The organism is Pseudomonas citronellolis, from assembly GCF_900112375.1.
GTDB lineage: Bacteria > Pseudomonadota > Gammaproteobacteria > Pseudomonadales > Pseudomonadaceae > Pseudomonas > Pseudomonas citronellolis.
This window is the reverse complement of the sequence record NZ_FOLS01000016.1, coordinates 112,195-157,758: the sequence shown is the minus strand read 5'-3', so window position 1 is coordinate 157,758 and position 45,564 is coordinate 112,195. Positions and strand designations below refer to the sequence as shown.

The window sequence follows — 45,564 nt, the reverse complement described above, 5'->3', positions numbered from 1 at the left end:
GGGCGAAGAAGGCCGAGGCCTTTTTTAGCAGGTCGTTGTCCTGCTTCAACTGGCGATTCTCGGCCTCCAACTGACGAATCCGCTGCTGCTCGGGTGTCAGCGGCTTACCCACTCCCGCCTGCCCCGACAGCTCGGCTTCGTATTGCTGAACCCAGCGGCGAACTGCCGTCTCTCCCAGGTCCATGTCTCGACAGACCTGCGTAATGCTCAGGCCCTGGTCTTTGATCATCTGGACGACTTGCAGCTTGAAGCTGGCATCGAATGCTCTGCGTTTACGGCTCATGAATGACTCCTCTATTCAGTGGATTTTCCACCTATCGAGGTGTCCGAGGAAATTGAACCACCACAGTTCCAGCCGGCAATCCCTGCGCTAGCCATCTAACGCCGAAACACCAACGCACTCCGAACGGTCCCCTCTCCCTTCAGGGAGAGGGTTAGGGAGAGGGCGCTCTTCAGGCCACACACCACAGGCCTCCCCGCTCCACCCCTCCTACAAAACCCCAGCCCACGCCGACAGCACCAGAAGCACCGCCAACCCCCGATTCAACCGCTGCAGCGCCCGCGGCGAGCGCAACAACCGCGCACTGCCGGCGCCGAGCCCGGCCCAGGCGCTCAGGCACGGCACGCCGACCATGAAGAACAACAGCGACATCAGTTGGATGCGCAACAGCCGGTCATCACCTTGCCCCGCATAGACGCCGATCACCGCCAGGGCCACCGTCCAGTTCTTCGGGTTCACCAACTGCAACAGCGCTGCATCCAGCAGGCCAACGCGCCGCGCCGGAGCGGCATCTTCCAGCCCGGGCGGCGGGCTGCTCCAGATCTGCCAGGCCAGCCAGGTCAGCCACAGCACCCCGGCGGCAGCCATGATGCCCTGCACCTGCGGCCGCCCGGCGAGCAGTTCGCCCAGGCCGCTGCCCACCGCCAGCACCACCAGCGCCGCGCCGCCACAGCCGCCGAAGACGATGGGCAGCGCCGCGCTCCAGCCGTGGCGGGCGCTGTTGCTGAAGATCAGCAGGTTGGTCGGCCCCGGGGTGATGGCGGCGACGAAAGCGAACAACAGGAAGGGCAGCCATTGCTGCAGGGCCTGGATCATGGCATGGGCTCCGTGGGACGTGGAGCCGCTATCCTCGCCGCGGCCCGGGCGTCAGTCTGGAAGCTTTGAGCAGCGCTGCCGGTAGTACGCCGGGGTAACGCCATAGGCGCGGCGGAACCAGCGCCCCAGATGGCTCTGGTCGGCGAAACCGAGGTCGGCGGCGACCTGCGCCGGGGCCAGGCCGCGGCCCAGCAATTGGCGCGCGCGGGCCAGGCGCAGCTGGATCAGGTAGGCGTGCGGCGGCAGGCCGAAGGCCTCCTTGAACGCGCGGCTGAGGCGGAAGCGGTCGCAGCCGGCGGCGCGGGCCAGGTCGTCGAGGTCGATGTCCTGCATCAGGTTGGCGTGCAGGTAGTCCCGGGCGCGCAGGGCCACCAGAGGCAGGCGCGGGTGGTCGTCGATGCGCTTGCGCCAGTGCAGGCGCTGGGTGAGGCCGCCGAGCAGCTCGTCGAGGGCCGCCTGGCGCACGATGCGCAGGTCCTGGCCATGCACGGCCTGGAAGGCGGCGTCGATGGCGGCGGCCATGCGTGCGTCGTCGAACAGCACCTGGGGCACGCTCAACTGGCAATCGGCCGGGGCCTCCTCGAACAGCGCGCCCACCTCGCGCTCCAGCCACTGCGGATCGAGATAGAGCATGCGATAGGTGAAACCGCCGGCGGTGGGCGCATCGCCATCGTGGATCTCCCCGGGTTCGAGGAAGAACACCTTGCCCGGCGTGCTGACGTTGCGCGCCTGGCGGCAGCGAAACTGCTGCACGCCGGTTTCGGTGAAGCCGATCAGGTAGCTGTCGTGCCAGTGCGGATCGTAGGCATGCCCCTTGAAATGGGCGCGCAGCGTCTCGATGCCGGTGTCGGCATCCTGCGCCAGGTCGATCCAGTTGTCGCTGTGCATGCCGCGCCTCCGCCGCGCCCGCGAGTCGTTCAGCATACCGCGCGGGCGGGCGGCGTCTGGAAGATTTGTGCAGCCGGCCGTCAGGGCCAGGTGCCCTCCGGGTTCCAGGTCGAAACCATCAACCGCACCTGCCCCTTGATGGCGGCGGCGTCGGGGTTGCCGTGGACGTCGCTGTCGATCGGCAGCAGCACCTGGATGCCGCTGCCGTCCAGCTCCTTGGCCTGCAGCGGGATGGTCGCGGTGTTCATCCCGGTGTTCTGCCAGGCGTAGCGGATGGTCCACTGGTCGCTGCCGTCGGTGGGGCGCTCCAGCTGGATGATCACGGTGTCGCGGTACAGGTAGCTGCCTTCGTAATGGCTGTTGGGCCAGAAACGCTTGTCGATCTCGTAGTCCGGCACCCGCACGCCGAGGGTGAGGCTGTAGGCCAGGCCGGGCAGTTCGGGGTCGACCTTGCCGAACTCGGCGAGGAACACGCTGGACAGGTACAGCTGCGTGCCCGGCTTCCACTCGGCCTGGGTGAGGCAGGCCGCGGAATCCTCCTCCGCCGTGCGCCGCGACAGGTACCAGGGCTTGCTGCGCGGCGAGGCCAGCAGCTCGATCTGGTAGAGCGCGTTGACCGTCGCACCGTCGGCGGCATCGAGCACTTCCTTGGGCAGGCGCAGCTCGTCGATGTCCAGCCAGATGTCGACGCGCACGTTGCCGAACAGGAAGCGCACCAGGTTCTGGAAACTCTCCTCGCTGTTGACGATGCCGAAGAAGCCGGAATGCGCGCGGTAGGCGAACGCCTTGGCGCATTCCTCGCCGAGGGTGCCGTCGGCGTTCAGGCCGTGCAGCGTGGCGTTCTCGATGCGCACCAGGCCGTCGCTGCCGTGGCCGACGAAGGTGCGCGACAGGCCCGCGGCCACCTCGTAGTCGCTGCGGTTGGTGCCCACCATGCAGAACACGCGGCTGGAGGGCAGGGCGCTTTCGGGCAGCAGGTCGACCTTGTCGTAGCCCTTCGGCAGCTTGGGCAGGCGCAGGTATTCGCGCATGCGCTTGTCGCGGTTGAAGTTCTCGATGTCGAACGGCAGCGAGAACACCGGCAGGCTCGGCACGTTGACGCCGACCATGTCGATGCCGTTGTGCGGCGTGGCGTAGGTGAAGAACTTGTCCACCGCCGCGCGTGCCTCCGGCGAGCCGCAGGCCGGGTTCTGCAGGAAGGTGCGACAGACCAGGCCGCCCATGGAGTGCGCCACCAGGTGGCAGCGGAAGTCTTCCTTCTTCGCCAACTCGTTGGCCGGGTTGGCGAAGGCCAGGTCGCGCAGGTGCAGGATCAGCTCGCTCAGGCCCTGGGCGAACTGCTCCATGCTCGGCGTCTTGCCGACGCCCAGCAGCGTGGAGGCCGGGTCGTAGTAGCGGTAGATGACGATGGAGCGGGCGGCCAGCTTGTTGTTCTTCTGCGCCAGCCAGTTGGGGTCGAGGACGTCATAGCCGTCCTCGTACACGTCGCCGTAGCCGAACTGGCTGGCCAGGCGGATCACCGGCGACTCGAACACGAACTTGCGCGGCGGCGCGCCCGCGGTGGCCACCGCGCGCATCACCGTGGAACCCAGGTTGAAGCCGCAGAAGGGGTCGGCGGTGGTCTCGTCGATCTCGCCGCGGCTCATGGCGTAGCCGCGCACGTAGATGATCGGGTAGAAGGGCGCCTTCATCGGTTGCTGTTCCATGCTCGGTCTCCTGCTCAGGGCCACTGGATCTTCAGTGCGCGCGCGGTGGCCGGGCCGACGACGCCATCGGCGACCAGGCGGTGGGTGGTCTGGAAGGCGGCCACGGCCGCGGTGGTGTGCGGGCCGTAGGCGCCATCGATCTTGCCGGGGTCGAAGCCGGCCGCCTTCAGCGCCTGCTGGATTTCCGTCACCTTCGGCCCTTTCACGTTCGGCTGCTCCAGGCGGATGACCGAGGGCGGCGGCTTGAGCCTGGGCGTGCCCGGGTTGCTGCTGTAGCTCACACCGGGCAGGCGGCAGTAATAGTCCCAGACGCGCCCGGTGACATTGCCGGCGCGCACGCCCAGGCCGGTGCCGGCGGCCTCCATGGTCTTGCCGGCGCCGTCGGTGATGGCGACGTGGCCCATGTGCCCGGGCAGCGGCGGCTTGCGCACCAGCACCACGCCGGCGGTGAGCATGGCGTCGGCCTCGTTGGTGGGGATGAGGGTGCCGTTGCTGGCGTCATGCACCCAGGCGCCGGAATAGGCCTCGGTGGTCGCCGGGTTGCCCTGGTTGTTCACGCAGCCGTAGAGCTTCTTCAGCTTCTGGTAGGCCACCCAGGACACGAATTCCGCGCAGTCCCAGGGGCCGTTCCAGTTGGGGTTGTCCTTGGGGACCAGCACGTTGGCGTACTTCTGGTTCTTTTTCGTGGCGGCGAGCGTGTACAGATCCAGTCCGGTGACCATGGTGCGTTCCTCGGTAATGGGGCGGGGCAGGGCTCAGGCGAGTTCCACCGTCTGCGGGGTGGCGCCTTCGCCGTTGGGGGCGTCGAGCGGGAGGATGCGCAACTCCAGGTCGATGAAGTCGTTGCCCTGCCGGTAGCTGCGGTTGATGTGGTAGGGGTTGGGCTGGTCGCGCAGGAAGGCGCCCTCGGTGCGGAACAGCTCGTCGTCGCCATCGCTGGCAAGGCGCCCGGCGGTGAAGGCGGTCAGTTCCTTGAGCAAGGCGACCACGGCGGCGGAGCCAGGGTTGGCCAGCATCACCGCCTTGAGCCCCAGGTCGGCGGCTTTGCTGCCGACCACGTCGCGGATGCGCTCGCCCGCCTCGCGCAGGTCGCGGTCGGACTCCATCATCAGCAACGACAGCGCGACGTACTCGCCGGGGTTGGCCGGGCCATACAGCAGGTGGCCGTCGCCGAGCATGCTCACCGTCGAGCCCTGGCGAACTTTCGGGAAGGGCATGTAATTGAAAGTAAGGGCACCCTGCTGGATATTCGAAGTATCGATGGCGAGGGAAACTATATAGGGCTCGCTATAACGGTCGAATAACAGGTCGGCGCGTTTCAATAAAGTGAATTGGCCGAGGGTGATTGCAATACGGGAATTGAAGCGATCGAAGGCCATCTTCGTACTTCCCTGTGGATGGTGGAGGGCGCCAGGACTGCGGCGTTCAAGCTGAAGCTAGCTGTCGTTCGCCTACCTGTCCAAGGCGCCCGCAGAGTATTTTTCGATAATCTTGGAATGAAATCATGTAGGAAATTCTTATTTGATTTTGTTATTGGAAGTGTAAATTCCAGGTGACAGTTTTCGTGGTCTTTTGAACCTCTGCCGAATATAAGGCGCCAGGAATTTATATACATTGTCGATAATGAAAAGCGACCACTGGACAACGCGTCGCCGGTCGGTTGGCATGCAGCCCCCGGCAGGCTGTGCTACCACTTGCCGCTGGCACACCCACAGCAAACAGGCGGTCCGCCATGGCGCTCGTGCTCTACGGTCATCCGTTTTCCTCGTACACCCAGAAGGTGCTGATGGCGCTGTACGAGAACCAGACGCCCTTCGAATTCCGCTGCATCGGCCCCGACACGCCGCAGCACGCGGCGCAGTGGTTGCGGCTATGGCCGCTGGGCAAGTTCCCACTATTGCTGGACGGCGAGCGCAGCCTCGCCGAGAGCAGCATCATCATCGAATACCTGCAGCTCACCCACGGCGGCCCCGTGCGCTGGCTGCCGGACGACCCGCTGGCGGCGCTGGACGTGCGCTTTCTCGACCGCTTCTTCGACCTGCACGTGATGACGCCGGTGCAACACGCCGTGGGCGGCGCGCTGACGGGCGACGCGAGCAAGCGCCAGGAAGCCGTGGCCGACGCGGTGGAAAAGCTCGAACGCGCCTACGCCTGGCTGGAAGGCCAGCTGCCGGGCCGCACCTGGGCCGCGGGCGAAGCCTTCACCCTGGCCGACTGCGCGGCCGCGCCCTCGCTGTTCTACGCCGACTGGACGCACCCCATCGGCGAGACCTACCCGACCCTGCGCGCCTACCGCGCCCGCCTGCTGGCGCGCCCCTCGTTCGCCAGGGCGGTGGACGAGGCCCGGCCCTACCGCCCGCTGTTCCCGCTGGGCGCGCCCGACCGCGACTGAGCCCGCACGAAAAAGGCCGGCCCCGTTCACACGGGCGCCGGCCTGGTCAGGCAGTGGAGCGGAGTTACGCGTTGGCGGGGGCCAGTGCGCGCTTGCGCGCCAGCTCATACAACTGCCGGGCCTCGCCCACCAGCGGCACCAGGGCGGAGGCGACCCGCGCCGTTTCATGCACCAGCACATCATGGCCTTCGTGCACCTCCAGCACCCGCAGCAGGTCCTCCAGCGCGTTCAGCCGGCGTTCGGCCACGTCGTAGAGATGCTCCGCCGGGGCGGAAAGGTCGACATACAGCACGCCATCGAAGGCCTGGGATTGCAGCGGTACCAGCTTGCGATCAGGCATGACGCACCTCCGGGATGGAGGCGAAGGGGAGGGAGGACAGCAAGGCACGTACAACGAACAGTGGGTGTTTAGGCATTTCCGTTGCTCCTGTTTCGGAGGAAGGAGCCGCCCGCCCGGAAAGGGCGGCGGACCGTGCGGGGTCGCAGTACCGGTTAACCAACGTAAAGACCGGCCAGGCCGAAGCCTGCCCCGCACGGCTCGCCATGGCTGCACATAACAGCAGGCAAGAAAAAGCGCCTGTGCAAGGTGCGTCGGCGCTTCGTGCACGTTGGTTATCGCCGGACTGCGATCCGGGCCACGGGATTGACCGTGGCAGGAACGGAATCTATCGACGGGGTTTGTAGGCTCACAAGGGCGAATGTGGGTGGGAGATTTCGGATGGAACAGGGGCCGATTTCGCTGAGATCAGCCCTGGCCCTGCTGCTTGTTGAGCATCGACTGGATGTGCAGCACCGAGTCCTGGGTGCGCTTGGCCAGGTTGCGCACCTCGTCGGCCACCACGGCAAACCCTCGCCCCTGCTCACCCGCCCGCGCCGCCTCGATGGCCGCGTTCAGGGCCAACAGGTTGGTCTGCTCGGCAATGCCCTTGATCACGCCCGCCATCTGCGAAATCTCGGCGTAGGTGTTCTGGATGCTCACCTGCTCCCGCTCGCGCAGCGCCTCCGCAGCCTTCTCATCGGTGATTTCCCGGGTTGCGCCGGTCACCCGCAACAGCACGCCATTGGCATCGCGTAGGCAACGCCCGCGCTCGCGGAACCACAGGTCGCCGCGGGTCTTGTGACGCATGCGGTACTCGACGACATAGACGCGCTGCCCGGTGGGGTCGGCCATCATCTCGCCGAAGGCGCGCATGACGCGCTGCTGGTCCTCGGGCTGGGTGATGGCGAAATAACTGTCCCAGCCATCGGGAAACTCCTGGCGGTTGTAGCCGATCAACGAACGGAACTGATCCGACCAGCGAATCACGTTGTCGGGATGATCGGGGTTGCCATCGACCACGCTGAGGTCCCAGCAACCCTCGGTCAGCGTCTGCTTGGTCAACTCCCACACCTGCTGCTCCTCCAGCAGCCGCGCCCGCTCCGCCTCGACTGCAGTGGCCCACTCCTCGGCACGCTTCAGCGCCTGCTCGGTCTCGGCCTGCTGTTGCTCGCGCAAGCTGAGCGAGGCCTGCAGTTCCTGCAGTTGGGTTTCATCGACGCGGTCGTGACGTTCCGCCAGGCGTGCGAGAGTGGCGCGGTCTTCCTGCCAGTGGCTCTGAACATCCTGCAGGGCCAGCGCAAGCTCGCGGTGGCGGTTCAGCGCGGCACACTCGGCCGGGCTACGCCAATTCCCCGCCAGCCACTGCCGGCACAGCTCACCCACCTCACCCGCCAGTTCCTTCGCCCCCTTTGCGAACCACATGCCTCGCCACTCCTCGCCGCTTGCGGTGATGTCAAATTAATATGAAATCATATCTTATATGTAAAAGGGGGCGGTGAGGGAAGGGGAGGGTTGTTTTTGGTTGCGGGCGAGCGGAGGGAGCAGGGACTTCGCCGGGCCTTGCTGAGCGCGGTGCTGGTTCCGAAGTTGGCAAGCTTCCCGGCCGGCCTGCACGCTGACCCGGCATCGACAGGGTCCAAAATGTGGGGGGAACATGGGTTAGTGGCTATCTGCCGTTCACCATTGGCTGCAACCGGCCAAAAGCTGCCTGCTGCCCCCGCTGAAATCGTCCTAATATTGCGGACTCTCCAAAATGATCGCCTGTGGCTGAGCGCGGACCTTCATTCAGGCGACGCCACCACTTCTAACCGTTCAGCAGCCTGACTCCTGCAAGCGTCGCTTATGGGCTAGATTCTCTCAATCTCTCAATCTCTCAATCTCTCAATCTCTCAAGTCGACACTCCGCATGCCTAAGACGCACTTGCAGCAATCCGATAAATCAGTGAAGGTCGAGAGGGCGGGCGTGCCGGTGGCCATCCCCCAGGCTCGTCAGGTCCACAAGGAAGGCGAGGTCAACATTTCTGCATACTTCCCTGCGGACGTGAAATCGTGCTTACGCATGGTGCAATCTAGGAACGGCAAGAACGTAAAAGACTGCCTGGCCGAAGCGTTGCTAGACCTATTCATAAAGCACGACGTGCCCGTGCCATTATCTATGAAGATGGGTGGAGACCACTGAAATGGCAGACGTAAAGGAAGGCCTGCCGATTACCCCCGCTGTCGTCCAATGGGCGCGCGAACGTGCCGGCTATTCAATAGAAGATGCCGGCCTGATCTTTAAGAAAATCGCAGCGTGGGAAGCTGGAGAAGCATTGCCCTCCTATGCCCAGATTGAGGAGATGGCCGACAAATTCAAAACTCCTGTCGCCGTATTTTTCTTCCCGAGCCCGCCGGCACTGCCCTCTGTTCAGCAATCCTTCCGTACGCTTCCAGCCGATGATTTCGCTGCGATCCCGCGCAACATTCGGCTGCTGTTGCGTCGTGGCCAAGCCATGCAAATCAACTTGGCGGAGCTGAATGACGGCACCAATCCGTCGAAGAGCTTGATAACCCGCGACTTGAAGTTTTCGCCCAACACTTCCATCGATGACATCGCAGCAGAAGTGCGAAGCTATCTCGGAGTCTCCATCGAGGAGCAGGCTAGTTGGAAAAGCGTGGACGAGGCGCTCGATAATTGGCGTGAGATATTTGCAGCTCGCGCCGGGGTATACGCCTTTAAGGATGCCTTCCACACCCCGAATTACTTCGGATTCTGCCTCTACGATGCCGAGTTTCCGGTTGTCTACATCAACAACAGCGCAACGAAGTCGAGGCAGATATTTACGCTCTTCCACGAGCTAGGGCATTTGCTTTTCCATACCAGCGGCATCGATATTCTTGATGACTCGTATCTCAAGCACTTAGGCGATGAAGACCGAAAGATTGAAGTCATCTGCAATGGCCTAGCCGCTCGCGTCTTAGTCCCTGACAATGTGCTTGACGATATACTTGTTGGAGTTCAAATCAGTCGCGCGGCCGCAGAGCAGATTGCCAAGCGCTTTAATGTCAGTCGCGAGGTGATCTATCGCAAGTTCCTTGATCGGAAACTGGTCAGTGCTGATGAGTACTCCGCCGCAGCCGATACATGGGCAGCGCAGGTAAAACCCAAGAGTTCATCTTCCGGCAATTACTACAACAGCCACCGTGCCTACTTGGGACAACGTTACATAGACCTCGCGTTTACCAGGTACTACCAGAATCGCTTCGATCAAGGGCAGCTAGCCGAGTACTTGAATCTCAAGCCGAAGAGCCTGCCCACCTTTGCAGAAAAATTTGCGTGGGGTGGCCTCTAATGTATGTACTCGACACCACCGTTATTTCGGCCCTCCACAAAAATTACTATCGCTCACGCTTCGTATCGCTTTGGAAGCAATTTGATCAGTTGGTCGATAAAGGCATGATCACGTCCACACGCGAGGCATATCGCGAATTACACGACGGTTCAGGTACCGATACTGACTGGGCTAAGGCAAATGCCGGTCTATTCACCATCCCTGATGCTACCGAAGCGGGATTCGTCGCAAAAATCTACGCTGTTCCTCACTTTCAAGCCAATATTGAAAGGCAAAAACTCATCAAGGGCGGTCGCAATGCAGACGCCTTCCTCATTGCCCGAGCCTTTGCCGTTGGTGGGACAGTTGTGACGTTAGAGCGGCTCAAGCCAAACGCAGTGAAAATCCCGAATATTTGCTCGCACTTCAAAATCCCATTCTTAAGCCTTGAGGGCTTTATGGAGAAAGAGGGATGGGTGTTCTAGGTCGCAGCTTTGCGGCTGAATATTCATCTATGTTCGGATTCTACCGTTTGTGACCGGCTGCTTCTGGCCGGTAGCTGCCTGTGATGAAGGGCAGCAATCGGCCCAAAGCAGCCATTCGATGTGCCTATGAGACATAGAGTATTTCATCTATCTCGACATTGATGATTCGCCAGCCTCTGCGCCTCACTTTTCAATCGCTGCAGTGAGCGCGCCAGCGCCATCCCATATGGGATAAGGGAGCCCTTTCACCTTCTTGTCCTCGACGAGGAAGGCCAGGCTATAGCGCGCGCGGGTGATCGCGACATATAGCTTGTTTCGCGACTCCTCCGTTTTATCCCTGTCGAACACCTTGGCATTCCCGCCAACGAACTTCAGATGTTTATCTGACGGGATCACAAGCACTCGATCAAAGCCTAAGCCTTTGCAGGAACCAAACGTGTAACAGATAAGGTTAGCCGGTAGGTATCCAGTGCCGGTGGTTGACGACCAGCGCAGTACTTGGGGTTGAAACGCTGCCAGGTAATCGCTCACCTGAGATTGCTTCACTATGAAGATGCCATGGTGATGCGATATTTCGTCTGGAACTTTCTCGATACCCGACACCGTCTTGTCATACAGCCCAGGGTGGATCGTGTCGGAGAAATCGCAGATTTCTTGGATACACCTGCGATTCGTCGGCATCGAATGCTTTTCGAACTTCATTTTTCCGACGAAGTAATCGACCTTCTGTTGAGGCGTCTGCGGAGCCTTATGGCCGAAAGTCGTGGTGTAGATTGTCTGTCGAAAGTCGCCGACACAACAGATCGAGTCGACCATGACCTTGTTGAGTGATTTGATCACGTCGTAGTCCCAACCGACCAAATCCTGCACTTCATCAAAAAAGATCCTTTGATAAATCTCTTTCAGCCGCTTGGCAGGGGCATCTTTGGATAGCTTCGCAATGAGGGTCGAAAGTTTCGCCAGCAATCCAGAGTAAGCCTTGGTTTTGCAGGGCGTCAGGTAATGCAGCGGGTTGATCGTGCCGTCTTCTGATTTTTCAGCTCTGCCTTCAATGTAGTAGGTTGTACCTGGTATCAAGTGAGGGTTGTTCTCAGTGAACGAGATAGTCGTGATCCGATCTGGAAATACCTCGCTCTGATAGGGACGTACCATATCCTCCAGATAAAAAGAGAACAGCCCCTTGACGACGAAGTGCTCACTGCTAGCACCATACAGCTCAACAAAACGAGTGCGTAACTCTGCCTGATTATTGGTCGTGTAGGTGACTACAAGCACACGCCCACCAGCCTTGATGGCCTCAATGGCTTCAGTAATGATCTTGTGCGTTTTCCCTGACCCGGCTCCCGCGATCCAGAGTTCATTAGGCAAAATCGAGCACCTCGTCCAAGAAGGCCGGGTACTTGAAGTCCAGCGCGCCATCGAACAGTTTCACCGCCGAATCGACCTTTCGAGCGCCTTTACCGTTGCCCTTTACGCTTTTGAACCAGCGGATCAGATTCTCCCTTCGATCCTCCAGAGAGACCTCTGCGTTGTAGATATTGAAGGTTTCCGTCGACAAGACTTCCTTCGCGAAAGCGTCAAGGGTCTTGATGTCAACTGCGTTGGCATAAATCATCGCTGGCTCAAGCGAAAACTCAGCGTTGTTCATCGACGAGAACAGCTGGATGTTAGGGAACGCAGCGTATTCCAGACGTCCTAGCACAACGTTACCGTGATAGTCGCCGTCATTATCTCTGAGCACATGGATCTTGGTACCGATCTCTTTACCCAACTCGATGAACGTCTTGAACCCCACACCGCGTACCACGATGATATCTATCCCGTCCTGCTCAGGCAGTCGGTTATGTTTTCGTTGGTAGATTTTCTTGAGCACCAGTTCGTCCGACGGACCCTCGACCAAGATGACCTTGCCCGACAGTGCCACCCGCAAGGTGTCGTAGCCAGGAAGACGCTTGAGGGTCTTCACCACTTTAGGGTCTAGCGTATGCAACCTTTTGTACCCTGACTGCACAAGGCAAATCTTGTCGATGCTCAGCTTGTTCAACACATATGCGCTGTGGGTGGTCAGGAACAGCTGCTTGTCTCCCCGCTGGGTTTCGATGTAGTGCACCAGCTTGTTCAGATTGGTGTGAGACAGATGATTTTCGGGTTCTTCCATCATCACTAGATCGATGTCGTGGGATTTGTTCTGAATCGCCAGTTTGATCTGCACATTGCTCTGTTCACCCTTGCCGATGAAGTGAAACGGCACATCATCGACTTCAAGCTGCAGACCGGTCTGGATGGAGCCCGCAGGTAACGTACTTGCTGCAATGGTGAGCTTGCTATCAGTGATAAGGTGACCCGCATCAAGGCTGGCATTGACTGTCCTGACCTCTCCGGAGTTGTTAAACACCTGCAGGTTTTCGCGATAATTGAGGGTCAGCTTGACGAGCTCTTCCTTCGCCAACGCGGTGTTGAGAATGCTCGAAATGTACTGGTTCTTCCCCATGGTGGGGTGGATACGTGTGGGGTCGATATACAGTGCCTTGAACTTCTTGGCGATCGGCTTTATCGGGTTCCAGCCGAAATCTAGCCATTCCACCTTATAGAACTCGATCGGGATGCTGGTGATGTTCGGCTTGGTCAGCAGGTGGCTCTCGTAAACGGCCTCCAGCGACGGGTCGAAACAGGCTTGTACCACAATGCCCTGGGCGTCAGCCTTGAGGCTGTTATTCGAGCCTCGGTACTCAGGCACACCGTCAATGTAGGCTTCGATAATCAGGTTGGGCAGGTGCTTGAAGCTCAAATCTGAGGCGAGAAACTGATTAACGGCATCCTGATTGAAAAGATCCGGGGAGAACTCGCCGTTGAAGGGCCGTCCACGATGATTGTAATTGAGCACAATTTCTAACGCTTCCAAGATTGTGCTTTTACCAGCATTGTTGTCGCCGACGAAAATATTAACGTCGTCGTTGAAGTCTAAAAGTTCGTCGCGAAATTTTTTGAAGTTGATCAGCTTGATCGATTTAACGTGCACTCTAAATCCCTCTAGGCATCACTTGATGATGGCGTATTGCCATATTGACTGAACCGTACCTCGGGTGGTGCGTGCTGTCCATATGGCTACCAGTTGAAGACGAACGTCTAGAGCAGTTTTGAATCGTAGTCACATCCAATGGCTGCTTCTGGCCCAGGCTGTGTAAAAACGTTTTCGAAAACGATAGCTGCTCAGAAAATGAGCAAATTTCGCGTTCGCTTGCGAATTTTGGGCGAGCCAACTGGGAAAATTTCTTCAGATTTCACGTAGCAACGTGAACCTCAAAATTGGTCGAGCGTTTTTACACAGCCTCGGCCGATAGCCGCCACTGGCGGAAGGTTCCCTGAAGAGCGGCAGCCTAGTCAATCCGGCCTCTTGCACCGATCTCGAATTCGTCAGGCGCAGTCCGGCTCCGGCGTGGACAAGCCCCATTGAGCGGCTTTGCACCTCCCTGGAACCTCCTGGCCGCGCAGGTGGAAAGCGCTCAGCCAGGCACGATCTTTCAGCCAGTTGCGTCGCAGGCACAGCTCGCTCGACTAGCGACATGGCGATGATCGTGGTGACTACGAGCACAAGCCGGCCCCCTCAGAAGGAGCGTACCGCCGGGCTGGCCAGGTCCTGCAGGTAGGTGAGGTCGCACAGCCGCCATTGCCGGAGGCGGCCCTGGATGCGCCCCGCCTGTTGCCAGTCGGAGAGCAGGCGGCTGAGGGATTCCGGGCGAATGCCCAGGTGGGTGGCGAGTTGGCGTTGGCTGATCGGCAGCATCAGGCTTTCGCCCTGGCGACGGTGCAGGCCCAGCAGGTAGGCGGCCAGGCGCTGGGAGGCGGAACTGGCGGTCAGCCAGTCGACCTCGTTGACCTGGCGGTAGAGACGCAGGCTGAGGCTTTCCAGCATGCGCATGGCCAATGGCGGATGGCCCTCGCAGGCCTTGTGCAGCGCGTTGCGGCTCAGTCGGAAGAATTCGCCGCTACCCTGGCAGCGGGCGTTCATCGGGTAGCGGCCGTGGGGCATGAACATGGCCGCCTCGGCGATCAGTTGACCTTCGCGGAACAACTGGAAGACATGCTCTTCGCCGTCGCAGGTGAAGCGCAGCATTTCCACGCAGCCACGCCGCACCAGCAGGAAGTGCTCGGCCGGGTCGCCTTCGCGGAACAGCAGTTTGCCGCCCTCGGCGCGCAGCAGACTGGCCGAGTCGCACAGGCTGGCCATGAGGCCCTGTGGCAGGTCGGCGAAGAGGGGGATGGCGCCCAGCAATCGCAGGCATTCGCCGCGGTCTGGCGCGAACTTAACATTTGTCATTCGTGGCGTGCGGGCGGGCTGCAATGATCTGCGAATGAAGATAAGTCTTATTCGCAAGTCAATCAATCGAAGGCTCTCCCGCCTGCTCCTTTCTTTCGTTCTGGCGGCCGGCGCGTGCCTGCAGGCGCCTGCCGGTACGGCCAGGGAAGCGGTGCTGCGGCTGGGCGGCCCCGGCGCGGTGGTGAGCTTCCCGTTGCTGCACATGGTGGAGAGCGGCGCTCTGCAGCAGTACGCCGAGCGCGTCGAATTCCGCCTCTGGCAGAACCCCGACCAGTTGCGCGTGCTGCTGGCCAAGAACGAACTCGACTACAGCGCCGCCCCGGTTAACCTGCCGGCGCTGATGGCCGGGCGCGGGCAGCCCGTGCGGCTGCTCAACGTCTCGGTGTGGGGAATCATCTGGCTGGTGAGCCGCGACCCCCAGGTGAAGGGCTTCGCCGACCTGGCCGGCAAGGAGGTGGTGCTGCCGTTCCAGCGCGACCTGCCGGCGATCCTGGTCGATGAATTGCTGCTCAGCCACGGCCTGAAGCCGGGCAGGGACCTGACGCTGCGCCCGGTCCGCGATGGCCAGGACGCCCAGGCGCTGCTGCTGGCAGGCCGCGCCGATCACGCCCTGCTGGTGGAGCCGGCGGTGTCCCTGCTGCTTTGGCGCAACCGCAGCCAGGGCGGGGCGCCGCTGTACCGCGTGCAAAGCCTGGAGAGCGCCTGGCGGCAGGCCTTCCCGCAGCAGGCCGAACTGCCTCAGGCGGGGCTGATGAGCAGCCCGCAGCGCGCCGAGGACGGCGAACTGGCGCGGGCGGTGGACGCCGCCTACGCCGAGTCCGCCCGTTGGTGCAGCGCGCACCCGCGGGCCTGCGCGGAGCTGGTCCATCGGCACCTGCCGCACCTGCCGGTGGAGGCGCTGGAAGAGTCCATCCGCGTCACGCGCCTGGAGAGTGTTTCCGCCAGCGCGGCGCGTGGACCGCTGGAGGCGCTGTTCGGGCTGATCGCCAAGCGCCATCCACAGGCAATCGGGGGCGCCCTGCCGCCCGCCAGCTTCTATGGGCCCTGAGATGAGACCCATGACTTCCCGACGCTGGGCCTTGCTGGGCGGCGCGCTTCTGCTGGTGGGCTGGCAGCTGCTGGCGCTGCGCCTGGGCCCGCTGCTCATGGCGACGCCATGGCAGACGCTGCAAGCCATGGTCCGCCTGCCTTTCGAGGCCGACTTCCGCCTCAATGCCGGCGCCAGTCTGCTGCGTATCGTCCTGGGAGTCGGCCTGGGCTGCCTGCTGGGCTTTTGCCTGGGGCTGCTGGCCGGGCTCGACGCCCGTGTGCGCGGTCTGCTGGAGCCGCTGCGCTGGCTGCTGATGTCGGTGCCGCCGGTGGTGGTCGTGGTGCTGGCGATGCTCTGGGTCGGTCTCGGTTCGGCCATGGTGGTGCTGATCAGTGTGCTGATGCTGGCGCCGGGCATGTACGTGAACACCGTCAAGGGCATGCAGATGGTTGACTGCGGCCTGCTGGAGATGGCGCGGGTCTACCGTTTCAGCCCCTGGCAGAAGTTGCGGCGGCTCTATATCCCGTCACTCACCGCGCCGCTGGGCGCGGCGCTGTTGATCGCCACCTGCGGCGGCGTGCGCCTGGTGGTGATGGCCGAAGTGCTCGGCGCGGAAAGTGGCGCCGGTTTCGCGCTGGCCAATGCGCGCAGCACCTTCGATAGCGCCGGGCTGTATGCCTGGACGCTGCTGATCCTGCTGCTGGTCGCCGCGCTGGAGTTTCTTCTGCTGCAGCCGCTGCAGCGGCGCATGGGCCGTTGGCAGGAGGCCGCCCATGCTTGAGTGGCACGGCGTCGATCTGGTGCTGGGCGAGCGTCGGGTGTTTGCCGATGCCTCCCTGCGCCTGCTGCCCGGCGAGCGGGTCGGCATTCTCGGGCCCAGCGGCGCCGGCAAGAGCAGCCTGCTGCGCCTGGCTGCCGGCCTTCTGAAGCCCCGCCGGGGGCGGCTGGAGAATGGATTCCGCCACCCCGTGCTGGCCTTCCAGGAGCCGCGCCTGCTGCCTTGGTGCCGGGTCGCGGAGAACCTGGAAATCCCCCTGCGGGCGAGCGGCCTCGAGCGTGCGGCTGCGCGGCGGATGGCCAGCCACTGGCTGGAACGCGTCGGCCTCGCCGGGCACGAGCGCGCCTGGCCGCATCAACTGTCCGGCGGCATGGCCCAGCGCGTTGCCCTGGCGCGCGCGTTCTCGATCGAGCCGGACCTGCTGCTGCTCGACGAGCCATTCAGCGCGCTGGACCCGGCCCTGCGTGAATCCCTGCTCGACCTCTGCCGCGACTGGCTCGCCAGCTCGGGCGCGGCGCTGCTCTGCGTCAGCCACCATCCGGCCGAACTGATCGGCCTGGTGGAGCGCTTCGTGCTGGTCAACGACGGCGCGTTGCAGCCCTTCGACCTCACCGGATACGCCGCCGACCAGGTGGCGACGGTGCTGCATCAGACCCTGCTTGCCCTGGAGGCACCCGCGCCATGATCTATCCCATCCTGCTGACCCTGCACCTGTTCGCCGCGCTGATGTTCGTCGGCACGGTGTTCTTCGAGGTGCTGATCCTCGAAAGCGTGCGCAAGTACGTGCCGGCCGCGGTGATGCGCCAGGTGGAGCAGGGCATCGGCAAGCGTGCGCGGCGGCTGATGCCCTGGGTGCTGCTGGTGCTGTTCGGCGCCGGCCTGGGCATGGTCTGGACGCGCTACCTGCCGCTGCTGGCGGACCCGCTGGCATCGTCCTTCGGCACCTTGCTGAGCCTGAAGATCCTGCTCGCCCTGAGCGTGCTCGGGCACTTCTTCAGCGCCATGTTCCTGCTCCACAGCGGGCGCATGAATTCGACGTATTTCCGCCGAATCCACCTGAGCGTCTTCAGCCACATGGTCGGCATCGTGCTGCTGGCCAAGGGCATGTTCTACCTGAGCTGGTAAGCCAGATTTCGTGCAGACGGAGCTTGTCATGAGTCGTTGTCCTTCCCCCAAACGCCACTTTTCCTCGAAACTTTCACTTCCCTTGCTGGCCCTCGGCCTGCTGCCACTGGCGGTGGCGGCGGAGGACCGCCTCGAACTGGAGCCGATGCAGATCAGCGAAAAAAGCCTCGCGCCGGTCAGCCAGTCCGCGCAGGCCGAGCGCCAGCGCCTGGCCCGCGTACCGGGCGGCACCAACCTCGCCGAGCCGCAACAGGAAACACGCCTGGCGACCCTGCGCGATGCGCTGGACTACCAGCCCGGCCTGGTGATCCAGGACTTCTTCGGCGGCACCGACCAGCCGCGCCTGAACATCCGGGGTTCGGGCATCCAGAGCAATCCGGTCAACCGCGGCGTGCTGCTGTTGCAGGACGGACTGCCGCTCAACGAGGCCGACGGTTCCTTCATCATCGGCCTGCTGGAGCCGCGCAATGCGTCGTGGATCAGTGCCCGCCGCGGCGCCAACGCCGGCAGCCCCGGCGCCACCGCGCTGGGTGGCGAGCTGGAGTTCAACTCGCTGACCGGCGCCGACGAAGCCGGACGTGTCCGCCTGGAGGCCGGCAGCTTCGGCCGCCAGGGCCTGCAGGCTGCCGCCGGGCTGGATGAGGGGCGGTACGATGGACGGGTGAGCGTCAGCCACGACGAGTACGACGGCTATCGCCACCACTCCGCTTCCCATCGCACCATAATGCAGAGCAACTTCGGCCTGGACCTGGGCAACGGCGTACAGAATCGCAGCTACCTGTCCTACAGCGACCTGACTTTCGAGATTCCCAACGTCATCACCAAGGCGCGCCTGAAGGACGACCCGCGCAGCGTGCTGGGCGACGGCAACACGCCGCAGGACCGCCTGCTCAACGTCTACCAGCGTGACCCGCACCGCGATACCCAGCAACTGCGGCTGGCCAACCGTACGCAGTGGAGCGGGGCGGGCTGGCAGCAGAGCTTCGGCATCTACGGGCAGAACACCCAGGACGATTTCACCGATCCGCTCAGCCACACCCTGACCGACAGCGACACGCTCGGCGCGCAATGGCTGCTCGAAGGCGAGCAGCGCCTGTTCGGCTACCGCCTGGGCGCCAGTTGGTCCTACAGCGACATGACCCGCGAGCTGTACGCCAACAACCCCCAGAACGGAAGCCGCATGCAGCGTTTCGGCAACTTCGACCTCACGGCCTCCAACCTCGATCTGCTGCTCGGCCTGGACTGGAACCTGGCGGCGGACTGGACCCTGGTGACCGAGGTGAAGTGGAGCGACGTCAGCCGCGATGCGGATTCGCGCGATGGCGCCGGCCATCTTGACCAGGGCTGGAACTTCGCCACGCCGAAGATCGGCCTGAACTGGACACCCAGCCCGGACCTGCGCTGGTACGCCAACATCAGCCGCAGCCACGAAGCGCCGACCTTCTGGGAAATCGTTTCCGCCGAAGTCTCACCCGCAGCCCCGGCGACGGCGCAGGCGCAACTGGTCGACCTCGACGTGCAGCGCGCTACCACCTACGAGATCGGCGGCGCCGGTCGCATCGCCCGCACCGACTGGAGCCTGACGCTGTACCAGAGCGACGTGGAAGACGAGCTGATCTCCACCAGCGACGCCTATGGGGTGAAGGTGGGAACCTACAACTACGGCTCGCGCACCCGCCATCGCGGCGTCGAAGCGGGGCTCAACGGCTTGCTGCCGACGGCATCCAGCATTGGCGGCGACCTGGCCTACCGGGTGGCGTGGACCTTCAGCGACTTCCGCTTCCGCGGCGGCGAGTTCCAGGGCAACCGGATCGCCGGCGTGCCGCGCCAGCTCTGGTCGGCCGAGCTGCTCTACCGGCGCGGGCCGTGGAGCGTCGGGCCCAACCTGCGCTGGCTGCCCCAGGACACCCCGACAGACCACGCCAACACCCGCAACAACTATCAGGACGCCTATGCGCTCTGGGGCCTCAAGGCCGCCTACAAGGCGCGCGAGGGCCTGAGTGTGTACGTGCAGGGCGACAACCTGGCGGACAAGACCTATGCCAGCAGCTACGTGATCCGCAACCGCGCCGATGCCAGCCAGCCGACCTTTCTCAGCGGCAACGGGCGCAGCCTGACCGTGGGGGCGGAATACGCTTTCTAGGGGCGGTTGCTCCCAGCCTGCTCGCCGCGGCGCACCGCCAGCGCCTGCGGGTTAGCAACGTTCTTCGGCTTGCCTTCGAAGAAGGCCAGCACATTGTCGAAGGCATCGCCGAAGTACAGCTCATAGCCGTTTTTCTCCACGTACCCCAGGTGCGGGGTGCAGAGCGCGCGCGGGTGGTTCAGCAGGGGATTGTCGGGGGCGAGCAGGGGTTCCTGTTCGTAGACGTCCACGGCCGCGTAGCCGGGGCGTCCCGCGTCCAGGGCCTGGAGCAATGCGCCGGGGGCGATCAGCTCGGCGCGGCTGATGTTCACCAGCAGGGCGCTGTTTTTCATCCGGGTGAGGTCGTCGAAGGTGACGCCATGGCGCGTGCGTTCGGACAGGCGCAGGTTGAGGCTGAGGATGTCCGCTTCGGCGAAGAAGGCTTCGCGAGAGGCCGCTGCCTGATGGCCGTCGGCCGTGGCGGCCGCCCGGCTGCCTTCGCTGCCCCAGACCAGCACCGGCATGTCGAACGCCCGGGCGTAGCGCGCCAGGCGCTGGCCGATCTTGCCGTAGCCCCAGATGCCCAGCGTTTGCCCGGCCAGTGCCTGGCCCACATTGACCTGCCAGTGGCCCGCCTTGAATGCCTCGATGGCCGGTACCAGCTGCCGGCGCGCATCGAGGATGAGCGCCCAGGCCAGTTCGGCGGGCGCCACGGGCGAGCCGCGGCCTTCGGTCACGACGATGCCGCGCTTGGTGCAGGCGTCGAGGTCGAGGTGGCCCGAGACCTTGCCCGTCTGGCTGATCAGCTTGAGCTTCGGCAGCCTGTCGAGCAGCGCGGCATCGATGCGTGTGCGTTCGCGGGTGAGCACCAGGGCGTCGGCGTCGGCGAACCGCGTCGCCAGCTCGTCCGGCGACGCCGGGCCCAGGTCGTGGATCAGGCTGACCTCGTGCCCGGCCAGGCGGGCGAAGCAGTCGAGCGTCCGGATCGCGTGTTGGTAGTCGTCGGGGATGACGATGTGCATGTGGGTTCGGCCCCTGCGGTCATGTGAGCGGCCTCGGGACGATAGCCGATTTCCGGGGGGATTTCGTGGGTGACGGCTTGCGGCCCGGAGCGTGGAGCTTGCCAGCCGTGTGCCTATGCTAATGTGCGCACACACCACTCTCTGGTCCCGAATGCCCATGTCCACCGCCGACAGCCTGCTTGCGTTTACCTTCGCTGCCACATCGCTGGCGCTGACTCCCGGCCTGGATACCGCCCTGGTGCTCCGGACGGCCGCGGTGGAAGGCAAGCGCGAAGGATTGCGCGCCGCGCTGGGGATCAACGCCGGCTGCCTGCTGTGGGGCGCCGCCGTCGCTTTCGGGCTGGGCGCGTTGATCGCCGTGTCCGAGCTGGCCTTCAACGCGCTGAAGTACTGCGGCGCCGCCTACCTGGCGTGGCTCGGGTTGAACCTGCTGCTGCGGCCGCGGCATAGCCTGGCGCCGGTCGAAACCCGGGGCAGGCCAGAAACCAACTGGTTCCTCAAGGGCATGCTGGGCAACCTGCTGAACCCCAAGGTCGGTGTCTTCTACGTTTCGTTCCTGCCGCAGTTCATCCCGCAGGGCCAGCCCCTGGTGGCCTGGACCTTCGGCCTGGTCGGCATCCACGTGGCGATCGGCCTGCTCTGGTCGCTGGCCCTTATCGGCGCGACGCGACCACTGGCGGGTGTGTTGCGTCGCGAAAAGGTCATCAGGTGGATGGACAGGACGACGGGCACGGTCTTTCTCCTGTTCGCCGCGCGGCTGGCGCTGAGCCGGCGTTGAGGCGCGCCGCGCCAAAGAGGGCGTTATCCGCCGAATCGCGGACGGAGTCCGCTCCTACAAGGTAGCCGGGAAGCACGGCATTCCTCCCCCGCAGGAGCGGACCTTGTCCGCGATAGCCGGAGGTATCGGCGCGGTTCGCGGATGAGATCCGCTCCTACGTAGTACCACCCGCGCCATTCCCCTGTAGGAGCGCGCCCTGCGCGCGAATCGCGGGCAGGGCCCGCTCCTACGAAGAGCAGCGCATGCTCCTGCAGGCTGCAGGCAAGAGCCTGCCCCTACCACACCCGTAGGATGGGTGGAGCGAAGCGATACCCATCACCATGGCCCGATGGGTTTCGCAAGCTCAACCCATCCTACGAAGAGCGCATCGGCGAGTGGCTCTTACGTTCCCCGTCCGCGATGGGACTCACCGGCCACGCCGAACGCCCCGGTGGCACGGCCTGCCGCCGAACCACGGTTGCGACGGGGCCTTGCGGTCGGATGCTCCCCGCAACCGGTGATAGACTGGGCCGTTTCAGCGCCCCTGCCTGGCCAAGGAGATTCATCCATGTTCGGAGTGACCGATTACGGCGCGTTCCTCGTTGCGTTCATCGTTCTGCTGGCCATTCCCGGGCCGGGCAACTTCGCGCTGATCACGGCCACCGGCAAGGGCGGCATCAAGGCCGGGCTGGCGGCGACCTGCGGGGTGATCCTGGGCGATCAGGTGCTGTTGTGGATGGCGGTGGCGGGCGTGGCGACCTTGCTGGCCACTTACCCCGCGGCCTTCCACGCGGTGCAATGGCTGGGCGCCGCCTACCTGGCGTGGCTGGGGCTGCGGATGCTGTTGAGCAAGCCGGGCGGCACACCCCGCAAGAGCAGCATGCAAAGCGGCCATTACCTGCGCCAGACCATGCTGATCACGCTGCTGAACCCCAAGGCGATCGTGTTCTACATGGCCTTCCTGCCGCTGTTCATCGACCCGGTGAGGCACCAGGGGCTGGTGACCTTCGCCTTCATGGCGGTGACCGTGGCGGTGGTGACCTTCCTCTACGGCCTGGCGGCCGTCCTGCTGACCCACAAACTGGCCGAGCGCATGCGGGCCAATCCGCGTGTCGCCAATCTGCTGGAACGCCTGGCCGGGGCTTGCCTGCTGGGGTTCGGCATCAAGCTGGCGGCAATGCGCTAGGCACCGGCCAGCGCAGGTGTCCGGCATCCGCCAGGTGCTCGGGAGAATTGCGCGGGGCAGGGCAAATCCAGTATTGTTGAGAACGATTATCATGTTTAACAAGACTGGACGTCCATGGACCGCGAGCAGGCATTCGAACGGGATGTTGAACGGCTCTACATTGCCCACCACGGCTGGCTGAAGGGCTGGCTGCAGCGCCGCCTGGGCGGGCATGCCGATGCCGAAGACCTGGCCCAGGACACCTTCGTGCGCGTGATGCGTTCGCGCAGCCCCCTTGCCGACCTGCGCCAGCCGCTGGCCTACCTCGCCACCATCGCCAATAGCCTGCTGGTCAACCGTTGGCGGCGCCAGGCGGTGGAGCGTGCCTACCTGGAGGCGCTGGCCGCGCGCCCGGAACGGGTGGCGCCTTCCGAAGAAGAGCGCCTGCTGCTGATCGAAGCGCTGGTGGAGGTGGATGCACTGTTGCACGGCCTCGCGGCGCAGGTGCGGGAGATCTTCCTGATGTCGCAGCTCGACGGCCTGACCTACCCGCAGATCGCCGCGCACCTGGGCCTGAGCGTCAACCAGGTGCAAAAGGCCATGGGCAAGGCCTTCGCCGCCTGCTACGCCAGCCGCTTCGAGTGAGTGCCATGTCCCGCGATTCCGACTCCCGTCCCATTCCTTCGCTCATCCGCGACCAGGCCATCGCCTGGTTCACCCTGGCCCAGTCGGGCTGCATGAGCGATGCCGAGCAGCGCCAGTTGCTGAACTGGCGCGAGGCGAGCAGCGAGCACGAGCGCGCCTGGCAGCGCCTGAGCAGCATTCCGCTCAGCCTGCAGCGCCACGCCGGCCCGCTGGCCGATCCGCTGGGGCGGCAACTGGCCGGGCGCCGCCACTACAGCGAGCTGGACCGGCGCAAGGCGCTCAAGCTGCTGGTCGGCTTCGGCCTGCTCGGCGGGCTTGCCTGGCAGGGGCGCGACAGCCACTGGGTGCAAGGCGCCATGGCCGACTACCACACCGGCACCGGTGAACGCCGCCAGCGGACGCTGCCCGATGGCACGCGCCTCTGGCTCAATACCGCCACGGCAGTCGATGTGCGTTACACCGACAGCGCGCGCGAGCTGCACCTGCGCTATGGCGAAATCGAGATTCTCACCGCCGGCGATGCCGCGGGGCGGCCGTTCCGTGTGGTCAGCCAGGAGGCGGTGCTGCAGCCCCTGGGGACGCGCTTCCGCGTCCGGCGGGAGAACGACGGGCAGGGCACCTTCCTGGCGGTCACCCAGGGGCGCGTCGCCGCCAGTTCCCTGGCGGGCGGTGCGCCGACGGTGATCGAGGCGGGCTGGCAGGCGCGCATCGGCGCGGCTGGCGTGGGCACGCCGCAGGCGCTGGAGGTGAACGAGGGCGCCTGGGTCGATGGCTACCTGATCGCCGAGCGCATGCGCCTGGCGGACTTCCTCGCCGAGCTGGATCGCTATCGCCCCGGCCTGTTGCGTTGCGACCCGGCGGTGGCGGACATCCGCCTGAGCGGTTCCTACCCGCTGGGCGACACCGACCAGGTGCTGGCCATGCTGGCGGACAGCCTGCCGGTCAGGGTCCAGCGGCGTACCCGCTACTGGGTGACGGTAGGCCCTCGCTGAGGCGGATAGCCCCCTCCAGCGTGGCGATGAAAATAATTCTCAAAAAAGTGGCAGGTTTTCGTTTCTCGCTTGGCCTAGGGAGAAATCCCTGCTCGCACACGCGGGCCCACAACGAGAAACGGACCCTCTGCCCATGACGCTTCACCCCATCGCTCGCGCCCTGCGCCAATCGCTCGGTTTGGCCATGCTCTCCTGTTCCGCGCTCGCCCTGCTGCCGGCCTTGCCGGCGCAGGCCGAATCCACGGCCACGCGGACCCAGCAATACGCCATCCCCGCCGGCCCGCTGGACCAGGTGCTGGGCGAGTTCGGCCGGCGCGCGGGCATTCCGATCTCGGTGAACGCCGGGCTGACCGAAGGCAAGCGCAGCGCCGGGCTCAACGGCGAGTACGGCATCGAGGACGGCTTCGCCCGCATCCTTGCCGGCACGCAACTGAGCGTGCGGCGCCTGGGCAACGGCGGTTACGGCCTGGTGCCGGCGCCGCAGTCCGGCGCGGTGCTGGAGATGGGCGCCACGACCGTCTCCAGCCAGCAGCTCGATCCGACCACCGAGGGCACCCAGTCCTATTCGGCCCGCGCGGTGACCATCGGCAAGGGCGCGCATACGCTGCGCGAAACGCCGCAGGCGGTGACCGTCCTGACCCGCCAGTACATGGATGACCGCAACATCACCACCATCGACCAGGCCATGGAGAAGACCCCGGGCATCACCGTGTACGAGTCGCCCATGGGCGGCAAGTACTTCTACTCCCGCGGCTTCATGATGCAGGGGCAGTACCAGTACGACGGCGTGCCGCTGGATGTCGGCGGCGAATACGTCCAGGCCAACAGCTTCTCCGGCGACATGGCCTTCTACGACCGCGTCGAGGTGCTCAAGGGGGCGGCGGGCATGATGAAGGGCTCGGGCAGCTCCACCGGCGGGGTCAACTTCGTGCGCAAGCGTGGCCAGAGCACGCCGGCTACCCACCTGACGCTCTCGGCGGGCTCATGGGACAACTACCGCGGCCAGGTCGACAGCGGCGGCCCGCTCAACGAGTCCGGCACGCTGCGCGGGCGCACCGTGGTGGCGCTGCAGGACCGGCAGTATTTCTATGACCTGGGCAAGCGCAAGGACCAGGTCCTCTACGGCGCCCTGGACTACGACGTTACGCCGGACACCACCGTCGGGCTGGGCGTCGCCTACGAGCGGCTCGATGCCAGGCCCTGCTGGCACGGCCTGCCGCGCTACAGCGACGGCTCGGACCTGAAGCTCAGCCGCTCGACCTGCCTGGGGGCGTCCTGGAACAGCTGGGACAGCGAGCGCACCACCGTCTTCGCCGACCTGTCCCACCAGTTGAACGAAGATTGGGCCTTCAAGTTCGCCGGTGTCTGGACGCACAACGACCAGGACATCAAGTACGCCCTGTCCGAGACGCCGGGCGGCGTTGCCCCGGGCGCCACCACGGCGCCTTCCTCGGTCTACTCCGGGCTGTTCGACTACGACCAGACCGACTACGGCTTCGATGCCTACCTGGACGGAAAATTCGATGCCTTCGGCCTGCAGCACGAGCTGATCGTCGGCGCCAACGCCAGCCGCGCGCAAACCCATGACCATTGGGCGCTGATCAACATGACCGGGCTGCTCGGTGTCTCCCAGGACCCCTTCAACCCCAACCCGCACATGCCCGAGCCGGCGGACGGCTTCTACGCCCCCAACTCCTACCGGGGCGGCCCGGTTCCCACCGAGTCCGACACCCGGCAGTTCGGCACCTACGCCACGCTTCGGCTGAAGCTGGCCGAGCCTCTGACCTTCGTCCTCGGCTCCCGCGTCAGCTGGTACCGCAACAACCGCGACTCCTACACCCAGGCCTGGGACTACTGGCAGCACGACAAGAGCCAGGAGAACGGCCAGGTCACGCCCTTCGCGGCGCTCATCTACGACCTGAACGAGGAATGGTCCGTGTACACCAGCTACGCGGATATCTTCCAGCCCCAGAGCACCTACACCGACGAATCCGGCAGCCCGTTGCAGCCCAAGACCGGCGGCAGCTACGAAGTCGGGATCAAGGGTGAGCTGATGGACGGCCGCGTCAACACCGCTTTCAACCTCTTCCGCACGATCGAAGAGCACCGGGCCGAGGCGAACTACGACAGCACCTGCCCCGGCTCTTCGGACGGCTTCTGCTACAGCGACTCGGGCAAGGTACGGGCGCAGGGCTTCGAAGCGGAAATCAGCGGCGAGGTGATCGACAGGCTGCAGGTGCTGGCCGGCTATACCTACACCCAGACCAAATACCTCGAGAGCGCGGACGACAACCCGCAGGAAACGGCCTTCGCGGTCACCTATTTCCCGCGCCACCTGTTCCGCGCCTGGGCCGACTACCAACTGGCCGGCGAGCTGGATCGGTGGAGCGTGGGCGCCGGCGTTACGACGCAGAGCGACACCTCTGCCACGTCGTCCAGCGTGAAGTCGGTGCAGTCCGGCTACGCCATCTGGAGCGGCCGCCTGGGCTACCGCATCGACGACCACTGGTCGGTCGCCCTCAACGGCAACAACCTGTTCGACAAGAAGTACTACCAGAGCGTGGGGGCCATTTCCTGGGGCAACTTCTACGGCGAACCGCGTAACTTCATGGTCACGCTGCAAGGCTCGTTCTGACCTCTGCCTCTTCAGGCGCCTCGCATTGTGAGGCGCCTTTCACAGGCACGGGAACGGAAGTTCGCTTCTGCTCGATGGAGGACGGTTGTTCATGGAGATGGGCAATGGTCACTGGCAGCTTCCGACCGAGGCTGTGTAAAAACGCCCGCTCAACTTCGAGGCTCACGCTGCTACGTGAAATCTGCGGAAGTTTTCCCAACTGACTCGGCTGAAAATCGCTAGGAAACGCGAAATTTGCGTATTTTCTGAGCAGCGATCGTTCGTGAAAACGTTTTTACACAGCCTGGGCCCAGGCTGGGTGAAAACGTCGTCCTCTCCTGCCGTAACTGGGCGACCGTCCTATCACCCCGCTGTACTGTTGAAGGTTTACATCTACGGTTACCTCAACCACATCCGGTCCAGTCGTCGCCTGGAGCGCGAATGCCAGCGCAACCTTGAACTGATGTGGCTGACTGGACGGCTGGCGCCGGACTTCAAAACCATCAGTCATCAAGCCAGGCCAGCCGCCCGGTGTCATCGCCGTCGGTTATTCGGACGGCAATGCACATTGGCGATTTTGCGCTAGCACCAGTTCAGAATTGGATTGGCATCGCATCGCCCCAACGAGTTGCTGGAAACTTTATAGTTTTCAGAACTTGCCTCTCAGGGTCACCATGAAGTTGCGCGGTGAGCCATACCAGTTGCCGTAGTCGCTGCTGGCCACGGTCTGGTAGTACTTCTTGTCGAACAGGTTGTTGCCGTTGAGAGCGGCGGTCCAGTGCTCGTCGATGCGGTATTCCACCAGCGCATTCCACAGTGCGTAGCCGGCCTGGGTGTACTCGAAGCTGTTGGTGCTGGGGCTCAGTGATCCGTCTTCCAGGCGGCGCTGCACTTCACCGCTGACGTAGTTGCTGCTCTGAATAGTAGCGCCGGTGCCGACCTTCCAGCGCTCCAATTCGCCGGGCAGCTGGTAGGTGGTGAAGAACTTGAACAGATGCTTGGGCGTCTGTGTGCTGATAGGTTTGCCTACGGCGGTATCGTCGCCAGTCTTGCGCTGCTCGTTGAGGTTGAAGGTGTATCCGGCGGTGAGCTGCCAGCCCGGCGCCAGTTCGCCGGAGATTTCCGTGTCGAAACCTTTGCTGATCATCTTGCCGCCGGCTACATAGCAGCAGGCGTTGGTCGGAGTGTCCTCGTAGTACAACTGGATCGCGTTGTTCTCCTGCCTGGTGTAGTAGATCGCCGAGGACAGGTTCAGCTGCCCGCCGAACAGCTCTCCCTTCACGCCCATCTCATAGGTGTCGCCGGTAATGGCCTTGAGCGGCTTGAGGTCCGCGCCAAGGATTTCCGGCTGCGGTTTGTAGATTTGCGCATAGCTGGTGTAGAGCGACCACTCGGGCGTGACGGAATACACTAGCCCGCCGAAGGGCGTGACGATGCCGCTGTCGCGGCCGCCATCCTTGCTGTCGGTGCCGAAGGAAGGCACCACGGCGTGGATGGTGTTGGAGTAGTCGGAGTAGCGTGCGCCGACGATCAGCTTGAGCGGATCGGCCAACTCCAGGCGAAGGGTGCCGTACGCGCCGCTCTTGCGCAGGTTCCAGTCGGGGTACTCGTAGTACAGATCCGGACTGGCTGGCTTGGGCAATGAGCCGATGTCGGTGGAGAACACGTCCACCGGTTGCCGTGACGCCCACTCGCTGTGGTCGGCATAGCTGCGCTGGATGTCCGAGTAATCGACGCCCATCAGGACTTCGTGACGGCGGCCGAAGGCGCTGAAGGCGCCTTGCAGGTTGGCGTCGAACAGGTCCTGGTCGATGGAGTAGTTGCGCACAATGCGCTGGAAGGTTGCGCCTTCGAGGGTGTCGGGATTGACCGGGCCGCTCACTGCACCCATGTCCTGCTCGGTGTCGTAGCGGCTGCGGGTGAAGCTGGAGTTGACCTTCCAGTTCTCGTCGAAGCTGTGCTCGACCTTGAGGAAGCCTTCCTTGCGCTCGTAGTTATTGCTCGACCAGTCCGCTGCCAGGGTAGTGCTGCGCGACAGACCCAGCGGATCACCGGTGGTGAAGCGCGGCAAGCCGTTTTCCCAGTAGCCGTCCATGTCGCGCCATTCGTAGGTGCCGCCGACGCTGACTAGGGTGTCGGGGGTGACGTCGGCTTCGAGCACGCCGAACAGGACATGCTTGTCACTGTTGGCGCCGCTGTAGAAGTAGCGTTTGTTCTCCTGGGAGGCGGCGAAGCGTCCGCGCAGGGCGCCGTCGAAGGCCAGCGGCCCGGTGACGTCGACTTCGCTGCGGTAGTTGTCCCAGCTGCCGGCGGACAGGTTGACCTGGGTCTGGGCATGGGGCAACGCGCGCTTGCGCACCAGGTTGATCACCCCGGAAGGCTCCCCGGTGCCGCCAAACAGGCCGTCGGAGCCGCGCAGTACCTCGATGTGGTCGTAGGCGGTGGTGTCGGCCAGGGAATCATAGGTCTGCTCGCGGAAGCCGGGTGTGCCGCCATCGACCTGCACGTTGGTCAGGGCGAAGCCGCGCGAAAGGATCTTGGTGTTGGCGTCGTTGCCACCGACCAGGGTAATGCCGGTGGTCTGGTCGAGCGCTTCGCCGATGGTGGTGATGCCCTGGTCCTCCATGCGCTGGCGGGTAATGATTGAAATGGACTGCGGAATGTCCTTCAGCGCCCGGGCGCTCTTGCCGCCGATGCTGGCGGCGCCGGTGGTATACGAGCCGGTGCCCTCGGTCATGCCGTCCAGAGACTGGCCGACCACCAGGGTGTCGTCCAGCGCCAGCGCCGCATTGGGGTTGCGCACCAGGCCGTAGACGCCATCACCGCGGAACACCGCTTGCAGACCGGTGCCGCGCAGCAGGGCGGCGAGACCTTCCTCGACGCTGTAGTGGCCGCGCAGCCCGCTAGAGTTCAGGCCCTGGGTCAGGTCCGGGGAGAATTGCACGGTGATCTGCGCCTGGGCGGCGAAGCGGCTCAGCGCCTGGCCGAGGCTGCCGGCCTGGATGCTGTAGGTGTGCCCGGCGGCCTCCGGCGCAGCCTGGGCCGGCGGCATCGCCGACTGCAGGGCCATGGCCAGCGCGCTGAGCGCGAGCAGGCGGCGGGGCTGGGCCAGGCGCTGGCCGGGGGCGGCGCGCCGCGTTGCGGAGGCGGGGGTGATTCGGTAGGTCATGAATGGGTTGTCCTTTGTGTGTGGCAGTTCCACATCAAAGGACTGATGGCTGGAAAAAAGAGGCCAACATTTTTCAGCGCTTGCTGATGCTGATCCAGTAACGCGTGCGGTAGCTGACATCCACCGGCAGGGTGGCGGGCAGGGCGGCGAGGATGGCGTCGGTGTTGTCCAGTTGGAAGCCGCCGCTGATGCGCAGGCGCGCCGCCTCGTTGTCGCAGCGCAGCCAGCCGTTGCGATAGCGCCCCAGTTCGCGGAGGAAGTCGCCCAGCGGCATGTCGTCGGCCACCAGTTGGCCTTGGGTCCACAGCAGGCTGTCGGCCTGGGCGGGGCGCGGTTTTTCCACGGCCCGTTCGCTGAACAGCACCTGGCTGCCCGCCTCGACGATCTGCCCGTCGCCTTGCCGGGGCATGACCAGCACCTTGCCCTGCAGCACCTGCAGTTGCGTCAGGCCGTCGAGCTGGCGGACGCTGAAGCGCGTGCCCAGCGCCTGCAGCAGGCCTTGTTCGGTGGCGACGCGCAAGGGCCGATGCACCGGGCTTTGGCTGTCCGCGCCGCTCTCGACGAGGATTTCCCCGCGCAGCAGGCGGATCAGGCGTTGCTCGGCGCTGAAATCGAGGTCCACGGCGGTGTCGGTGTTCAGGTCCAGCAGGCTGCCGTCGGCCAGGCGCAGGTGCTGGCGTTCGCCCACGGCCGTCTGGTAGTCCGCGGTCCAGCGCGTCCAGGGGGCCTGGCGATAGCCGAGGTAGCCGGCCGGCAATAGCGCGGCCAGCACCAGCAGCTTTTTCATCGCCTGGCGCCGCTCGCGGTTGAGTGTGCCCATGGCCAGGTCGCGCGGCAGCAGGCCGAGGCGTTCCTGCACCCGTTGCACACGCTGCCAGGCTCGCTCGTGTTCCGGGTCGGCCGCGCGCCAGCGGCTGCAGGCCTGCTGCTGGCCGTTGTCCGCCGCGCCTTCGTGCAGGCGCATCAACCAGTGCGCCGCCTGGCGGGCCACTTCGGGGCGGATCGGCGCGCCATTGTCGCCGCTCATCCCAGGTTGCCCTCGAACAGGATGCAGGCCTCGAAGGCGCTGACCATGTGGCGCTTCACGGTGCGTTCGCTGATGCCCAACTGCTGGGCGATCTGGGCGTAGGTGAGGCCGTCGAGCTGGGACAGCAGGAAGACGCTGCGCACCATGGGTTTGAAGCGGTCGAGGAGGGCGTCGAGCTGCTGCAGGGTTTCGCGCATCAGCCAGAGGTCCTCGGCGGACAGCGCGAAGGCCTCGGGCACGCGAGCGAGCACATCGAGGTAGGCCTGTTCCAGGGAGTGGCGGCGGAAGTGGTCGTACACCAGGCGCCGCCCGACCGTGGCCAGGTAGGCCCGCGGGCGCTGCAGGTCGAGGGCTTCGCCGGTCTTGCGTTGGGCCTGGAGCAGGCGCAGGAAGGTGTCCTGGGCCAGGTCGGCCGCCTGGCTGGTGCAGCCCAGGCGACGGTACAGCCAACCCTTCAGCCAGCTGTTGTGCTCCATGTACAACAGCCCCATCTGATCCTTGCTCAAACCGACTCCCCCCACCCGGAAGTCGCGAACAATAATTGATAATTATTCTCACTTCAATGGGCGGCTGTCGGCTCGGCGTGCGGGCCTGTCTGGGGGGATCGCCGATGTCCTTTAAGCGCTTGCGCTCTTCTTCTGCAGGATCACCGACGCTTCGTTATAGGCACGCTGGAAGGCGTCGCTTTCGAGCCAGGTCAATGCCGTGTCTTCGTCTTCGCCGTGGAAGATCGCGCGATAGACGATCAGCAGGCCCATGATGAAATCGGTCGCAGCCTCTTCCGGCTCCTCGGCGACCACCAGCTGCAGCACCGGGTATTGCAGGAACACCAGGCACATGGCGAGCAGGCTGATGTCTTCTGCGTCTCTCATGGCCTGGAACAGATCGTCGAAATATGCCGGGTCGAAGCCGTTCTCCTTGATGTCCTCCAAGTCGAAGGCGCCCGGGTCGAAATCGAAGTCCTCGAACGGATCGTTGACCAGCAGATCGGTCAGAAGCGAATGGATGTCATGGGCTTTCGATTTGGCCATGCGATTCTGCTTGGCTTTGGCTTTGGCCCGTCGGGCACGCTTCTTCTGTTTGTCTGGGGAGGCCATGGAGGCGGATTCCTTCTTGGCTGGGTTCTATCGTCGAATTTGGCGACTCAGAGCCCCCGAACCAGATCGGGGCTCGGACACAACGCACATTTTCACTTCTGGCCGTTCTCTGCCGGTCGTGACTGGCAGAACACGAAGGGACAAGGAGCGCCGGCAATGGCGTAGCCTACCTGGGATCGCGGCCTGGGTGGCGAACCAGACAAGAGCGAATGCATGAAGCTACTCAAGTACGCACGACTCCGGCCTGGCTCCGAACCCGTTCTTCGGCGTCTGTTCGCTGGCGCTCATCGCCCCGCAGGCAACCCGCTTGCCTGCCTGGCGAGGGTCCGTTCCACGAATGCCACGATCGCTTCGTTCATCTGCCCCAGGCCAGGCTCTTCCAGCGGATAGTGCCCGGCGTTGTCCAGCATCCGGGTCGTCACCTCGACGCGGCCGAGGCGCTGCAGGAAGGGTTGGCTGAGGGCGAGCGGGGTCCAGCGGTCGGCCGCTGGCTGTGTCAGCAGGACCGGGCACACGTCGAAGGCCTCCGGCTCGATGGCCGGTACATAGCCCATGTAGGCGCTGAGGAAGCGCAGGCTGGCCCAGTTGCCGGCCGAGGAGGGGTCCTTCAGGCAGGCCTTCAGCGCGGCGCGGTCGTTGACCAGCGTGTGCATCTTGCTGGCCAGCCACATCGGCATCTTCAGTCCGGCCAGTGGCGTGCGCGCCAAGGCGTGGATCATCGGAACGCCCAGTCGGCCCATCAGCGGGGTGAGCGCGGTCTGTTCGCGCACCCGCGGGACGCGCTGGTCGAGGAAGGTCATGCCGATGATGCCGGCCACGTGCCCGTTCAGCGCGGCGGCGTGGTAGGTGAGCATGCCGCCCGCGCTCAGCCCGTAGAGAAAGATCGGCCGGGGATCACGGAAGCGCTCATGGTCGATGAAGGCGCTGGCGAGCTCCACCCAGGTGTCGTAGCGGACTTTCGCGCCGGCGGCGACCTTCGTTTCGCCGTAGCCGGGCATGTCGATGGCCACGGTTTCCAGCCCCTGCCGGAACAACGGCAAGCCGGCGATGGTGGACATCTGCCGGCCGTTGGTGCCGACGCCGTGGAAGAGGATGACCCTGGCCGCAGCCGCAGGATTGGCATAGCGGTCCAGATGCACCTGGTGGCCGCGCCAGGGCCAGTATTCTTCCTGCGGCGCGTTCGTGCTGTCGATGCGGTACTCGGGCGGCAGGAAGGCCTGGATCGCCTGCCATTGGGTCTGTTCTGCGTAGCTCATCGACGTCCTCGCACTGGACAAGAGAGGGTGGGTAAACCTATAAAGATGACATTTGTCACTTTCAAGAACATAACATATGTCTGATTTTCCGGATGTGCAAGCGCCGTTGCCGTCACCCAAGGGTAAGAGGGCGGGCCGGCTGCCCCAGCAGGAGCGTTCGCAGACGCGCATCGCCAAGGTGCTGGAGGCGGCGGAACAGTTGCTGGGGGAGGTCGGGCCCGATGCGGCGTCGATCCCTGAAATCTCCAAGCTGTCGGGGGTACCGCGGGCGAGCATCTACCAGTTCTTTCCCGACAAGTACGTGCTCTTCGCCCACCTGGCGCGGCTGCAGATGGAGCGCATCGGTGCGCTGATAGTCGACCTGCAGCCGCTGGCGGACGAGGGCTGGAAAGGCGCGATCCGCCGCATCGTCCGCGGCGTGGCCGAGTACTACAACACCCACCCGGCAGCCGCGGCGTTGCTGATGCGCGGCAACTTCACCCCCACCGACCGCAAGGCCCACGAGGAAAAGGACGCGATGATCGGCAACCTCCTGCGTGGCTACCTGCAGGCCCAGGGCGTGCTCGCCGGCCTGCCGCAGCAGCCGGACGCGGCGACGCTGTCGGTGGAGATCGCCTTCGCCTGCATGAAATACGGCTATCTGGCCCAAGGGCACATCAGCGAGGCGATCTGCGACGAGGCCGCCGCCGCCGCGATCGTCTATCTGTCGCGCTGGGAGTAGCGACAGCGGCGGGAGAGTGATGTCGCAGTGTCCCGTCCTCTCGATGACGGAAAACGACCATCGAGCCCGGCGGCGTGCTCGGGCGGGGGCACGGCCACAAGGACAGGCCGGGCACCGTCTACATCCTGCAGGGAATCATCACCGACCATCGCAACGGCGTCGCCACGGACTACGGGCCGGGCGTGGGCTGGCCCGAGGACAGGAACACCACGTACTGGCTGGAGAACACCAACTGCCGCGCGCCGGCGAGAGCGGCCAGCCCCGCCATTGCAGCGGGCGCTGGCCGGCAGGGGTTCAACGCCGGACCTTCGGCTTCGGCCGGCCCTGCACGCACTTGAAGCGCGGGTTGGACTTGCAGATCACGTACAGCCGGCCGCGCCGTTTCACCACCTGGCAATCGCGGTGGCGCAGCTTGGCCTTCTTCAGCGAGGCGAGGACTTTCATCACGCCCCCTTGTTGCCGACGAACCCGGCAAAGCGCTTGTTGAAGCCGGCCACGCGGCCCTCGGCCTTGGTCTTGCGCTGTTCGCCGGTATAGACCGGGTGCGAGGCGCTGGACACGTCCAGGGTCATGTAGGGGTAGGTGTTGCCGTCGACGTAGGTGTGGGTCTTGTCCGTCTGCGCGGTGGAGCGGATCAGGTAGAACACGTCGGCGGCCGTGTCGTGGAACAGCACGGGGCGGTACTCGGGGTGGATGCCTGGTTTCATGGTGCCTCCTGTATGCAATGTAATAATATTACATATAGACGAGAAGAATTCGCAATACCGCATGTCCGGCGGCTCAAGATCGGGCCTTTCAGAGAGGAGGAGAGCTGCGGCACGGACGTGCCCGCCCTTGTTGCATGCGTCTCCAACGATCAACGCGCGGGTGCGTTTGAAAGCACCCGTGCTTGCCGCCGTCCAGCGTTCACAAAATGGAACGCTGAAGGCTATTTGTCGCGACTACCGGCAGCATCGTTGCGGAATTAACGTGATTGCCGTCGGCTACGTCGAGAGCGCTGGAGGGCCCGTCCCCAGGCCGTTTCAGCTTCGACACCGGGACCGGCACGCGTCGCTCCCGGTCCGCATTCCCTTCGTATTTGCCGGCAGCCAAGTCAGGCGGCACGGGGTCGGCTTGTCCGCGATCCGTGAATTGGGCCCAGGCCTGTGCGCCCGTCCTGGCGGCACCTTTCCGATTTCAAGAACAAGAGTACGGAGTCACGCTCATGAACCCGCAAAACACCTCCCACGTCATCGAAGTCCCCGTCCTGATCGTCGGTGGCGGCCCCTCCGGCCTGACGGCTTCGCTGCTGCTGTCGCGCTATGGCATCCGCAACCTGCTGGTCAACAAGTACCGCTGGACCGCCAACAGCCCGCGTGCGCACATCACCAACCAGCGCACCATGGAGGTGTTCCGCGACGCGGGCGTCGAGGCGCAGGTGGTGGTGGCCGCCAGCCCCCACGAACTGATGGCCAACAACGTCTGGGCCACCAGTTTCAGTGGCCAGGAACTGGGCCGCCTGCTCACCTGGGGCAACGCCATCGAGCGCAAGTCCGACTACGAGCTGGCCAGCCCCTCGGCCATGTGCAACATCCCCCAGCACCTGATGGAGCCGATCCTCGCCAACGAGGCCCTGCGCGCGGGCAGCGAGATGCGCTTCAACAACGAACTGCTGGACTTCACCCAGGACGGGGAGGGCGTCACCGCACGCATCCTCGACCGTGGCACCGGGCGCGAAATCACCGTGCGCGCCCAGTACATGATCGGCGCCGACGGCGCCCGCAGCCGGGTGATGGAACTGCTCGGCATCCCCCTGGAAGGCGAGATGGGCCTGGGCTGCGCGGTGAACGTCTGGCTGCGCGCCGACCTGCGCCGCTACTGCGAGAGCCGCCCGGGCGTGCTCTACTGGATGGTCCAGCCGGGCAACGACTACTGGGTCGGCAGCGGCACCTTCATCTGCGTCCGCCCGTGGAACGAATGGGTGATGCTGTTCATGTACGACCCCGCCCAGGGCGAGCCGGACCTCAGCGAGACCGCGGTGATCGAGCGGGCGCGGCGGGTGATCGGCGATGCCGACATCCCGGTGGAGATCCTGGCCACCAGCAAGTGGCAGATCAACCACGTGGTCGCCCAGCGCTATGCCGAGGGCCGGGTGTTCTGCTGCGGCGACGCCGTGCACCGGCATCCGCCGGCCAACGGCCTGGGCACCAACACCTCGGTGCAGGACGCCTACAACCTGGCCTGGAAACTGGCCCTGGTGCTCAAGGGCCAGGCCGGCCCCGGGCTGCTGGACAGCTACTCCGCCGAGCGCCAGCCAGTCGGCCGCCAGGTGGTGGACCGGGCCATGGAAAGCGTGCGCAACATGCTGCCGATCTCCAACGCGCTGGGCTTCAAGCCGGGCCAGAGCGAGGCCGAGGGTTGGAACAGCCTGCACGAACTGAGCGCCGACAGCCCGCAGGGCCGCGAACGCCGCGCCGCCTTGGAAAAGGCCATCCAGCTACAGCATTACCAGTTCAGCTGCCACGGCGTGGAACTGGGGCAGCGCTATCGCAGTGGCGCGGTGCTCGCCGACGGCAGCGAAGAACCGGCCTACACCCGCGACCGAGAACTCTACTACCACCCCACCACCTGGCCCGGCGCCCACCTGCCGCACGCCTGGCTGCACGACACCGCCGGACGCAAGCTCTCCACCCTCGACCTCTGCGGCCAGGGCCGCCTGACTCTGCTCACCAGCCACGGCGGCGACGCCTGGTGCCGGGCTGCCGAGACGCTGGGGCGTGAGTTGGGTATCGACCTGGTGGTGCGCCGTATCGGCCTGGGCCTCGATTACGAAGACAGCTACGGCGACTGGGCGCGGCTGCGGGAGATCGATGAGGCCGGATGCCTGCTGGTGCGGCCGGATCAGCATGTGGCTTGGCGTTCGCAGGGTGCGCCGGCTGATGCTGAGGCGGTGTTGCTGGGGGCGGTCAAGGCGGTGTTGGCGCGGGGGTGAGGTTTCTTTCCTCATTCTGTGGGATAGCGGTCCAGGGAGGGGCTGCGGTGGTTAGTTGGCGAGTTGCTTGGTTTTTATTCGAGGGCAGAAAAGTAAATCTCTCTATTTCCCAGACTGTTTTTGACCGATAGCTGCTTTTGGCGAGGGGGTGCTTCCGACCCAAGGTAGCCTCGTACGGCAGGCGGCTATAGGCCAATACCAGTCGTTTGCTGGGGCTGATTTCGACTCACGCTGCCTGTACGCCCTTCTACAACGGACTGCTCCTTACGATCCTGAAAAGTATTACCATGCGTGTGGAGTCTGCAAACAGTTGACCATAAATAAGGATTTTAGAGTTGATTCAAGACATTCCCACTCCCGAGGATTTTTTTGATGCAGGTAAGGCTCAATTCGATTTTGCGTGGGATATCGTTGTCTCTTTCCTGAAGTTATTTGATGAGGCTGGTGATTTCGGCGTTGACGTTGATGAGGATGCTAAAGGGTTCTGGGATGCGACAAAACAACGCATACAGACTGCCCTTGCAATAACTCAACAAGGGATGGAGCTAATTATAAAAGGTTAGATAATTGAAGTTAGCCCTTATCTTTTGATCGCCGGATCCCCATCTGACTGGCCTAAATCAACCATGCAAGAGGCAGTGAGCTTCTCTGAATTTAGAACAGTAGATGCGCAAGATTTAGTAAAAATTCACAATCTTTTTTCCAATAAAAGACTGCCCCAAGAGTTTATCGATAACTTTGAATCGCTTCGAAATCTTAGAAGTCGAGTCATGCACACGGTGGATAAAGGCCTAAAGGTATCCGCCCTTGAGGTAATAATTAAAATTCTAGAGATGCACGACTTCTTGATTCCCAGCGAAGACTGGATTGTTACTCGTCGCGATTTTTTATCCGAGTCTCCCGCTTCTCTTCTCTACTCATCTGATGGAATGGATGCGCAAGTGGCGTGGGAGTTTTTTATTGTGTTTTCATTGCTGAGTCCGGCGCAAGTAAAAAATTATTTGGCGTAAACAAGAAGGATAGAAACTATATTTGCCAAAAATGCAAATATGACAGCGGTGACTATACGATGATCGAGCCGCGATATGCCGTGCTAAGACCAAATACGCCCGATTCAACAACATTGTATTGCTTTGTCTGCCGGGACTCTCACCTGGTAACAAGGGAGGATTGTGGCAGTGAGGGATGCCAGGGTAATGTTATTAGCGATGAATATGGTGAGTGCTGTACTTGCGGCGGGAGGCATGATTAATGAAGTTCAACCACTTAGACCTCGCTCCAATTTCTTGCGGAGAGCCCCGAATTAAAGGGCTTAGGAGGATTTGATGAAGATAGTTTGGCAACGCTGCCATACGTATGACGAAGCTAAAGATCATTGCCGTGTCGTTTACCTCCATGAATGGGACGATAGGCCTTTTTACTGGGGGAAAGCTCACAACAGCTTTTTTGGTGGGCACTCGCGACAGGTTGGAGATCTTCATGCTAGTGGGAGATACAACTCAGGCTACCGACACTGGATCGAAGGATGCCTACGGCATGGCGCTAAGCTTTATATCGGCCATCTCAGTGCCCTCGCCTTGGCAAACATCGACGACGTGGAGAATTGGCTAATACACACTTATGGGCATGAGATGAACAATCGCGTGCGCGAGCCAACGAAAGCTTTGCAGATTGAACATTTTGGAGATGTGCCTGCTTCAATTCACAACCCGCCTCGAAATCGCCCCTGATTTTGGAGGCATATAATTACCGCTTGTGGCCGACTTCTGCCCGTCATGGTTAAAAAACGCGCAGGTCATAGACCTGCCGGTCAGGACCGGTATTCACCGACGCCCGCGCGGGTATTGTCAGTTGGCGCCGGCCTGCGAGTCTGGACAGGAGTTTTGTTTGACCTTAGTGTTCGAGCACACCACGGTTTCAGGACGCCCGCTCGATGAGTAACTCATTTTCAAAGCGCCATGGTTACGAACCAGAGATCACGGTTTTCGACGACGCACCTCCCGAGTTAAAGGCTTACTTCCTCCATCTGGTCTATGAGATCGGCCTGGGCCCAGACGCCTTGGAGAAAATAATTTGTCAGATTCTGAAGAGACTGCCCAAGCAAAGAAGGCAATGGCCTGGCGTCACCGACATCAGGCAATACAATGTCGAGTACCTAAATGAGTGCAGGTGGTACAAGGTGTACGACGTGATCGAGGCTGTGGCTAAGCATTACCACCAAGGAGGCTTCCTCAATGCCGCATTCGACAACTATCAGAAGGACCTGAACGACTTCTTCATTGAGCATGGCATTGGCTGGAAGCTTGTGGATGGTCGAATCGAAGCCAGGGGGTCAGAGTTATTCGAGGGGGCTCTAAGGACTGCCAAGGAGGCTATGGGGCGAGCTGGACACAACACTGCAGAGCGCGAGTTGCATGAAGCCATTGGCGACCTCTCACGCAGGCCTGAACCTGACGTGACAGGTGCGATCCAACATGCTGCCGCCGCGCTGGAGTGCGTTACTCGGAAAATCACCAATAAACCGACGGATACTTTTGGCAAGCTAGTGAATGACAACCCCGGCCTTTTCCCCGGCGCAATGCGTCAGGTCGCGAATGGCATCTGGGGCTATGTTTCCCAGTCCGGACGCCACGTTGAACATGGGAACGAGCCGGTTTTCGATGAGGCCAAGCTGGCAGTTTCTATCTGCGCATCGGTGAGCGAGTACCTGATCCACAAATCGGGGAAGGAGTGAGTGTCGGCGGGAGACGCCGAGCTTTTCAGGCACGCCCAAAGGAACGTCTCGACCAATCCAGGGGCGGTTAGAGCATCAGTCGCCACACAGCTATGTAGTCGGCTGTCATCGGAGCTGGACAGGTGGTTTGGTCGGACGTAGTGTCCGACCACATCAACGCTCCAGGACGCACACGCGATGAGAGATACGTTTTCGAGGCGCCATGGTTTCGCATCTGTAGAAGAGGCAGAGATCACTATTCGAGAGGACGCCCCGGGAAATTTCCGGGGGTACTTGATCCAACTCGCCTACGAGTGCGGGTTGAAGCCTTCGGATCTACGCTATCTCATCTGTCGGGCCTTGAAGAAACAGCCCGACCCGAGCAACTGGAGCGAGTACCCCAACGTCGACAACGAGAACGGCGACCTACTGCAATCTTGTAAGTGGTATAAGATTTACGACATCGTTGAGTGCTTAGACGAGTACCTCGCAAACCGGAGTTACAACCGCGATACGTACGAGCACTACCAGACTGAGCTAAACGAGTACTTCATCGAAGAAGGCATCGGCTGGAAGCTAGTCGATGGTCGAGTAGAGGTACGAGGCCCTGAATCGTTCGAAATCGTCTTGAAGGCCGCAAGGGATGCAGAGCGCGAGGCGGGGTACAACACCGCCAGCAGTGAGTTACATCAAGCCATCTCTGACCTCTCGCGCCGGCCAACCCCCGATGTAAGCGGGGCCATTCAACACTCCATGGCCTCACTGGAATGCGTTGCGCGGCAGATTACCGGCAATCCCAAGGATACGCTCGGTACGATCATGAACGACAACAGGAGCCTCATTCCGGTGCCACTGGACCTTGCCGTCATCAAGACTTGGGCATACGCATCTGAATTCGGACGCCATCTCAGGGAAGGTCGCGAGCCGACATTCGATGAGGCTGAGCTGGTTGTCGGGCTGTGCGCCTCGGTGAGCAATTACCTGATCAAGAAAGCAGGGACAAGCTAGCTTTGCACGTGCTGCAACAGCCAACGGTGGCGGTCGCTGAAGAAAAACCTCTGCCTGTTGGAGAGAAAGACGGTCACAGCAACCCGTCTTTGGAAGATCAAAATAGGAACGCTTCCCATAACTTGGCACGAGAAAGGAATCAGGCAATTGGCTACTGCATTCGCCTATCGACTCGTCCGGAAAGGTCCGTGACCGGCCAGAAGCTGCCGTTCACGTCAAATCGCCAAGTAGCATTTCAGACCATTGCTAGGGTTTCCTTAAGCAGCCGCCTGGGAATAGTGCTTCGCATCTGTAGCAATATCTTGTGTGTGCGACATTTCACTAGCTTCCTCCCGCAGCGGCAGGGGCAAGGCTGTTTATTCGCTTGGCGCTTTTTTAGCACCAAAGAACGTAGGTATCGCACCAGAGCCTCTCTGGATGAACAGCCAAACAACCTAAGGTAGTCGTCGACAAGTCCATTGGTACCGTGAGCGAGTTCGCCGAACTGGAAGCGAGGATGCCCTGCCTCTGTTAGCGAGATGGAGTAGAGAAATGGGACTACACACCGTTCTACAAAATCATTCAGTGAAAAGTTTCTGCCCAGAATTGTGTGGAGCCTGATAGGCGCACCAAGGCAGAGGGAACCATCAGGATTGACATGGTGATTGCCATCCTTGGGAATTCTTCCGGCTGTCTCATACACCAACGGCAGTTGCTCTTTGTCACGACGTGAGATCTTTATGTGTAATTGAAAGGCATCTTCAACCACAGATGACCCTGCGCTTGAGGCGGAAAATCTGAATCGCCCTCCAATGTGTATACACCCATCCTGGGATGGCTTGAGGGCCATCCCAGGATGGGCATTAAGGAAGAGGTCGATATCCCCCCACAACGCCAACTTATTTGTGACTCCAAGGACTAGGTGCATCTTGTGGGATGTGCACATGAGGAGCCAGGTAGGTGGCCGCCGTAGCCTGTAGGCCGACTTGGGTCATAAGGGCAGCAGAGGAGTAGCTGACGCTCAACTTTTCGTTGAGCTGCTCAGACAATTCAGCGCTGCTGACAAGCTCTCCTAGACGAGGAATGTCAATGGAGGCCTGGCGCACCCAGTCATGGAAGTTCTCCTTAAGGCGCAGGCGGCGCCCCTCATCTGTCTGCCAGCGGTCAGCAAAATTTTCGTTCGGGTTAGCGGGGTTGGGCACTTCGTTGGAGTTCGAGGCGCGAAATTCGCTAAGACCTTTAAGCACCTGTTCCATTGCCCCGGAGAGGGTGGGGCTTCCGGTGTAGCTGCGAGCAGCAATAGTCGTGATGATGATCGAAATTGGCTTCGAATCAGACTCTTCCTTGAACATCAAATCGCGATGGCGCTTGAGCAGCTGAATGCAACGCTGGAGGTGTGTCTTACGGCGGTAAAGTGGTACCTCATCTACCTGAGCACGCGCTTCCGCCAAGTTCAAAAAGCCCTCCGCACGCTGGCGTGACTTGAACCACTCGATATAACCCTCTGGGTTACTGATGTGCCAGCCGCCATCCTTTATCCGGTAATTGGGCAAGCGGTCGTCGGTGATGTTCACTGAATCGTCGGCCACTGTGCTAGCCAGCGCCTTGTCCAGCCCTCTGCTTTCCAAGATGGAAGTTAGCTGCTGCTTTACGTTGGAGTCGGTAGGAATGCAGGGCACAACATCCATGTGGAAGCTCATTTCGTCGCGGTACTCAAGCCGCCAGCAGCGATGCTTCTCCTCCAACGGATTAGAGATGCGGCGAGCCTCCCGGTAGCGTTCAAGCTCCTTCCCCACTAGCTGCTTGAGGTCATGTTGGCTATGACTTGCTTTAGCCACCCCCGTACGCAGCTTGCACGCCAGGTCAAGATCGTAGCTTTCCCCGTCAAGCAAGGGCCGGATAGCCGTGCCTAAAGCGAATGAGCCTTGGGCAAAAACGTGCGGATCATTAGCTTCTATTGTGGACTCTGGGCGTCCGAACCACTCCCCCAGATCCTTGTAACGATTGACAGCTTTTTCGTAAGCGCTGTCCAGGAGCTCCAGGGCCTCTACGGCTAGCTTGAGCGTTTTCTCGTAGCTGTCGGCAGTCATGTTCTATTCCTATCAAAGATCAGAAATGCTGTGGTTTTTCCTCCAGGTATCTACGAATATCGCTCATAGTGGCCCGGTGATGGCAGATGTTGGGGGCGCTTTGTGGATTTCAAGGGGAGGGGGCGATGAGCGATTGGATGAGCATTGGGCACAAACTGGTGGATTGGATTACCAGGCCTAGCACGCTGGCACTTTTGTTGATCCGTTCCGGCATCGCGCTCCTCGGTTTTTCCGTCTTGGGTAACATTGCAGTCAACGTGCTTTTCAAAAGCTCGGAGATGGAATTGCGTGTTGGCGGTGAGACGACCGGAGGGTTGCCTAATGCATGGCTCTACGGTGTGGGGGCTTTTGGCCTGTTGTTGGTTGTGCTTGGCTTGATCGTGTCTTGGATAGATCGTCGACAAGTGCAGCGCAAATGCGTCTTGGTGATGGAGCACCGGGGGCTATTCCCTATCGACACTCCCTTGGTCAGCTCCTTGCCGGCGACGATTGTTGGTAGGAAAGAAGAACTCATAGTTGATGTGAGAGAGGGAATCGAGGATGGGAGACTCACTCGGCCCGACATTGCGCTACAAAAAGTCATCGACTCGCGGGGGGATTTGCGGCGCCGCTTAGAACGTGAGAACCCTGCAGATGTGTTGCTAGTTTATGGTGGATTGAACGCGGTACCGCTGACTTTCCTCACAGGCCTTTTGCTCGATGATGAAAGCCATATCAAAGTCTTCGATTGGGATCGAAAACCGCCTGGCCGTTGGAGAGAAATCGCCAACGGTGGAGACGACCAGAAGCGATTCGAAGTAGAACAACAAGCGACGGGAAATCAGGGGGAGGCGATTCTGGCCCTTTCCGTCTCCTATCAGGTGGAGCTTCCTGCGATCCGGGAAACCTTCGGCGAGTTACCTCTCACTCATCTTAAGATGGGAAAGCTATCGTCGGACTCACACTGGTCGAGCGAGAAGCAGGCTGCTCTGGCCATGCAGTTTTTCGAGGAGCTCAAGAGGTTGGCTGCCTGCGGGTTCAGTAGAATTCACCTGATCATCGCCGCCCCGAATAGTGTCGTCTTCCAGCTGGGGCGGATTTACGACAGACGCAATCTGCCACCTGCAATAGTTCATCAGTTCGAACGTACATCATCACCCGCATACCCTTGGGGTGTTGAATTGCCAAGTCATGCGGTTCCTGCCCCTCTACTCGGCTACCGATCGCGGGTAATTACTGCTGGCGAGCAAAAGGCGTGAAGCAGCTAGTGTCTAATGTCGCAGGAATTACCAAACCGCTGGCGAGTGGCAGCTTCTGGCTGATGTCTGCCTGTTGTGGAAGGACGGAGTCGACAGAAGTGTTGCTCAGCAGCTGTTCTTGGTTGACCGCTTCAGCCTGTGAGAGAGGGTTGTGCAGCACCATTGGTGCTGCGACTGGCTCTACTCCTCTGCCCCAACTGCAAGAGCATCACTCCAAAGTCTGTCGAGATCGACGTCCTCGCTGGCAGGCTGCTTACCATCTAGCAGCCGGTCCACCTGGATCACAATTGGCAGCTCAAAAGCGGTACCAGTGACCACACAACACCCTTGTGATAGTCCCGGGATGAGGCTGCGAGACAAAGAATCCAGCGTAGAGATCGTATTATCGATCAAGTACAGATCACGATCATTCACCAAGCGGTGAATGAAGAAGTTGTGTAGCTGCGAGACGATTGTGGGCGAGATGTCAGCGGGGCGCTGGCTGGCGATGGTAATGAACATCCCGAATTTGCGCCCTTCCTTAATGATCTCCTCGAACTGTTCAAGCCGATAGTCCTTCCAGGTTTCGCTTTCTCTCGCAGATTGGTCGGACAAGATATTGTGTGCCTCGTCAACGATGAGATGGATGGTGCGGTTGGGGGGATTAGCGACTGTGGCCTTGTGGCTGTTGTAGTAATGCTTGGCGAAGAGCAGCGGCAGAACCTTCTTGATCTCGTTGTTGCAGCGGCGCATCGAGATGACCGTGAGCAGGCGTTCATCCTGCGGCAAATCCGAAACCAATAGCACCTTACGCAGGTTAGCGAGTGAGGATTCGACGCGCTTCAGAAGCGGCTGGATATGCTCGAACTGAACATATCCAGCGTTCAAATCTGACAGCAGCTGCAGGTTGACGCGTAGTACGAGCTGGTCAAATTCATCGAGGCCATCGGCGTCCAGCGTTTCTACGGTTGGAGCGATATGCGCTGCATATCGCGCGCCATCGGTGCCGATGAACTGCTCGTTGTAGGTAAAGCGACCGCCAGTCCGGTGCCAGGTGACGTCTGCCAGCATGTCCTGGACTTGCTGGTTATCCATGCGCCGCGCAACGGTCCTCATCAAATCCAGCGTCGCAGGCTTAACCTCACCCGCGCAGAACGACTTCATGAACATTCGCTTCGCATAGTTCGCAAGTGAGCCCTGGATGGCTCCATGGCGTTCCCAACCTGCAATGACACGATTGAGGAAAGGTCTTTGCGTATTGGGTGTGGCCTGAAAGAGCAGGGACATAGTCTCGAGCTGCCAGAACTCCTGCGTCGCCAGCGGAAACCGGGAAGCGGGATCGTTCAGGTCTGGAGCGGTAAGCGTGGACAACTGGTAGACGGTTTTGTGATCCGCAGCCGCGAGCTGCTCGCCGCCGTACTCACCATTAAAATCCAAGATGATGAAGCGGCTTTTACCTGTAATGAGAGGCAGCTTTTGATCGAAAAGAACAGTGTATAGCTTTGCCAGAGTATTCGACTTGCCGCTTCCGGTATTGCCGAAGATGCCGAT

At 62.2% G+C, this 45,564-nt stretch carries 42 protein-coding genes and 3 pseudogenes (1 of these 45 only partly in view); 24 read left to right on the top strand and 21 right to left on the bottom strand.

The annotated features are described in order from the left end of the window. The 6 genes from BM060_RS16750 to BM060_RS16725 form a co-directional block, all read right to left on the bottom strand. Positions 1 to 283: transposase (locus BM060_RS16750; protein ID WP_143096595.1), on the bottom strand; the 283-nt coding region annotated here is incomplete at its 3' end. Between the two features lie 207 nt (positions 284 to 490). Beyond that, a complete protein-coding gene (locus tag BM060_RS16745; RefSeq protein WP_043315086.1) occupies positions 491 to 1,096 on the bottom strand; it encodes a LysE family translocator in 606 nt (201 codons plus the stop codon). Positions 1,097 to 1,147: 51 nt separating this feature from the next. Continuing rightward, positions 1,148 to 1,984: an AraC family transcriptional regulator gene (locus BM060_RS16740; protein WP_074981164.1), complete on the bottom strand. Its 837-nt coding sequence runs from the start codon at positions 1,982 to 1,984 to the stop codon at positions 1,148 to 1,150. 80 nt (positions 1,985 to 2,064) lie between these two features. Then, the gene (locus tag BM060_RS16735) at positions 2,065 to 3,690 is read right to left on the bottom strand and encodes an esterase/lipase family protein (RefSeq protein ID WP_174672450.1); all 1,626 of its coding nucleotides are present in this window, start codon (positions 3,688 to 3,690) and stop codon (positions 2,065 to 2,067) included. Between the two features lie 14 nt (positions 3,691 to 3,704). Next, positions 3,705 to 4,412 (bottom strand): peptidoglycan-binding domain-containing protein, encoded by a 708-nt coding sequence (locus BM060_RS33350; protein ID WP_051878371.1) that lies wholly within the window; start codon positions 4,410 to 4,412, stop codon positions 3,705 to 3,707. 33 nt (positions 4,413 to 4,445) lie between these two features. Next, a complete protein-coding gene (locus BM060_RS16725; RefSeq protein WP_169720932.1) occupies positions 4,446 to 4,907 on the bottom strand; it encodes a hypothetical protein in 462 nt (153 codons plus the stop codon). A gap of 142 nt (positions 4,908 to 5,049) precedes the next feature. Between BM060_RS16725 and BM060_RS33740 the strand changes: the two genes are divergently transcribed. Further along, positions 5,050 to 5,124 carry a hypothetical protein gene (locus tag BM060_RS33740; protein WP_370311620.1) on the top strand — a complete coding sequence of 25 codons (75 nt, stop codon included), beginning with the start codon at positions 5,050 to 5,052 and terminating at the stop codon, positions 5,122 to 5,124. 298 nt (positions 5,125 to 5,422) lie between these two features. Beyond that, the gene (locus tag BM060_RS16720) at positions 5,423 to 6,082 is read left to right on the top strand and encodes a glutathione S-transferase family protein (protein ID WP_074981162.1); all 660 of its coding nucleotides are present in this window, start codon (positions 5,423 to 5,425) and stop codon (positions 6,080 to 6,082) included. A gap of 64 nt (positions 6,083 to 6,146) precedes the next feature. On the opposite strand, the gene BM060_RS16715 is transcribed toward BM060_RS16720, so the two are convergent. Next, positions 6,147 to 6,422 (bottom strand): hypothetical protein, encoded by a 276-nt coding sequence (locus tag BM060_RS16715; RefSeq protein WP_043267059.1) that lies wholly within the window; start codon positions 6,420 to 6,422, stop codon positions 6,147 to 6,149. Positions 6,423 to 6,839: 417 nt separating this feature from the next. Continuing rightward, positions 6,840 to 7,823, bottom strand: a pseudogene (locus BM060_RS16710) (methyl-accepting chemotaxis protein); the annotation flags it as partial. A 484-nt stretch (positions 7,824 to 8,307) separates the two neighbouring features. Here BM060_RS16710 and BM060_RS16705 point away from each other — a divergent pair. Genes BM060_RS16705 through BM060_RS16695 form a run of 3 tightly spaced genes read left to right on the top strand, consistent with a single transcriptional unit; the run spans position 8,308 to position 10,197 of the window. Continuing rightward, positions 8,308 to 8,580 (top strand): ribbon-helix-helix domain-containing protein, encoded by a 273-nt coding sequence (locus BM060_RS16705; protein WP_074981158.1) that lies wholly within the window; start codon positions 8,308 to 8,310, stop codon positions 8,578 to 8,580. A 1-nt stretch (position 8,581) separates the two neighbouring features. Next, the gene (locus BM060_RS16700; protein ID WP_074981156.1) at positions 8,582 to 9,733 is read left to right on the top strand and encodes an ImmA/IrrE family metallo-endopeptidase; all 1,152 of its coding nucleotides are present in this window, start codon (positions 8,582 to 8,584) and stop codon (positions 9,731 to 9,733) included. Further along, positions 9,733 to 10,197, top strand: coding sequence for a PIN domain-containing protein (locus tag BM060_RS16695; RefSeq protein ID WP_074981155.1), 465 nt, complete (start codon positions 9,733 to 9,735; stop codon positions 10,195 to 10,197). Before BM060_RS16700 ends, BM060_RS16695 begins: the two co-directional genes overlap by 1 nt. A gap of 183 nt (positions 10,198 to 10,380) precedes the next feature. Here BM060_RS16695 and BM060_RS16690 read toward each other — a convergent pair whose 3' ends face one another. The 3 genes from BM060_RS16690 to BM060_RS16680 all read right to left on the bottom strand — a co-directional run bounded on the left by BM060_RS16690 (position 10,381) and on the right by BM060_RS16680 (position 14,515). Further along, the gene (locus tag BM060_RS16690; protein ID WP_074981153.1) at positions 10,381 to 11,565 is read right to left on the bottom strand and encodes a UvrD-helicase domain-containing protein; all 1,185 of its coding nucleotides are present in this window, start codon (positions 11,563 to 11,565) and stop codon (positions 10,381 to 10,383) included. Further along, positions 11,558 to 13,216: an ATP-dependent nuclease gene (locus tag BM060_RS16685; protein WP_074981151.1), complete on the bottom strand. Its 1,659-nt coding sequence runs from the start codon at positions 13,214 to 13,216 to the stop codon at positions 11,558 to 11,560. Before BM060_RS16685 ends, BM060_RS16690 begins: the two co-directional genes overlap by 8 nt. A 585-nt stretch (positions 13,217 to 13,801) precedes the next feature. Next, complete coding sequence (locus tag BM060_RS16680; protein ID WP_074981149.1) at positions 13,802 to 14,515, bottom strand: Crp/Fnr family transcriptional regulator; 714 nt, start codon at positions 14,513 to 14,515, stop codon at positions 13,802 to 13,804. 151 nt (positions 14,516 to 14,666) lie between these two features. Between BM060_RS16680 and BM060_RS16675 the strand changes: the two genes are divergently transcribed. From BM060_RS16675 to BM060_RS16655, 5 genes are read left to right on the top strand one after another with little or no spacing between them, the layout of a single operon-like run. Then, positions 14,667 to 15,563 carry an ABC transporter substrate-binding protein gene (locus BM060_RS16675; RefSeq protein WP_083426792.1) on the top strand — a complete coding sequence of 299 codons (897 nt, stop codon included), beginning with the start codon at positions 14,667 to 14,669 and terminating at the stop codon, positions 15,561 to 15,563. Between the two features lie 10 nt (positions 15,564 to 15,573). Beyond that, complete coding sequence (locus BM060_RS16670) at positions 15,574 to 16,326, top strand: ABC transporter permease (protein ID WP_074981144.1); 753 nt, start codon at positions 15,574 to 15,576, stop codon at positions 16,324 to 16,326. Beyond that, positions 16,319 to 17,008, top strand: a complete 690-nt coding sequence (locus BM060_RS16665; RefSeq protein ID WP_069866349.1) for an ABC transporter ATP-binding protein — start codon at positions 16,319 to 16,321, stop codon at positions 17,006 to 17,008. The genes BM060_RS16670 and BM060_RS16665 overlap by 8 nt, the downstream gene beginning before the upstream one ends. Beyond that, the gene (locus BM060_RS16660) at positions 17,005 to 17,448 is read left to right on the top strand and encodes a CopD family copper resistance protein (protein ID WP_074981141.1); all 444 of its coding nucleotides are present in this window, start codon (positions 17,005 to 17,007) and stop codon (positions 17,446 to 17,448) included. The genes BM060_RS16665 and BM060_RS16660 overlap by 4 nt, the downstream gene beginning before the upstream one ends. 28 nt (positions 17,449 to 17,476) lie before the next feature. Further along, positions 17,477 to 19,591 carry a TonB-dependent receptor family protein gene (locus tag BM060_RS16655; RefSeq protein ID WP_074981139.1) on the top strand — a complete coding sequence of 705 codons (2,115 nt, stop codon included), beginning with the start codon at positions 17,477 to 17,479 and terminating at the stop codon, positions 19,589 to 19,591. Here the strand turns inward: BM060_RS16655 and BM060_RS16650 are convergent. Further along, positions 19,588 to 20,592 (bottom strand): D-2-hydroxyacid dehydrogenase family protein, encoded by a 1,005-nt coding sequence (locus BM060_RS16650; protein ID WP_074981137.1) that lies wholly within the window; start codon positions 20,590 to 20,592, stop codon positions 19,588 to 19,590. The two genes, BM060_RS16655 and BM060_RS16650, sit on opposite strands and share 4 nt — an antisense overlap. A 157-nt stretch (positions 20,593 to 20,749) precedes the next feature. Between BM060_RS16650 and BM060_RS16645 the strand changes: the two genes are divergently transcribed. The 6 genes and pseudogenes from BM060_RS16645 to BM060_RS32505 form a co-directional block, all read left to right on the top strand. Further along, positions 20,750 to 21,370 carry a LysE family translocator gene (locus BM060_RS16645; RefSeq protein ID WP_074981135.1) on the top strand — a complete coding sequence of 207 codons (621 nt, stop codon included), beginning with the start codon at positions 20,750 to 20,752 and terminating at the stop codon, positions 21,368 to 21,370. A 547-nt stretch (positions 21,371 to 21,917) separates the two neighbouring features. Then, positions 21,918 to 22,535, top strand: coding sequence for a LysE family transporter (locus BM060_RS16640; protein WP_074981132.1), 618 nt, complete (start codon positions 21,918 to 21,920; stop codon positions 22,533 to 22,535). Positions 22,536 to 22,649: 114 nt separating this feature from the next. Further along, entirely contained in the window at positions 22,650 to 23,159 is a 510-nt protein-coding gene (locus BM060_RS16635) for a sigma-70 family RNA polymerase sigma factor (RefSeq protein ID WP_074981129.1), read from the top strand. Between the two features lie 5 nt (positions 23,160 to 23,164). Next, positions 23,165 to 24,151 carry a FecR domain-containing protein gene (locus BM060_RS16630; protein ID WP_074981127.1) on the top strand — a complete coding sequence of 329 codons (987 nt, stop codon included), beginning with the start codon at positions 23,165 to 23,167 and terminating at the stop codon, positions 24,149 to 24,151. Between the two features lie 133 nt (positions 24,152 to 24,284). Next, the gene (locus BM060_RS16625; protein ID WP_074981125.1) at positions 24,285 to 26,786 is read left to right on the top strand and encodes a TonB-dependent siderophore receptor; all 2,502 of its coding nucleotides are present in this window, start codon (positions 24,285 to 24,287) and stop codon (positions 26,784 to 26,786) included. 316 nt (positions 26,787 to 27,102) lie between these two features. Continuing rightward, positions 27,103 to 27,276, top strand: a pseudogene (locus BM060_RS32505) (transposase); the annotation flags it as partial. A gap of 138 nt (positions 27,277 to 27,414) precedes the next feature. Here the strand turns inward: BM060_RS32505 and BM060_RS16615 are convergent. From BM060_RS16615 to BM060_RS16595, 5 genes are all read right to left on the bottom strand, one after another. Continuing rightward, positions 27,415 to 29,934: a TonB-dependent siderophore receptor gene (locus tag BM060_RS16615; RefSeq protein WP_074981123.1), complete on the bottom strand. Its 2,520-nt coding sequence runs from the start codon at positions 29,932 to 29,934 to the stop codon at positions 27,415 to 27,417. A gap of 73 nt (positions 29,935 to 30,007) precedes the next feature. After that, the gene (locus tag BM060_RS16610) at positions 30,008 to 30,961 is read right to left on the bottom strand and encodes a FecR domain-containing protein (protein ID WP_074981121.1); all 954 of its coding nucleotides are present in this window, start codon (positions 30,959 to 30,961) and stop codon (positions 30,008 to 30,010) included. Continuing rightward, positions 30,958 to 31,452 (bottom strand): sigma-70 family RNA polymerase sigma factor, encoded by a 495-nt coding sequence (locus BM060_RS16605; protein ID WP_074981119.1) that lies wholly within the window; start codon positions 31,450 to 31,452, stop codon positions 30,958 to 30,960. The genes BM060_RS16610 and BM060_RS16605 overlap by 4 nt, the downstream gene beginning before the upstream one ends. A 126-nt stretch (positions 31,453 to 31,578) precedes the next feature. Further along, the gene (locus BM060_RS16600; protein WP_074981117.1) at positions 31,579 to 32,058 is read right to left on the bottom strand and encodes a hypothetical protein; all 480 of its coding nucleotides are present in this window, start codon (positions 32,056 to 32,058) and stop codon (positions 31,579 to 31,581) included. Positions 32,059 to 32,342: 284 nt separating this feature from the next. Further along, positions 32,343 to 33,314 (bottom strand): alpha/beta hydrolase, encoded by a 972-nt coding sequence (locus BM060_RS16595; protein WP_074981115.1) that lies wholly within the window; start codon positions 33,312 to 33,314, stop codon positions 32,343 to 32,345. A gap of 76 nt (positions 33,315 to 33,390) precedes the next feature. Between BM060_RS16595 and BM060_RS16590 the strand changes: the two genes are divergently transcribed. Both BM060_RS16590 and BM060_RS33735 read left to right on the top strand, forming a co-directional pair. Then, positions 33,391 to 34,035 carry a TetR/AcrR family transcriptional regulator gene (locus BM060_RS16590; RefSeq protein WP_074981113.1) on the top strand — a complete coding sequence of 215 codons (645 nt, stop codon included), beginning with the start codon at positions 33,391 to 33,393 and terminating at the stop codon, positions 34,033 to 34,035. A gap of 47 nt (positions 34,036 to 34,082) precedes the next feature. Then, positions 34,083 to 34,373: pseudogene (locus BM060_RS33735) on the top strand (hypothetical protein); the annotation flags it as partial. Here the strand turns inward: BM060_RS33735 and ykgO are convergent. Together ykgO and BM060_RS16575 are read right to left on the bottom strand one after the other, a co-directional pair. Continuing rightward, a complete protein-coding gene (gene ykgO, locus BM060_RS16580) occupies positions 34,330 to 34,479 on the bottom strand; it encodes a type B 50S ribosomal protein L36 (protein ID WP_009619020.1) in 150 nt (49 codons plus the stop codon). The pseudogene BM060_RS33735 and the gene ykgO sit on opposite strands and share 44 nt — an antisense overlap. After that, a complete protein-coding gene (locus BM060_RS16575) occupies positions 34,479 to 34,742 on the bottom strand; it encodes a type B 50S ribosomal protein L31 (protein WP_009619021.1) in 264 nt (87 codons plus the stop codon). The genes ykgO and BM060_RS16575 overlap by 1 nt, the downstream gene beginning before the upstream one ends. A 497-nt stretch (positions 34,743 to 35,239) precedes the next feature. On the opposite strand from BM060_RS16575, the gene BM060_RS16570 reads away from it, so the two are divergent. From BM060_RS16570 to BM060_RS16550, 5 genes are all read left to right on the top strand, one after another. Continuing rightward, the gene (locus tag BM060_RS16570; RefSeq protein ID WP_074981111.1) at positions 35,240 to 37,006 is read left to right on the top strand and encodes an FAD-dependent monooxygenase; all 1,767 of its coding nucleotides are present in this window, start codon (positions 35,240 to 35,242) and stop codon (positions 37,004 to 37,006) included. Between the two features lie 335 nt (positions 37,007 to 37,341). Next, positions 37,342 to 37,569, top strand: a complete 228-nt coding sequence (locus BM060_RS33340; protein WP_245322957.1) for a hypothetical protein — start codon at positions 37,342 to 37,344, stop codon at positions 37,567 to 37,569. 63 nt (positions 37,570 to 37,632) lie between these two features. Further along, on the top strand, positions 37,633 to 38,016 hold the full coding sequence (locus tag BM060_RS33335; protein WP_245322956.1) for a hypothetical protein: 384 nt from the start codon (positions 37,633 to 37,635) through the stop codon (positions 38,014 to 38,016). 923 nt (positions 38,017 to 38,939) lie between these two features. After that, positions 38,940 to 39,740, top strand: a complete 801-nt coding sequence (locus BM060_RS16555; RefSeq protein WP_074981107.1) for an AbiJ-NTD4 domain-containing protein — start codon at positions 38,940 to 38,942, stop codon at positions 39,738 to 39,740. A gap of 177 nt (positions 39,741 to 39,917) precedes the next feature. Further along, positions 39,918 to 40,727 carry an AbiJ-NTD4 domain-containing protein gene (locus tag BM060_RS16550; RefSeq protein WP_074981104.1) on the top strand — a complete coding sequence of 270 codons (810 nt, stop codon included), beginning with the start codon at positions 39,918 to 39,920 and terminating at the stop codon, positions 40,725 to 40,727. A gap of 878 nt (positions 40,728 to 41,605) precedes the next feature. Here the strand turns inward: BM060_RS16550 and BM060_RS16545 are convergent. Beyond that, positions 41,606 to 42,796, bottom strand: a complete 1,191-nt coding sequence (locus BM060_RS16545) for a nucleotidyltransferase domain-containing protein (protein ID WP_074981101.1) — start codon at positions 42,794 to 42,796, stop codon at positions 41,606 to 41,608. Between the two features lie 125 nt (positions 42,797 to 42,921). Between BM060_RS16545 and BM060_RS32500 the strand changes: the two genes are divergently transcribed. Further along, on the top strand, positions 42,922 to 44,034 hold the full coding sequence (locus tag BM060_RS32500; protein WP_159458826.1) for an SAVED domain-containing protein: 1,113 nt from the start codon (positions 42,922 to 42,924) through the stop codon (positions 44,032 to 44,034). A gap of 180 nt (positions 44,035 to 44,214) precedes the next feature. Here BM060_RS32500 and BM060_RS16540 read toward each other — a convergent pair whose 3' ends face one another. Then, positions 44,215 to 45,564 carry the 3' portion of an ATP-binding protein gene (locus BM060_RS16540; protein WP_074981099.1) on the bottom strand. It continues 453 nt past the right edge of the window, so the window shows 1,350 of its 1,803 coding nt (coding positions 454-1,803); its start codon lies off the right edge, out of view — the gene reads right to left on this strand; it ends in the stop codon at positions 44,215 to 44,217.

Coding starts and splice junctions, on each gene's coding strand:
- BM060_RS16640 (WP_074981132.1), top strand. CDS start 21,918: ATGTTCGGAGTGACCGATTACGGCGCGTTCCTCGTTGCGTTCATCGTT.
- BM060_RS16650 (WP_074981137.1), bottom strand. CDS start 20,592: ATGCACATCGTCATCCCCGACGACTACCAACACGCGATCCGGACGCTC.
- BM060_RS16700 (WP_074981156.1), top strand. CDS start 8,582: ATGGCAGACGTAAAGGAAGGCCTGCCGATTACCCCCGCTGTCGTCCAA.
- BM060_RS16595 (WP_074981115.1), bottom strand. CDS start 33,314: ATGAGCTACGCAGAACAGACCCAATGGCAGGCGATCCAGGCCTTCCTG.
- BM060_RS16655 (WP_074981139.1), top strand. CDS start 17,477: ATGAGTCGTTGTCCTTCCCCCAAACGCCACTTTTCCTCGAAACTTTCA.
- BM060_RS16635 (WP_074981129.1), top strand. CDS start 22,650: ATGGACCGCGAGCAGGCATTCGAACGGGATGTTGAACGGCTCTACATT.
- BM060_RS16705 (WP_074981158.1), top strand. CDS start 8,308: ATGCCTAAGACGCACTTGCAGCAATCCGATAAATCAGTGAAGGTCGAG.
- BM060_RS16575 (WP_009619021.1), bottom strand. CDS start 34,742: ATGAAACCAGGCATCCACCCCGAGTACCGCCCCGTGCTGTTCCACGAC.
- BM060_RS16600 (WP_074981117.1), bottom strand. CDS start 32,058: ATGGCCTCCCCAGACAAACAGAAGAAGCGTGCCCGACGGGCCAAAGCC.
- BM060_RS16735 (WP_174672450.1), bottom strand. CDS start 3,690: ATGGAACAGCAACCGATGAAGGCGCCCTTCTACCCGATCATCTACGTG.
- BM060_RS33350 (WP_051878371.1), bottom strand. CDS start 4,412: ATGGTCACCGGACTGGATCTGTACACGCTCGCCGCCACGAAAAAGAAC.
- BM060_RS16680 (WP_074981149.1), bottom strand. CDS start 14,515: ATGACAAATGTTAAGTTCGCGCCAGACCGCGGCGAATGCCTGCGATTG.
- BM060_RS16610 (WP_074981121.1), bottom strand. CDS start 30,961: ATGAGCGGCGACAATGGCGCGCCGATCCGCCCCGAAGTGGCCCGCCAG.
- BM060_RS16745 (WP_043315086.1), bottom strand. CDS start 1,096: ATGATCCAGGCCCTGCAGCAATGGCTGCCCTTCCTGTTGTTCGCTTTC.
- BM060_RS32500 (WP_159458826.1), top strand. CDS start 42,922: ATGAGCGATTGGATGAGCATTGGGCACAAACTGGTGGATTGGATTACC.
- BM060_RS16660 (WP_074981141.1), top strand. CDS start 17,005: ATGATCTATCCCATCCTGCTGACCCTGCACCTGTTCGCCGCGCTGATG.
- BM060_RS16555 (WP_074981107.1), top strand. CDS start 38,940: ATGAGTAACTCATTTTCAAAGCGCCATGGTTACGAACCAGAGATCACG.
- BM060_RS16625 (WP_074981125.1), top strand. CDS start 24,285: ATGACGCTTCACCCCATCGCTCGCGCCCTGCGCCAATCGCTCGGTTTG.
- BM060_RS16545 (WP_074981101.1), bottom strand. CDS start 42,796: ATGACTGCCGACAGCTACGAGAAAACGCTCAAGCTAGCCGTAGAGGCC.
- BM060_RS16715 (WP_043267059.1), bottom strand. CDS start 6,422: ATGCCTGATCGCAAGCTGGTACCGCTGCAATCCCAGGCCTTCGATGGC.
- BM060_RS16725 (WP_169720932.1), bottom strand. CDS start 4,907: ATGCCCTTCCCGAAAGTTCGCCAGGGCTCGACGGTGAGCATGCTCGGC.
- BM060_RS16665 (WP_069866349.1), top strand. CDS start 16,319: ATGCTTGAGTGGCACGGCGTCGATCTGGTGCTGGGCGAGCGTCGGGTG.
- BM060_RS16605 (WP_074981119.1), bottom strand. CDS start 31,452: ATGGGGCTGTTGTACATGGAGCACAACAGCTGGCTGAAGGGTTGGCTG.
- BM060_RS16550 (WP_074981104.1), top strand. CDS start 39,918: ATGAGAGATACGTTTTCGAGGCGCCATGGTTTCGCATCTGTAGAAGAG.
- BM060_RS16645 (WP_074981135.1), top strand. CDS start 20,750: ATGTCCACCGCCGACAGCCTGCTTGCGTTTACCTTCGCTGCCACATCG.
- ykgO (WP_009619020.1), bottom strand. CDS start 34,479: ATGAAAGTCCTCGCCTCGCTGAAGAAGGCCAAGCTGCGCCACCGCGAT.
- BM060_RS16670 (WP_074981144.1), top strand. CDS start 15,574: ATGACTTCCCGACGCTGGGCCTTGCTGGGCGGCGCGCTTCTGCTGGTG.
- BM060_RS33335 (WP_245322956.1), top strand. CDS start 37,633: ATGCAAGAGGCAGTGAGCTTCTCTGAATTTAGAACAGTAGATGCGCAA.
- BM060_RS16630 (WP_074981127.1), top strand. CDS start 23,165: ATGTCCCGCGATTCCGACTCCCGTCCCATTCCTTCGCTCATCCGCGAC.
- BM060_RS16570 (WP_074981111.1), top strand. CDS start 35,240: ATGAACCCGCAAAACACCTCCCACGTCATCGAAGTCCCCGTCCTGATC.
- BM060_RS16590 (WP_074981113.1), top strand. CDS start 33,391: ATGTCTGATTTTCCGGATGTGCAAGCGCCGTTGCCGTCACCCAAGGGT.
- BM060_RS16740 (WP_074981164.1), bottom strand. CDS start 1,984: ATGCACAGCGACAACTGGATCGACCTGGCGCAGGATGCCGACACCGGC.
- BM060_RS16720 (WP_074981162.1), top strand. CDS start 5,423: ATGGCGCTCGTGCTCTACGGTCATCCGTTTTCCTCGTACACCCAGAAG.
- BM060_RS16615 (WP_074981123.1), bottom strand. CDS start 29,934: ATGACCTACCGAATCACCCCCGCCTCCGCAACGCGGCGCGCCGCCCCC.
- BM060_RS16695 (WP_074981155.1), top strand. CDS start 9,733: ATGTATGTACTCGACACCACCGTTATTTCGGCCCTCCACAAAAATTAC.